At 40.6% G+C, this 57671-nt stretch carries 48 protein-coding genes, 1 pseudogene and 1 riboswitch (2 of these 50 running past the window's edge); of the genes and pseudogenes, 4 read left to right on the top strand and 45 right to left on the bottom strand.

The window, feature by feature from the left end:
* From E4K68_RS00865 to E4K68_RS00855, 3 genes are all read right to left on the bottom strand, one after another.
* Nucleotides 1-2040 carry the 5' portion of a CBS domain-containing protein gene (locus tag E4K68_RS00865; protein ID WP_135376863.1) on the bottom strand. 510 nt of this gene lie to the left of the window's left edge, so only the first 2040 of its 2550 coding nucleotides appear in the window; its start codon is at nucleotides 2038-2040; its stop codon lies off the left edge, out of view.
* Between the two features lie 335 nt (nucleotides 2041-2375).
* Nucleotides 2376-2717, bottom strand: coding sequence for a hypothetical protein (locus tag E4K68_RS00860; RefSeq protein WP_135376862.1), 342 nt, complete (start codon nucleotides 2715-2717; stop codon nucleotides 2376-2378).
* Between the two features lie 122 nt (nucleotides 2718-2839).
* The gene (locus E4K68_RS00855; RefSeq protein WP_135376861.1) at nucleotides 2840-3940 is read right to left on the bottom strand and encodes an LCP family protein; all 1101 of its coding nucleotides are present in this window, start codon (nucleotides 3938-3940) and stop codon (nucleotides 2840-2842) included.
* A gap of 281 nt (nucleotides 3941-4221) precedes the next feature.
* Between E4K68_RS00855 and E4K68_RS00850 the strand changes: the two genes are divergently transcribed.
* Complete coding sequence (locus E4K68_RS00850; RefSeq protein WP_135376860.1) at nucleotides 4222-4497, top strand: hypothetical protein; 276 nt, start codon at nucleotides 4222-4224, stop codon at nucleotides 4495-4497.
* Nucleotides 4498-5086: 589 nt separating this feature from the next.
* Here E4K68_RS00850 and lysA read toward each other — a convergent pair.
* From lysA to spoVAC, 9 genes are all read right to left on the bottom strand, one after another.
* Nucleotides 5087-6421 carry a diaminopimelate decarboxylase gene (lysA, locus tag E4K68_RS00845; RefSeq protein WP_135376859.1) on the bottom strand — a complete coding sequence of 445 codons (1335 nt, stop codon included), beginning with the start codon at nucleotides 6419-6421 and terminating at the stop codon, nucleotides 5087-5089.
* Nucleotides 6422-6535: 114 nt separating this feature from the next.
* A riboswitch (Lysine riboswitch) is annotated at nucleotides 6536-6719 on the bottom strand.
* Between the two features lie 93 nt (nucleotides 6720-6812).
* Nucleotides 6813-7760 (bottom strand): ROK family protein, encoded by a 948-nt coding sequence (locus E4K68_RS00840; RefSeq protein ID WP_158291339.1) that lies wholly within the window; start codon nucleotides 7758-7760, stop codon nucleotides 6813-6815.
* Between the two features lie 182 nt (nucleotides 7761-7942).
* Nucleotides 7943-8968: an acyl-CoA dehydratase activase gene (locus E4K68_RS00835; RefSeq protein ID WP_135377223.1), complete on the bottom strand. Its 1026-nt coding sequence runs from the start codon at nucleotides 8966-8968 to the stop codon at nucleotides 7943-7945.
* Nucleotides 8955-10106, bottom strand: a complete 1152-nt coding sequence (locus tag E4K68_RS00830; RefSeq protein WP_135376857.1) for an acyl-CoA dehydratase activase-related protein — start codon at nucleotides 10104-10106, stop codon at nucleotides 8955-8957. The genes E4K68_RS00835 and E4K68_RS00830 overlap by 14 nt, the downstream gene beginning before the upstream one ends.
* Nucleotides 10048-11097 carry an acyl-CoA dehydratase activase-related protein gene (locus E4K68_RS00825; protein ID WP_135376856.1) on the bottom strand — a complete coding sequence of 350 codons (1050 nt, stop codon included), beginning with the start codon at nucleotides 11095-11097 and terminating at the stop codon, nucleotides 10048-10050. Before E4K68_RS00825 ends, E4K68_RS00830 begins: the two co-directional genes overlap by 59 nt.
* A gap of 21 nt (nucleotides 11098-11118) precedes the next feature.
* Nucleotides 11119-12621, bottom strand: a complete 1503-nt coding sequence (locus E4K68_RS00820; protein ID WP_135376855.1) for a spore germination protein — start codon at nucleotides 12619-12621, stop codon at nucleotides 11119-11121.
* 54 nt (nucleotides 12622-12675) lie between these two features.
* Nucleotides 12676-13038 carry a stage V sporulation protein AE gene (gene spoVAE / locus E4K68_RS00815; RefSeq protein ID WP_135376854.1) on the bottom strand — a complete coding sequence of 121 codons (363 nt, stop codon included), beginning with the start codon at nucleotides 13036-13038 and terminating at the stop codon, nucleotides 12676-12678.
* Nucleotides 13039-13053: 15 nt separating this feature from the next.
* The gene (spoVAD, locus tag E4K68_RS00810) at nucleotides 13054-14061 is read right to left on the bottom strand and encodes a stage V sporulation protein AD (RefSeq protein WP_135376853.1); all 1008 of its coding nucleotides are present in this window, start codon (nucleotides 14059-14061) and stop codon (nucleotides 13054-13056) included.
* 75 nt (nucleotides 14062-14136) lie between these two features.
* A complete protein-coding gene (gene spoVAC / locus E4K68_RS00805) occupies nucleotides 14137-14604 on the bottom strand; it encodes a stage V sporulation protein AC (RefSeq protein WP_135376852.1) in 468 nt (155 codons plus the stop codon).
* A gap of 215 nt (nucleotides 14605-14819) precedes the next feature.
* On the opposite strand from spoVAC, the gene spoIIAA reads away from it, so the two are divergent.
* The 3 genes from spoIIAA to E4K68_RS00790 are packed head-to-tail and all read left to right on the top strand — an operon-like array spanning nucleotide 14820 to nucleotide 16420.
* Nucleotides 14820-15164, top strand: a complete 345-nt coding sequence (gene spoIIAA / locus E4K68_RS00800) for an anti-sigma F factor antagonist (protein ID WP_135377222.1) — start codon at nucleotides 14820-14822, stop codon at nucleotides 15162-15164.
* Nucleotides 15164-15601: an anti-sigma F factor gene (gene spoIIAB, locus E4K68_RS00795; RefSeq protein ID WP_135376851.1), complete on the top strand. Its 438-nt coding sequence runs from the start codon at nucleotides 15164-15166 to the stop codon at nucleotides 15599-15601. Before spoIIAA ends, spoIIAB begins: the two co-directional genes overlap by 1 nt.
* A gap of 12 nt (nucleotides 15602-15613) precedes the next feature.
* Nucleotides 15614-16420: a SigF/SigG family RNA polymerase sporulation sigma factor gene (locus tag E4K68_RS00790; RefSeq protein ID WP_135376850.1), complete on the top strand. Its 807-nt coding sequence runs from the start codon at nucleotides 15614-15616 to the stop codon at nucleotides 16418-16420.
* A gap of 6 nt (nucleotides 16421-16426) precedes the next feature.
* On the opposite strand, the gene E4K68_RS00785 is transcribed toward E4K68_RS00790, so the two are convergent.
* The 33 genes and pseudogenes from E4K68_RS00785 to argR all read right to left on the bottom strand — a co-directional run.
* Complete coding sequence (locus E4K68_RS00785) at nucleotides 16427-17575, bottom strand: D-alanyl-D-alanine carboxypeptidase family protein (RefSeq protein WP_135376849.1); 1149 nt, start codon at nucleotides 17573-17575, stop codon at nucleotides 16427-16429.
* 254 nt (nucleotides 17576-17829) lie between these two features.
* Complete coding sequence (locus E4K68_RS00780; protein ID WP_135376848.1) at nucleotides 17830-19623, bottom strand: carbon starvation protein A; 1794 nt, start codon at nucleotides 19621-19623, stop codon at nucleotides 17830-17832.
* 177 nt (nucleotides 19624-19800) lie between these two features.
* Nucleotides 19801-20583, bottom strand: a complete 783-nt coding sequence (locus E4K68_RS00775; RefSeq protein ID WP_243450232.1) for a LytTR family DNA-binding domain-containing protein — start codon at nucleotides 20581-20583, stop codon at nucleotides 19801-19803.
* 20 nt (nucleotides 20584-20603) lie between these two features.
* On the bottom strand, nucleotides 20604-22316 hold the full coding sequence (locus tag E4K68_RS00770) for a sensor histidine kinase (protein WP_135376846.1): 1713 nt from the start codon (nucleotides 22314-22316) through the stop codon (nucleotides 20604-20606).
* Nucleotides 22317-22674: 358 nt separating this feature from the next.
* On the bottom strand, nucleotides 22675-23169 hold the full coding sequence (locus E4K68_RS00765) for a CoA-binding protein (protein WP_135376845.1): 495 nt from the start codon (nucleotides 23167-23169) through the stop codon (nucleotides 22675-22677).
* A 138-nt stretch (nucleotides 23170-23307) separates the two neighbouring features.
* Nucleotides 23308-24609: a pyrimidine-nucleoside phosphorylase gene (locus E4K68_RS00760; RefSeq protein WP_135376844.1), complete on the bottom strand. Its 1302-nt coding sequence runs from the start codon at nucleotides 24607-24609 to the stop codon at nucleotides 23308-23310.
* Nucleotides 24610-24660: 51 nt separating this feature from the next.
* A complete protein-coding gene (locus tag E4K68_RS00755; RefSeq protein ID WP_135376843.1) occupies nucleotides 24661-25491 on the bottom strand; it encodes a purine-nucleoside phosphorylase in 831 nt (276 codons plus the stop codon).
* Nucleotides 25492-25493: 2 nt separating this feature from the next.
* Complete coding sequence (locus E4K68_RS00750) at nucleotides 25494-26672, bottom strand: phosphopentomutase (protein ID WP_135376842.1); 1179 nt, start codon at nucleotides 26670-26672, stop codon at nucleotides 25494-25496.
* 23 nt (nucleotides 26673-26695) lie between these two features.
* Nucleotides 26696-27589: a site-specific tyrosine recombinase XerD gene (gene xerD, locus E4K68_RS00745; RefSeq protein ID WP_243450231.1), complete on the bottom strand. Its 894-nt coding sequence runs from the start codon at nucleotides 27587-27589 to the stop codon at nucleotides 26696-26698.
* An 86-nt stretch (nucleotides 27590-27675) separates the two neighbouring features.
* Nucleotides 27676-27882 carry a hypothetical protein gene (locus E4K68_RS00740; RefSeq protein ID WP_135376840.1) on the bottom strand — a complete coding sequence of 69 codons (207 nt, stop codon included), beginning with the start codon at nucleotides 27880-27882 and terminating at the stop codon, nucleotides 27676-27678.
* Nucleotides 27883-28040: 158 nt separating this feature from the next.
* Nucleotides 28041-29156, bottom strand: coding sequence for an alanine dehydrogenase (ald, locus tag E4K68_RS00735; RefSeq protein WP_135376839.1), 1116 nt, complete (start codon nucleotides 29154-29156; stop codon nucleotides 28041-28043).
* Between the two features lie 233 nt (nucleotides 29157-29389).
* The gene (locus E4K68_RS00730) at nucleotides 29390-29989 is read right to left on the bottom strand and encodes a stage II sporulation protein M (protein WP_135376838.1); all 600 of its coding nucleotides are present in this window, start codon (nucleotides 29987-29989) and stop codon (nucleotides 29390-29392) included.
* Nucleotides 29990-30024: 35 nt separating this feature from the next.
* Nucleotides 30025-31194, bottom strand: coding sequence for an endonuclease Q family protein (locus tag E4K68_RS00725; protein ID WP_135376837.1), 1170 nt, complete (start codon nucleotides 31192-31194; stop codon nucleotides 30025-30027).
* A complete protein-coding gene (locus E4K68_RS00720) occupies nucleotides 31191-31727 on the bottom strand; it encodes an NUDIX hydrolase (protein ID WP_199241657.1) in 537 nt (178 codons plus the stop codon). The genes E4K68_RS00725 and E4K68_RS00720 overlap by 4 nt, the downstream gene beginning before the upstream one ends.
* Nucleotides 31728-31816: 89 nt before the next feature.
* A complete protein-coding gene (locus tag E4K68_RS00715) occupies nucleotides 31817-33547 on the bottom strand; it encodes a sigma-54-dependent Fis family transcriptional regulator (RefSeq protein WP_135376836.1) in 1731 nt (576 codons plus the stop codon).
* Nucleotides 33548-33806: 259 nt separating this feature from the next.
* A pseudogene (gene spo0A / locus E4K68_RS00710) lies at nucleotides 33807-34400 on the bottom strand (sporulation transcription factor Spo0A); the annotation flags it as partial.
* 301 nt (nucleotides 34401-34701) lie between these two features.
* Nucleotides 34702-35574 carry a nuclease-related domain-containing protein gene (locus tag E4K68_RS00705; RefSeq protein WP_135376835.1) on the bottom strand — a complete coding sequence of 291 codons (873 nt, stop codon included), beginning with the start codon at nucleotides 35572-35574 and terminating at the stop codon, nucleotides 34702-34704.
* Nucleotides 35575-35819: 245 nt separating this feature from the next.
* A complete protein-coding gene (locus E4K68_RS20895) occupies nucleotides 35820-36488 on the bottom strand; it encodes an HNH endonuclease (RefSeq protein WP_135376834.1) in 669 nt (222 codons plus the stop codon).
* A 1335-nt stretch (nucleotides 36489-37823) separates the two neighbouring features.
* Nucleotides 37824-38042 (bottom strand): hypothetical protein, encoded by a 219-nt coding sequence (locus E4K68_RS20890; RefSeq protein WP_243450199.1) that lies wholly within the window; start codon nucleotides 38040-38042, stop codon nucleotides 37824-37826.
* 8 nt (nucleotides 38043-38050) lie between these two features.
* A complete protein-coding gene (locus tag E4K68_RS20885; protein ID WP_243450198.1) occupies nucleotides 38051-38338 on the bottom strand; it encodes a hypothetical protein in 288 nt (95 codons plus the stop codon).
* Nucleotides 38339-39213: 875 nt separating this feature from the next.
* A complete protein-coding gene (locus E4K68_RS00685; RefSeq protein WP_135376833.1) occupies nucleotides 39214-39987 on the bottom strand; it encodes a radical SAM protein in 774 nt (257 codons plus the stop codon).
* Nucleotides 39974-41182, bottom strand: coding sequence for a three-Cys-motif partner protein TcmP (tcmP, locus tag E4K68_RS00680; RefSeq protein WP_158291338.1), 1209 nt, complete (start codon nucleotides 41180-41182; stop codon nucleotides 39974-39976). Before tcmP ends, E4K68_RS00685 begins: the two co-directional genes overlap by 14 nt.
* Nucleotides 41183-41663: 481 nt before the next feature.
* On the bottom strand, nucleotides 41664-41843 hold the full coding sequence (locus tag E4K68_RS21575; RefSeq protein ID WP_348982826.1) for a recombinase family protein: 180 nt from the start codon (nucleotides 41841-41843) through the stop codon (nucleotides 41664-41666).
* A gap of 1219 nt (nucleotides 41844-43062) precedes the next feature.
* Nucleotides 43063-44166 (bottom strand): hypothetical protein, encoded by a 1104-nt coding sequence (locus E4K68_RS00670; protein ID WP_135376831.1) that lies wholly within the window; start codon nucleotides 44164-44166, stop codon nucleotides 43063-43065.
* 923 nt (nucleotides 44167-45089) lie between these two features.
* Nucleotides 45090-45437, bottom strand: a complete 348-nt coding sequence (locus tag E4K68_RS00665) for a hypothetical protein (RefSeq protein ID WP_135376830.1) — start codon at nucleotides 45435-45437, stop codon at nucleotides 45090-45092.
* Complete coding sequence (locus tag E4K68_RS00660; RefSeq protein ID WP_135376829.1) at nucleotides 45392-48007, bottom strand: hypothetical protein; 2616 nt, start codon at nucleotides 48005-48007, stop codon at nucleotides 45392-45394. Before E4K68_RS00660 ends, E4K68_RS00665 begins: the two co-directional genes overlap by 46 nt.
* 1490 nt (nucleotides 48008-49497) lie before the next feature.
* Nucleotides 49498-50346 carry a hypothetical protein gene (locus E4K68_RS00655; RefSeq protein WP_135376828.1) on the bottom strand — a complete coding sequence of 283 codons (849 nt, stop codon included), beginning with the start codon at nucleotides 50344-50346 and terminating at the stop codon, nucleotides 49498-49500.
* 423 nt (nucleotides 50347-50769) lie between these two features.
* On the bottom strand, nucleotides 50770-51339 hold the full coding sequence (locus E4K68_RS00650) for a hypothetical protein (protein ID WP_135376827.1): 570 nt from the start codon (nucleotides 51337-51339) through the stop codon (nucleotides 50770-50772).
* Nucleotides 51340-51959: 620 nt separating this feature from the next.
* Nucleotides 51960-52913 carry a tyrosine-type recombinase/integrase gene (locus tag E4K68_RS00645; RefSeq protein ID WP_243450197.1) on the bottom strand — a complete coding sequence of 318 codons (954 nt, stop codon included), beginning with the start codon at nucleotides 52911-52913 and terminating at the stop codon, nucleotides 51960-51962.
* Between the two features lie 192 nt (nucleotides 52914-53105).
* Complete coding sequence (gene spo0A, locus E4K68_RS00640) at nucleotides 53106-54017, bottom strand: sporulation transcription factor Spo0A (RefSeq protein WP_135376825.1); 912 nt, start codon at nucleotides 54015-54017, stop codon at nucleotides 53106-53108.
* Between the two features lie 214 nt (nucleotides 54018-54231).
* Nucleotides 54232-55527, bottom strand: coding sequence for a SpoIVB peptidase (gene spoIVB / locus E4K68_RS00635; RefSeq protein ID WP_243450230.1), 1296 nt, complete (start codon nucleotides 55525-55527; stop codon nucleotides 54232-54234).
* Between the two features lie 312 nt (nucleotides 55528-55839).
* Nucleotides 55840-57510: a DNA repair protein RecN gene (recN, locus tag E4K68_RS00630; RefSeq protein ID WP_135376823.1), complete on the bottom strand. Its 1671-nt coding sequence runs from the start codon at nucleotides 57508-57510 to the stop codon at nucleotides 55840-55842.
* Nucleotides 57511-57522: 12 nt separating this feature from the next.
* Nucleotides 57523-57671: the 3' portion of an arginine repressor gene (gene argR, locus E4K68_RS00625; RefSeq protein WP_135376822.1), read on the bottom strand. 304 nt of this gene lie beyond the right edge of the window; only the last 149 of its 453 coding nucleotides appear in the window; its start codon lies beyond the right edge, outside the window; its stop codon occupies nucleotides 57523-57525.

The raw sequence follows: 57671 nt of genomic DNA, 5'->3' as shown, positions 1-57671 counted from the left end.
GCAACGGATTAGACTCTGTCCCATAGCCAGATAGTTTTTTTCCTTCATAATAAGTAGAATTTCTTCTGTAAACCGCTCAACGCTGAGTTTTACAAGGACCCCCGACTCAATTGCGGTATGTAACGCTTCGTGAGTTTCTTTTGCCAAATTAAAATTATAACGTTCCTCAAAACGTATAGCCCTAAGCATTCGGGTGGGATCATCGATAAAGCTAATATTATGTAAAAAACGAATTTTTTGCTGCTGCAAATCCCGCCTACCACCATAATAATCTACGAGTTCTCCATATCGTTTGGAATTCAAACAAATAGCCATAGAATTGATGGTGAAATCGCGCCGAAATAAGTCGTCACGCAGACAAGATTCCTCCACTTGTGGAAGTGCCCCAGGGAAAGAATAATATTCCCACCGCGTACTAGCTACATCAAGGTGGCTTCCATCCGGGAAAACGATCTGGGCTGTTCCAAATTTTTCGTGCAGTGTCAATTTTCCATCTGGCATACGTTTGGTTAAGGCACGAGCAAATTTACCGCCGCTCCCCTCAACAACGAAATCCAAATCTTGAGTAGGAACTGACAGGAGTAAATCCCTAACAAATCCTCCTACAAGATAGACAGAGCACCCTTCTTCTTCCGCAGTATCTCGGACCGCCTCAAGGATAGTACGCACGTCTTCTGGTAAAGAAGCTATCAAGTCCAGGATATCCTGGCGCATAGCTATACTTCGTTCGCGAACAAGTTGCGTTTCTATAGGAACCGTACCACCATGCACAAGACGCAAAACATCGGAACGGGAAACGATTCCAACAACGTTCCCTTCCTCAACCACTGGGAGACGCCCTATATCATGTTGAATCATTAGCCGTTGCACTTCATCCCAAGGTGCTTCCACATCCACCGTAGCTACTTTCGTTGTCATAAAGCCCTTCACCGGAGCGTGTTGCAGACCGTGTTTTATCGCTTTATCCACATCACGCCGAGAAATAATCCCCACCAAAATCTTGTCCTCTGTAACCGGCACACCAGTATGCCCGTAACGCAATAAAATTTGTTCGACCTCGCCCAGTCGCGTCTCTGGGGTCACAGTCTTAACTGGATAACTCATGATATCTCGAACAAGGTGGGGCCGTTTAGCTCGGTTCTTGATTGCTAAACGTAGTTGAGTCAAAATAACGGATAGATCACCATCCTTAATGGTAGCCGAAGCAGCTCTTTCATGGCCTGCTCCACCAAACAACTGTACCAATCCATTAACAGGTAAACCTCGCCCTCTTGAACGACCAACAAGGTACACTCTGTTTTCCATTTTAACTAGTAGAAACCAGGTACCTGCAGTTTCAAGTTCGCCGACTCGATGTGCCAATAAAGCCAACCCACCGACATAGTCTTCCGTCTCAGCATATGAAAGATACACTGGAAGCCCATCAAAGAATTCCGTCTGCCCTTGATCAAGTAATTGTTGCAATAATTCTTTTTGCTCCTCGGCAAGAGGTCGGCGTAAATATTCGGCAACCACCCCTAAATTAGCGCCTTGATCCAGCAAATAAGCCACCGCATGAACATCACGGACAGTCGTGCTATCAAACAACAAACTACCCGTATCATCGTAAATTCCAATAGCAATCAGCGTCGCTTCAAAACTACTTAAAGGCAACCCAATCCCTGCTAGTTTTTCAACGAGGAGCGTTGCGCATGCCCCAACCGGTTCAATCACCATTCCCGGGCTTCGTTTTCCAGCATATGGATGGTGGTCATAGATCTCAACCTCAATTCCCGGAGTTCGAGCCACCTTATCACCAAGTGTTCCCGCTCTACGCAATTCATTGGTATCTACCAAAATGGCCCTAGAAACCTCGTCTATGTTAATGTCTTGAGCTTTACGAAACCGTAGTTGATCCTTGGATAGCGCCAAAAAATCTTGGACATAGACGTTGGGTTTTCCATCCATGACCAATACACTGTTCGGATAAAGCTTTTGGGCAGCCACCATCGACGCTAAGGCATCAAAATCGATTTGACGATGAGCCAAAATGATATCCATTTCCTTCATCCTCGACTTCTTTATTTATAAGAACTTATTTTTTTAAATTATAACACCTTATGCAGGTTAACAGCAACTTCACGGTTTTCATATTAAGAAGTGTTGGACCCGAACCACGCTTTCTTATGAACCCAAGGACTGTAAACGATAATAATTTAACTTCAACCCATCTTGATGCAATGCAATCATACAGTTATATCATCAATGCTCATTAATTTGTTCTCATAATCAACCTGGAAAAAACATAAGTTCGAATTCCGACAAGACAAAAAGACAGAAGATGCATTAAACCATAGGGTTTAATGCATCCTCTGTCTTTTTGAAAATTTATTGAATTAAATGCTGGCGTTAATTTCTTCCGTTGCGTGTTCAATCTCTTCCGGAGACATCCCGTCTTTACCTAAATTAAACTTGATAGCATCGGTCCAAAAAGCACACTTTGCGCTAATCTTTTTAAATACTTTAGAATTAGCTTTACTTTGTTTAGCTCTAGCATCTGCATTGGACTGTACAATCGAACAAATATAAAGTGCTTTAATCCGAGTCTCGTTATCAAGCTCGTTAAACGTTAGGTTCAATTCCGCAATTAGATTACGATAATACTCCGAAAACTCCTCAAAGGGAATTTCCGTATCCATGTGCAAGTATTCCTTCAACTTTTCAAATAACTTCTCCAAGTGTCCAACCTCCAAAAATCACCTTACAATAGCCTTACATAGTATATAACCGTTTGATTAAAATGACAAGAGAAACAACGGGCGTTATTTCAGCAGTGAATAATACAAAATGTTTAGGAATCCTATTTTGCCACCGTCAAATTTGTATCACCGTTAAAAAATACGGAAGTGGTCTTTCCCTCTTCAAAAAAACGCTTAACTACAGCGCGAGATTTCAGAGTATCGACCTTCCAGTAACTGATGTCATTTTCAGTTAAGAAATCGCCAGGTAAAGTTTGGGAATATATTTCAGGCTTTTCAAAATGGAGCAAGATATTCGCCATTGACCATAACTGAGCTACCGAAAGATTAGTCTCCACAGATTGAGACATTTGTGGGATGAGCCATGGCAATCTGGACACGGTTTTAACCTGAAGAAATTCCTTTTCCATTGCTTTCAAAACAGCCTGCTGCCGGGTGGCCCTCGAAATATCTGCTAAGGCATCTTGTCGAAATCTTGCATATTGTAAAGCCTGAGTTCCATTTAGGCGCTGTGTTCCTTTATTAAGGTTAATCACCCCGTCTGTCTTGTCTCCAGTGACGTAATGCATATCTTTATCAACTGTAACAGTTATACCGCCTAATGTATCTATGATTTTTTTAAAACCGGAAAAGTTCGTCATAACATAGCCATCTAAAGTTTGACCGGTTAGGCCTTCAATTATTGTTGTTGTCGTTTTGAGTCCTTTACCCACTCGAGCAGCAGCATTGATTTTGTTCGTTCCATTCCCGGGAATCGTTACTTGGGTATCCCGCGGAATGGATAAGAGAGCCACTTTACCATTTTCAGTATTGATATTGGCCACTAATATCGAATCCGTATTGCTGATCGATGTTTCACCAGGTCGGCGATCCACTCCAATTAAAAGCACCGTAAACCGCTTCTTCTCAGAAGTAGGGGGGGAGGGTGTCGGAGCGTTTTGACCGTTTGTTTGTTGCTGGCCATCATCTCTGAGCTGGTCTGTCCCTTCAACTCCGGTCACTCCGCCTACTTCAACCTGTCTCTCATCTCCCCCTCCATGCTTAGTGGCTTGAATAATGGCCTGTTTTTCATTTCCCACTACTTGACTCACAAGGACACTACCGCAAACTAAGCTGATTCCAAGAAAAAAACCAAGAAGCATGGGTCTTTTGTATGCCTTGTAGACCCGGAGAATCGTTTTGCTATCTTTCTTTTTCTGCATCCGAGCCCACTCCTTGCAAATACTTTTTCTTTAGCATCAGACAATCTCCGCAGAAATATTCTAGGTTTTAACTAACTTTTTTAGAAAAAAATAACTCCCTCGTCGCTTTTTAAACGAAGGAGCTATTCAGATTCGACACCCACTAGATTCTCTATGAGTCTAAAAACAGGATTTACTCCTTCTTTCAACTTCGCGCCATATAATCTTGCTACATCCATTAATAATAAAGGTAGCACTCAAGAATATTTTACATATAATGTAAATATAAGGAGGGGTCCTACATGTACTTTCTTAAAACAATATTCTCCAAGAAAACTTCAACCCAATTTTTAGACACAATCCCAGCTGAATCCAAAATTACTTCTAACGATTCTCTTGAAAATACTTCTGAACCACTTGATATTTCTACGCCTAGTAATCTTATGAGGAAATTTTTCCACAAACGAACTTCATCCCCTTGGGAATCTCCAGAAAATCCTTATGACAACGAAACTTGGGCACCAGAAACTGAATCTGTGGGGCTCTTCCGCAAACACAGGGTCAATTCTGAGGAGTAGCCTACCTATGCCCATCCATAGCAATAGGTAGAGGCTGTGTCTGATTATGCACGGCCTCTCTTTGTCATAGGATTAAGAAACGAGTTGCCCAAACTAGTAATTTTATCGAAAAGGGGGGCTAACATTGAATCCCGGTCACACCCGTGGCTATACACCGGTATTACGAGGTCCTCTACTCTTCCATCAAAATTCCCTGCCTTCTTCTCCGACAACTCACCCTACTCGCCCTACTCAGCAAGTTTCCGGTCCACAGCCAACAAATTTGTTTCTCCCTCATCCTTCTCCCTATACGCTTCAGTCCAGATTCACTCATCCATCATCATTGCCTGTCTATCCTCAATACCTCCCATACTATCCCGCGGTTCCTAGCCGTTCGGCTTCTTCAATGATCCCTTTCTCTTCTTATACTATTTCTCCCCTTTCTTGTGCACCCACGGTCTCCTCTCGAGGATTATCCCTAATTTTAATTGCAACTCTTATATTAGTTGCTCTTGATCTAGTGATTGTTCGTCCGCAAAGACGATAAACGAAAAAGAGTCCGTAGGCATCATACAACGCACACGGACCCTTTTCTTCATTCCTTATAATACTATCGACTTGCCATTTTCAAATAGTTCAACCGTGCAGGCAAAACATCATTTCGCAGCAAATCCGAATGCGTTTCACGTTTCACGATCACATCTGCATAACCTTCCTCCACGAGAACCACTCCTGGCCGAGTAAGACGATTATAATTTGATGACATGGAATAGTTATAAGCACCAGTACAAGAAACAGCGAGTAGGTCACCAGCTTTGGCTTTAGGTAACTCGATGTCCCAAATTAGCATATCACCTGACTCACAACACTTTCCGGTAACGGAAACAGTTTCGGTTGTTTCTTCCACTGCTTGGTTGGCTAGAACCGCCTCATAACGGGCTTGATACAGCGCAGGCCTCGGATTATCTGCCATGCCACCATCAACTGCAACATATTTTCGAACTCCAGGAATCTCTTTTATAGAACCTATAGTGTACAAGGTAGTTCCGGCCGTCCCGACGATTGAACGGCCTGGTTCAACAATAATTTTAGGACGCGGGAAATTCCGTTTTCGACAGGCATCCTCTAAAGCGTCTTCAACCGTTTTAGCATAGTCTGAAATCTGCGCGGGATCATCCCCAGTCGCGTAATAAATCCCAAATCCTCCACCGAGATTCAATTCCTGAAGAAGGAAATCTGTTCGTCCATTGATATCTGCCATATAGTTAATCATGATCTGAACTTCATGTCTGAAAGAATCTAGTTCAAAGATTTGCGACCCGATATGAGCATGAATCCCTTTGACAACGAGATTGGAGTAGGACAATGCTAAATCAAACGCTCGATCTGCTGTACCATCTGGCAATGTAAAACCAAATTTCGAATCAATCTGACCAGTCTGAATGTACTCATGGGTATGTGCCTCAATTCCCGGTGTTACACGAAGGAGGATATCTACTCGAAGATTCAATTCTTGGGCCAGATCATTTAATACACTCATCTCATAAAAATTATCCACGACAATTCGCCCAACCCCAGCTTTGATAGCCATTGTTAATTCTTCTCGGGATTTATTATTGCCATGAAAATAAATTCGTGCCACTGGAAAATCAGCTTGAAGTGCCGTATAGAGTTCTCCTCCAGAAACAACATCTAAGCCCAGTCCTTCACTATCAATAATCCGACACATAGCCAGCGTTGAAAACGCTTTGGAAGCATAAATAACTTCCGCATTTTCTAAGTCTTCAACAAACGAACGGTAATACTGTCGGCAAATATCCCGCATATGCGCCTCATCCATAATGTAGAGCGGTGTTCCAAATTGTTTTGCCAATTCCACCGTGTCACATCCACCAATTTCTAAATGTCCCTGCTCATTCACTCTTTGTGTACCGTGCAACTTCATTTTTCTTCCTCCCTATTCCTAAAAATCAATCTTACATTCCAAAAAATAAAAACGGCAACAGAAGGAGGTCCTCCGTTACCGTACACTATGCACGCTACAATGACCCTCTTCTCTGTTGGGAGTAGTTCTCCACACGATGACTCTAAGCATCGCGTGACAGTCCTGCAGTTCTTCACTACAGACCCAGCGCCAAAAATTGCGGCTTTTTGGGCTTCGGCGAAATCCCCTTTCCTATGGGTTCATCAGTTTCCGCAACTTTCTCCACAGTACTCTTGTCATTCGCGCCTCTACCACACCTCCAAAGAGATGAGGCATTATATAATTGCCATTAATGATACCAGATTTCTTCAAAGAGGTCAATATTCTCCAAACATTTGTTTTCCCAACTACATTAGGCACCTTTTACTAGACCTAATACTGCAGCTCCAATGGCACCAGCGGAGCTACCAAGTTCTGCTGGAATTATTCGCACGTTATGAATGGGATTGACCATTACTCTTCGTAACATTTCTTGCTGAGCAGGGATAAACAACGCATCCCCTGCTAAAGCCATTCCTCCTCCAAGGACGACACATTCTGGATTAAACAAATTGACAAGATTAGCAAGCCCAATTCCCAAGAATCTTCCAGCCTCTTGGAGCACAGCAACAGCGACCGAGTCCCATTCTCGTGCAGCATCTGCAACCTTAATTCCATCCAGAGGCTCCTTTAAAGCTGTTGGAATATTGAACCTTTGAGCGTGTTCTAGCGCGCATCGTGCATGCCTTACGATCGCTGAACCAGAAGCAAGCGTTTCCCAACACCCTGTATTTCCACAGCCGCATTGCGCCCCACCAACTGGGATAATCGTCATATGTCCAACTTCACCTGCAGCTCCACATGTTCCTCTCAATAATTCCCCTCGTACAAAAATCCCTGAACCAATACCCGTTCCTAATGCAATGCAAATCGAATCATCCGTGCCACGTGCAGCCCCAAATGACCTTTCAGCTAAAGCCATACAACGTACATCGTTTTCCAAGAGCACCGGAACCGCCAAATTCTCTTGGACCGGTGCTATGACATCGACATCGGTCCATCCTAAATTCGGACAATTTCGGGCAATCCCGCGTTCAGCATCTACAATTCCAGGCAGCCCGATGCCTACCGACATAATCAAGGAATCTTGCTGGATCCACACTTGGCTAGCCGTTAACACCTCATGTAATATTTCGGAAGCCCTACGCGCTGGATTTGTCTTCATTCTCTGCTCCCTGATCAATTTCCCATCAGCAGTAACAACTGCGTAAACAATATTTGTTCCGCCTATATCAATGCCCAAATAATGCCTCTCTGTCACCCTAGCCTCTCCCCCTTCGATCAAAAAACCGCCACTTCACTCATTACTTTTACTCGTATATTTATCTTTCCTCACTATATGCAGTTTTCGACTAAAGATTAGGAAGAAACAAGACGGTATTAAATCCTTCGGAATGAAAGAAAAGAGAACCTTTCAGTTCTCAAAATGCCTCTATACACTTTTTATGCTCCCCGTTGTCCTCCCTTAAGTTCTTTGATACCAGTACGAATATCCGCACTAACATCCACCGACCACTTTCCACACCGATCTCCCCACCGCGCCAGGCTTGTCTCATCCTGCATGATTTCTACAACCTCACATCGATTGGCACACCCGGAACATTCAAAGCTTTTCGCTTGGAATTGAGTCTCAGCCAGATGTAAGCCGCGGAATCGACTCTGCATTTCTGGTCTCATTCCTACTTTTTCCTGCGCTAAGTAAGCTGCCCCTAAGGCACCCATAACCCCATAATGTTCGGGCACAATCATCGGTTGCCCTAACTCATCTTCAAAGGCTTTACATATTCCAGGGTTTGCGGCCACACCCCCTTGGAAGAAAATCGGTCCCTGAATATCTTTATTTTTACCAACGTTATTTAGATAATTACGCACCATCGCCTGGCAGAGCCCCGCCAATATATCGGGAAGCGAATGTCCTAATTGCTGCTTGTGTATCATATCTGATTCTGCAAACACTGAGCAACGACCGGCAATCTGCACAGGATGTTTCGCTTGAAGTGCCAACGGACCAAACTCCTCGATGGGAATCCCCAATCTCGCTGCCTGCTGATCGAGAAATGATCCTGTTCCTGCTGCGCAAACAGTATTCATTGCAAAATCTGAAACGACCCCATCTCGAAGAATAATAATCTTCGAGTCTTGTCCTCCAATTTCCAGGATGGTCTGTACCTCGGGGTTAACTCGCGATGCAGCCACGGCATGTGCAGTAATCTCGTTCTTTACAACATCAGCTCCAAGTAAGGTCGCTGCGAGCTGACGAGCGCTTCCCGTGGTTCCGACCCCGATAATCTCGGCTGATTTTCTCATTTTAGCTCTTAACAATTTAATTCCCTCTTGAATGGTTTGCATCGGCCGTCCTTGTGTTCTTAAGTAAAGAGTTTCTTCCACAGTATTATCTGACCGTAACAAAACGATATTCGTACTAACTGATCCAACATCGACCCCTAAAAAGTACTTATCTTCCCTCAACACTTAGCACATCCCCTCTTGTTTGTCCTATTCCTCGTTGAAGGTCTGCCCTTTCCAGCAAATCCACGAACGCTTCTAAACGGGTTTGTATCCCGGCTTGCCCAGTATGCTCATCAACAATAAGCGTCATAATCGGCACTTTATACGCTTCTTGAATCTTAGGCAAAACACTGGCAGCCACAATCTCTGGCATGCAAGACAAGGGGAAAATTTGAATGATTCCATTAACCCCTTCCTGCGCAAATTTCACTGCAGCGCCCACTGTCTCCTGACCATGTCCCCCTACAAAATGAGGCAAGTAAGGTTTGGCATGACTTGGATAGGATTTAATCGATCGATATCCTGGAGCTAGACCTTGAAACACGTGATTCCCAACCCATCCTGAAAGGTATATGGAACGATCCACTTCCACCCCTAAGCGTCCGAGCTCTTCCTCCAGCCCCATCGAAGTATAAGGATCAAGAATAGTGTAGATCTCCCCAACGATCCCTATACGCAAGGGTTTCTGAAACCCTTCAGGAGGGGTTCCTAGCTCCTCTTGACGTTCACGAATATTTTCCTGTACCCAGCGAACGGTATCCTGTACCCCCTTATCCGACATGGTCTGGGCAAGACGACGTTTGGCGTCATGATACAGTTTCTCCGTTTCCATCGGTATTGGGAGCCTGGGCCGAGCCGCATGGATTAAGTCTTCAACTCGATCCATTGCCACACTTTTTCGATAAGCAAAACGTAAGGCCTTGAGGATTTGTGCCCAAGAATTATCCTTTCCTGCGAGATATCGGATACGCTTAGCAAGCCCGAGCAAACTTCCATCTGGTGGTTCAAGCGTCACCACCTCGTAATCATACCCGGCATCCCGAAGAATCTGTCGTTCAACCTCTCCATAATAACCAAACCGACAGGGGCCGATCCCTCCGGTAATTACAATCGTATCGGCCCCTTCCTTTGCAGCTTCAAGATAATTTCCAAGATTCAACTTCAGTGGTAAACAAGCAGATTCTGGAGACAACCGAGTACCCATAGTTAAGGTTTGTTTACTGTTAGAAGGCGGGACTACCACTTCAACATTGAGGGATTCAAAGAGTGTTTGAATCACGATCCAGGCGTTCCCCATATGTGGAAATGTTACCTTCATGGGCCCTCCTCCTTTCCACCATATCTAAAAAGGCTTCAAGTCTCGTGACAAGACCAGCCTCTCCACTATGTTCGTCTAAGGTGATCACCATATAGGGTTTATGTTGTTCTCGGGCTTTTCGGGCTAAAAGTTCTTGAATCATGGAATCTGTCCCACAACCGAAGCAGGAAAGATAAATAATTCCATCCACTTCTTGATCTTTTACAAACTTATTTCCTGCCCCGAAAATTTGTTTAGCGTGGTTCCAAAACAACTTTTTGCGTAACCCCAATAAATGAGTATCAACCTCTTTTTGTTCGACGTGTTCAGTTAATTCTACATCCGCTCGCTCGCGAATTCTGGCGACAAGATTTAGGTTCGCATACGATTCTTGCGTCAGATATGAATGCCCGACTAACGCAATTCTCTGGCGATCTATTGTTTGAACTTTCGGAGGGATTGAAGAAATCGCAGGAAGGTCAGCTAAGCCCTTTGTGGTACGTTCGATCTTGCGGATGCTCTCCTCAAAGTCCCAACCTGAGCCTCTTGAATCTTGATACCGTTTTTGCCATTCCTGTCCTTCTAGGAAGGCTTTACGAATATCCGACTTACTCTTGCCAAGTTCGACCCCAAACACCGTAAGGTCTTTAAGAACCCGACGTTTCCCCTTCCGCCAATTTAACGTAACTGTCAGAACAGGCATTCCTTGGGGAACTGCCGGAAATAGACTTTCCGGAATTCCTAAGAATTTCGGACAGTTGTACGTGTCCGCCTCAACACTGACCATTCTGGGCAGAAAAATAGCATCAACGTCTCGTAGTGCTTGTATATGCCCTGCTAGCAGCTTAAGCGGTAAACATGTTTCATCACTAGCCTTCTTTAAGCCCTGTTCCATGATTCGTCGATGTGTAGGCGGGGAGGTCACCACTTCAATCCCTAATTGATGGAAAAATCCAGCCCAAAAAGGAAAATAATCAAAATAGTAAAGAGCTCGAGGAAACCCTATTTTCACGATTCTGGCACCCTTTCAAATCTATTTGCCACTGTTCTTCGGCTGTCGATCTTTATCTTGAGTTTTTAAAATACTCGGACGTTGGTTTTTAATGGGGACTGGAGAACGCACCAAAATCGTACCGAAGGCTTTGATATCCAAGGGTAAAAGCGGCCAGAGATAGGGCACACCAAAGGATTTCGTCCGCCATAAAAGAAAGAACACCAGAACAAAGCCAATTCCAAACCCCCAAAAGTTGAGCAGACCCGTCATAATCACAAGAAACAATCGCGTTAAACGGTTGGCCAAACTCAATTCATAGCTTGGAGTCGCAAACGTTCCTACTGCGGCAATCGCAATGTACATGACAACCTCGGGCGTAAAAAGTCCTACCTTAACTGCGATATCCCCTAGCATAAAGGCCGCAATCAAACCCAAAGCCGTCCCTAAAGGACCTGGCGTATGAATTGTGGCCATTCGCAAAAGATCCACCCCAAACTCAGCCACTAATACTTGAAATAGCAGCGGGATTTTCGTTGGCTTGGTGACACCGATAAACTGAAGCCAATCTGGGAGTAATTGTGGGTTTAGAGCCGCGCCTAGCCATAACGGTAGAAGAAAGATTGCAGCGAAAATCCCAAAGAATCGCACCCAACGAAGATATGCTCCTACAATCGGCTCCTGTCTGTATTCCTCCGCATGCTGGACATGGCTCCAAAATGTTGCTGGAGCAATCATAACAGAGGGTGACGTGTCGACAATGATGATGACATGACCCTCCAGCAAATGAATTGCCGCAACATCGGGACGCTCAGTATAACGAACACGAGGGTATGGATTCCAAAATTTACTTCCCAGAATAAACTCCTCAACAGTTTTCTCTGCCATAGGAACCCCATCGATTTTTATCCCTTGAATGTCTTTTTGAATCTTACTGACCATATCCGGATTGGTAATATCCTCAATATAGGCAATGCAAACATCTGTTTTAGATCGGCCTCCCACTTGGACCAACTTCATGCGTAATTTCGGATCACGCAAACGCCTGCGAATTAAGGCTGTGTTCATGACTATCGTCTCGGTAAATCCATCGCGTGATCCTCGAGTTACGCGCTCCATATCAGGTTCCTGAGGCTGACGAGCTGGATACGTTCGAGCATCAACAATAATTGCCTTATCTTGTCCCTCGACAAAGATCGCCATCGGACCTGACAAAACAAAATAGAATACCTTATCCATCGTTTGGACTTCAGAAACCTGTAAATTGACAATGCGTCCTTTAACTAATTTATCCAAGGCATTCACAATCAAATCAGAGCGTTCCAAGTCAATCAAAGCATCTAAAATATAACTGGCCACATGTGTGTCGACCATCCCATTGACAGAATAAATGGCTACTCTTTTTCCACCAATGGACATTTCTCGAAGCACTATGTCAAAATTATCAGGAACCCCTAATTCCCGATTAAGGTAATCTACATTTTCTTGATAATTCTTACTTACTTGAACATTTTTTTCGCTTGAATTATCTGCCTTATCAGCCATCCATTTACACCCCCCAGAAAATCCATTGGTACATGCTTGATATTTATCACACTCTTATCCTTTAGGACTAAACGCAACAGACATAATATACCCAAAAAACACGGCTGCGGAGATCCCCACTGCCGTTGCTTCAATGCCACCAGAAAAAGCCCCCATGATCCCCCGTTTCTCAACTGCCTCCATCGCTCCTTTGGCAAGGGTATACCCAAAACCGGATAAGGGAATCGTAGCTCCTGCTCCTCCGATTTTTACAAGAGGTTCGTACAAGCCCAAAGCACCCAGGATTACTCCACCCGTTACAAAAGAGACCAGGACATGAGCGGGAGTAAATGCTGGTTTTGTCAAGTCCATTAGAAGTTGCCCAATGACGCAAATGATCCCTCCAACAATAAAGGCCGGAATAATCATATCAAACATAGGTAGTTGCTCCTTTCATGATTCAATAACAACTCCATGCCCTATACCTGGAATCGATTCTCCTTGCAATGCGGACGTTGGGCTATGCAATGCACCACTACCCACTAGCAAAACTCGCTTTAGTTCCCCTGTTTTAAGCCTTTGCATAATATCCCCGGCAAAAACAACAGCTGAACAGCCACATCCACTTCCTCCTGCGTGGACATCTTGACTTGCATCGAAAATTTTAATCCCACAGTCGGTGAATTTAGTTCCCATATCGACACCACTTCTCTTAAGTACTTCTGTTGCGAGAGCGAGACCGACCGCTCCTAGATCCCCTGAGGCAATCAAATCATAATCTGCTGATTTACGCTGTAAATCGTGGAAATGATTTATAACCGTATCTGCTACCGCTGGGGCCATGGCTGAACCCATATTATTGACATTCTTTTCGGCATAATCGATGACTCGTCCAATCGTTGCTGATGTGATTCGTGGTCCCGTCCCACTCCGCCCGAGAAGCACACTTCCCGCTCCAGTCACCGTCCACTGTGCACTCATAGCCCTTTGGGTGCCCTGTTCAGATGGAGATCGGAATTGTCGTTCAGCCGTATCATGGTGACTGGATACCCCCACAAGAACATGCCGGGCGAAACCCCCATCAAGCAACATACTACCCAAAGCCATACCCAAGGCCATCGTAGAACAGGCCCCATAAATACCGATCAACGGAAGTGCCATTTGGCGTGCAGCAAAATTTGAAGAGATCATTTGATTAAGTAAGTCTCCAGCTAACATGAAGTCAATTTGCTCTAAAGGGACAGTCACTTGATCAATAGCTCCCTTCAAGGCTTCCAGGAGCATTTTGCTCTCAGCGACCTCCCAGGATTTCTCACCGTGTAGTTGGTCTTTCCATATCTTACTAAATGTCTTCCCTAGAGGACCTTGCCCTTCTTTAGGACCTACCACAGAATATGACGATAAAATGACTGGAGGATTGGCAAACACCACGGTCTGGTTTCCCATTCGTTTTAAATCCATCTTGACTCTCGTCCCCATTCATAGCTTGAGTTTTATCGCACCTTCTAACTTTGAGACAAGTACCTGCGGGCACAATTAGTGCAAAAAGAAATATATGATACCCACTAGAATTGATGTCGCAATTCCATACACTAGCACAGGACCCGCAACTGTGAACAGCTTTGCTCCGACACCTAGGACATAGCCTTCTCGCTTAAATTCCATGGCAGGGGCCACAATGGAGTTGGAAAACCCTGTAACTGGAACAATGGAACCAGCTCCTGCGAATTTCCCTATCTCGTCGTAAATCCCCAATCCCGTTAATAAAGCTCCTAAAAAAATCATGATCGCTGTTGCTATTGAAGATGCTTCAAGACGGGTCAGCCCGCCCATGACAAAAAGATTAATAACAACTTGTCCTATCACGCAAATTATTCCTCCAACGATAAATGCTCGAACTATATTTTTTACAACGGTTGGCTTAGGAGTAATTTGCTGTGCTAACGTTTTATATTGTTCTGGAGTTACTGCGATCGTTGGCTTACGTAAAGTTTGGCTAGCCATCCTATTTCCTCCTTTCCAACTAGTGACAGATAATTTCTAGTATGAATCCGAACGACCTAAATTATACTCACTACCTAGGACATTAATGATAAAACACATAATGAATTCCTCTATTTCGACACATCATACGAAAAACTTCTCCATTAGTAGGCAGGAAAATTATGGATGACATCGAAATCATTAGTAATGCGATTTTTATTTTAGGGGGAATGGTCTTGAACCTTGAAAAAAAGATAGAGCGCCTGACCCTAATCTTGCGCTTAAACGGGGAACTGGATATGCATACAGCTTCTATGGTACGACAAGCGATTGACATCGAAATTGAGAAACGCGGAATTCGCACAGTTATTCTCAATCTTGAAGAAGTCCGATTTGTCGACAGTTCTGGACTTGGCGTTATTTTAGGCAGGTACAAAAAACTACTTCCCCTGGGAGGGAAGCTTAAAATTTCAAATGTACCCCCACATATTTATAAAATCATGGAATTGTCGGGACTACCTAAAATTATCAGTTTCTATCAGGATGAAGCGCACGCTTATGAGGAAGGAAGGGGAGCCTAATGAAAACCAATCAATTAAGCCTCACATTTTCTAGTATCGCTGAAAATGTCAGCATTACCCGTTTACTCATCGCTTCAGTGGGGGCTCAGATGGACCTTCCACTAAATGACATTGAAGAACTCAAAGTCGCCGTTTCGGAAGCCGTTTCCAATGCCATTATCCACGGATACCAGAATAACCCAAATCACATTGTTTATCTTGACTTGGACATCTCTAACGACACTCTCAAGATTGTTGTGAAGGATGAAGGATGTGGCATTTCGGATATTGAGCAAGCCATGCAGCCTGCTTATAGTACCGATCCTGAGCGAATGGGGCTGGGCTTTGTCTTCATGCAATCTTTCATGGACGAACTTCGAGTGGACTCTGAACTTGAAGTGGGGACAACCGTAACCATGATAAAGCATTTCAAGCAAACACCCATCTCCTCGCATTAGGGGGGGGGCGCAATGATTCAACGACTAACTGAAATGAATCTCCCCCACTTCCCACTACTCTCTGACAAGGAAATGATGCTTAACCTCCATGCAGCCAAAGACGGAGATGCTGTTGCTCGTGAGCGTTTAATTAATTGCAACCTGAAACTTATCTTTAATTTAGTTCAACGCTTTAGCCATCGCGGCTATGAGATCGAAGACCTCTTTCAAATCGGAACCATTGGCTTGATTAAAGCTATTGACAAATTCGACTTTACTTATGGAGTAAAGTTTTCTACGTATGCAGTCCCAATGATCATTGGAGAAATCCGCCGTTTTCTCCGAGATGACCATCCTGTGAAGGTTCCTCGTTCGTATAAGGAGCTAGTTTATAAAGTGAATCGTTCTCGAGATGAACTTTCGGCAACGCTTGGTAGAGAGGCGACCATCGGTGAAATCGCAACGAATATTGGCGTTGACCGGGATGAGATCGTCGCCGCACTTGAAGCCGTCCAAAGTCCTACATCGATCCACGATACCCTTTACCAAGACGACTCCGATCCCATCTACGTTCTAGATCAACTCTCAACAGATAAGGAACTTGACCCCAGCTGGTTCGAAAACCTTGCCCTGAAAGAGGTCCTAGACAAATTACCTGAACGTGAAAAACGAGTACTCCTGATGCGCTTTTTTGAAGATAAGACTCAAAGTCAAATCGCCAGTCAGCTTCAACTTTCGCAAGTTCAAATCTCTCGTATCGAGCGCTCTGCCCTCAATAGAATCCGTCAATTATCCCAGGTTAACGATCGTTCAAGCTTAGACCTTGCGCATACGGACTAAACGTGTTTAATAACCAAAAACTCCTTTTAATGTGCGCGTCATTTGCTCAGTGACGCTTGCTCTTGCAACAGGGTGGTCGGCGACCAGATTAACAGTCCCTTGCAACTGATCATCTCGATAAAGGAGTACCTCGCCTAACTTTTGACCTTTCTGAATAGGAGCATTGATTTCTGGGCTGAGCTTGGTCTCCACCCACAAATTTTTATCCTTCCCTTTCTCAACAGTAACACCCAAAGGTTTTTCGGTGACTGCAAGAACCTCATCTTCCATGCCCTTGCGAACTTTTACTACACCCTGTTTTTGTTCAGCTGGGGCAAATTGTTTAAAGGCATATTTAGCAAAACCATAGTTAAAAATTTTCATAGATTCTGCGAAATGCCCTCTTACTTGGGGTACACCCATAACAACGCAAATTAACCTTAAACCATCTCTCTGCACAGTCGAAGCCAGGCAATACTTAGCTTCATTCGTCCACCCGGTTTTAAATCCATCTGCTCCTGGGTACCACCATAGTAGCTTATTTGTATTCCAAAGCTTAAACTTCCCGTCTCTTAACTCATATTCTTTCATGCTGGTTAACTTCCGTACTAGTGGATAATTGAGGGCTTCTCTAGAAATAACCGCCAAGTCATATGCGCTCGTATAATGCCCCTCAGCTGGTAATCCATAAGCATTCGCAAAATGTGTATTTTTCAGCCCTAATTCCTGAGCCTTCCGGTTCATCTCTTCCACAAAGGCTTCATGTGTCCCATTAATATGTTCCGCAACTGCGACACAGCCATCATTGGCTGATCCAACGGCAATGGCAATTAACATCTGTTCCAAAGTGAAGGTTTCGCCCGGTTTTAGGTAGATCTGAGAACCTCCAAGTTTGCTTGCATTCTCACTGGCGGTCACTTTGTCGGTTAATTTAACTTTTCCCGCAGCTACTGCATCTGATGCTACCAGTAAGGTCATGAGTTTCGTGACACTTGCTGGTGGTAATTCTTTATGTGATTCTTTTTCATAGAGAATTTGACCAGACGCTGCATCCATCAAGATAGCACTTGCTGCTTCTGTCTCAATCTCCACTCCAAGTGCTGGTTGCACATTAGCTAAGCCAATGTTTCCAAACACAAGCACTATAGCTAAAACGATTGCGGAACATTTTTTCATCTTAAACCCCCCTCATATAGTTTGATTTTATTATTCCCGAAAATGTTAAATATATTGGATAAATGAAATGAAATTACACATTCACCAACGCACCGGAGCGGCTAATTTACTGATTCTCTTTGCAATTTAATTTCACTCATTGGCATAACCATTTCCCCTTTAAAATAGCAAAAAAAGCCTTTGAGTTGCCGCTAAACGACAACCCAAAGGCTTGAACATTAAGTTTAGATATTTATAAAAATGGTTTACAAGCTCTACTTTGCTGCAACATTTGGAACCAACCCGCTGGAGATGGAAGAATACGTCTGCCAGAGCTTCCGAATTGAATCCACAACAATAATTGTTGCCAAGAGAATCATCAGCGCGGCGAGCACTGCAGGAAGCGTTTGATGTTTCGGAAGGTAGTTGTTTACAATCGTCAGATATCCGGCGACTGAAGACGTAACCCCCATGAAGAGCATCGGAAGAAAGGTGGTCAACATATAACTTAGTTTCTTAGTACGGCGCAAAATCATGTTGGAGCCAATTGCCAAAGCCAAGGTGGCCAGTAATTGGTTAGACACTCCAAAGATTGGCCAGATGGTTGCAATGTCCCCGCCATAGAGAAGATATCCCCAAGCAAATGAAACTATAGCACTTAACACAATCGACAATACCATCGACTTAGAATTCTTTATCGGTTTGTACGCTAAACCTAGAAAATCTTGTGCAATATAACGGGCTACACGAGTACCTGCATCAATTGTCGTCAGAATAAAGAGTGCTTCAAACATAATGGCAAATTGATACCAGTACGCCATCAACCCTTTCAGACCAGGAATACTTGAGAAAATATGGGCCATACCCACAGCTAAGCTAACTGCACCGCCGGGACGTCCGGCAACATTTTCTCCTACCATTTGCGAAAGGATCGGTAAGTCTTTAACGTGCATCCCCAAGTTAGCAAAGACAGCCGGAGCGGTGTTAATAGCAAAGTAATCTCCTGGGGCCAATACCGTAGCGGCAATAAGAGCCATCATCGCCACGAAGGCTTCCATGATCATTCCGCCATACCCAACCAGCCTAATCTCCCCTTCGTCTTTCAACATTTTAGACGTCGTGCCAGAAGCAATAAGGGCATGGAATCCAGAAACTGCGCCACAGGCAATCGTAATAAATAGGAATGGCCATAATTTCCCATTGATGATAGGACCACCACCATGGACAAATTGAGTAATAGCAGGCATTTGAAGTTGTGGGTGAACAAAGACAATCCCAATTGCTAATGCTGCGATGGTTCCAATTTTCATATAGGAACTGAGGTAATCCCGAGGGGCCAGAAGCAACCAGACGGGAAGAGCTGCCGCAACAAAACCATACACCGGAAGAATAATTTCAAGCGTTTTGACATCGTAGAAAAATAAATACGCAAAGGGAGAATTCTTAATAACCGGACCCAAAACCACCGCGAGAAGAATCAAAGCAACCCCGATGACCGAAGCCTCTCCCAACTTACCTGGGCGGAGTTTATGCATATAAATACCTACAAAAACGGCGATTGGAATAGTCATAGAAATTGTAAAGACACCCCAAGAGTTTTTATACAGGGCATTGACGATAACCATAGCAAGTCCCGCCATCGTGATCGTAATGATGAAGAGAATGGCTATCCCTGTAATAAAGCCGGTGACTGGCCCGATCTCATCTTTAGCGATGTCGGAAAGGCTTTTACCATCATGACGAATAGAGGCAAAGAGTACGACCGCATCATGAACTGCCCCACCTAATACCGCACCGATTAGAATCCAAAGTGCGCCTGGCAAATAACCAAACTGAGCAGCCAAAACTGGCCCAACCAAAGGACCCGCCCCGGCAATCGCTGCGAAGTGATGTCCAAAGACAACCCACTTGTTCGTCGGGACATAATCTTGCCCGTCCTCTAAGCGCACGGCTGGAGTAATGACACTTGAATCTAGGGCTAATACTTTAGCCGAGATGAAGGCTCCATAGAAACGGTACGCCAAGATAAGAATTAGTGCTGTAGCAATAATAAGAGTTAAAGCATTCATTTTTTTACTCCTTTCACAAAAAACCATATTTTGTTTGCTAGATCTATTACCAAGTATACTGTTGAACCGAGTTAATGCGTAAAATTCAACAAAAAACACAGGATTTCAGGTCTGATGTACCAAAAATCCTGTGTAACTTTATGTCCTTATATGCTTAAACTCACCCACTAATTAAAGTTATAAACCCATTCGTTCCCGAAATACTTTGACATACGTGCGGCTGACTGGAATCTCGCTATTATCGTGCATAATCAAATTGTAGGTATTATTAAACCAAGGAATAATGGAATGGATTTGATCTAAATTTGCTAGATAACTTTTATGGACTCGAAGGCACGACGACCTTAACAAACCCTCTAGTTCATTTAGAGTATAATTGGTTAAATAACTTCGTTCTCGGGTAACGATCCGAACTGAACGTTCCTCAATTGTAGCATAAGAAATATCGCCAAAAGGGATGAGCAGTATTTTACCATTTTCTTCGATTTTGAGTTTGCCAGTTTTCCCCTCAGCCGTATGTAATGACGTATAGATTTGGTCTAATTTAGCCTGAAACTCTCGATTCTGAACCTGTTCTGGCGTGGTCTGTGACTCTACCGCAGTTCCTATCTCAAGACGTTTTTTTACACGCTGCATGGTTTCTGCTAACCGATCCTCATGAAACGGTTTCAAGAGATAATCAACGGCATTAATATCAAACGCATCCACCGCATATTGGTCATATGCCGTAGCAAAGACAATCGTCGGTGAGAAACCAAGCCGTATTAATTCCCGGGCGACATCCACTCCCGAAGCATCTGGCATTTGAACATCGAGAAATAGAACATCTGGGCTACACTCCTGGTATTTCTTAATCGTTTCCTCTCCCGTTCCAGCTTCGGCTACAATTTCTACACTGGGTATTTGCCGTAGTAAATAAGATAATTCTTCTCGTGCAGGACGTTCATCATCCACAACCATGACTCGCAAGTAACAACCTCCTATTTAGGAATTTCAAAACGTTCAGCGGTTGCAACAGGAGGAATTCTTAAAGTAATCTGAGTTCCCGTTCCCTCCCTGCTCTCAATAACAAAATCAGCTCTCTTGCCATAGAGAATCTGGAGACGTTGTGCAACATTTTGGAGACCAATCCCCAGCCCAGAAGTCGAAACTTCAACGCCAGCTTGGATTCGGGTCAATTTCTCGCTGGGAATTCCCACCCCATTATCTTCAATCTGCACTACCAAGGTGTTCTCTTCGATATAGGCAGAAATAACAATTTCCCCCAATGTGCTCATGGGGTAAATCCCATGCTTTATAGCATTTTCGACAAGGGGCTGAAGGGTTAGCCCCGGTAATCTCCAGTTTAAGGCCTCATCCGTAATTTCCTCACGAACGCAAAGGCGTTCAGAAAAACGAGCCTGCTCGATCGCCAAATAGGCTCGTATATGTTCGCACTCTTCGCGTAGCGTCACAAACTTTTCCCCGCTTTTAAGGTTCTTGCGAAAGAAATCCCCCAGTTGCAAAAGAAGATGGCGCGCCTTTTCCGGATCAGTACGGCAAAATGAGACTACAGTATTAATTGCATTAAAGAGAAAATGTGGATTTACTTGGGCCTGAAGTGCTTTCAGTTCTGCTTTGCTCACCAAATGAGCCCTTGCTTCCAAAGTCGCTAACTCTAACTGAGTGGAAAAAAGCATACCCAAACCAGCTCCAAATTCCCAATCCACAGGACTGATTCCCCGTGCCCGTTCTCTATAAATCTTAAGTGTTCCGACAATCGATTGTCGGAAATGAAGTGGCACAACCAGTGCTGAAAACAACGGACAGTTTGGATCAGGACAACCGATTTCGACCCGAGTTGCAGCTAGCTTTAATTCCCCTAAATCTAAGGCCTGATGAGTGGCTAGCGTTTGAATGACATGACCAGCTTCATGGTGATCCGAACCTTTTCCCACATGAGCTAAAATTTGCTCGCGGTCTGTTAAGGCCACCGCAGCTACGTCGGTCTGATCATAAATAATTTCAGCCACTCTGCGTGCCGTTTCCTTCGTTAAACCTAAACGCAAAATTGGTAAGGTCAAATTAGCAATATAAAGTGCCTTTTGCGCTTGGACCGCGCCAATTCGTTCTTCTTCTTCCAATGAATCATGAATTACAGTCACGAAAATAGAAATCCCAATGCCATTCATAATAATCATAGGTAGGCCGATATCCTTAACCAAATCCCATGCCGCAGCATAGGGGCGAGCCAACAATAGAATAATGAGCATTTGAACGACTTCAATTCCCATACCAATTAACAAGGAACGTTTCCAGGATAAGTTTCCTGAAAATTCCCGCCCTGCGTATCCGGCAATTCCTCCCTCGACAATCGTGGCAATTCCACAGGCAAGCGCCGTAAATCCTCCTAAAAGTGCGCGATGCCCTCCAGCCAAGAAACCTGCCGCGATCCCCACTAGGGGGCCACCGAGAAGCCCTCCGACTGCCACCCCGATCACCCGAGAATTAGCCAAAGCCCCTTTAATTTCTACCCCAGAATAAGTTCCTGTTATCCCAAGGAACCCAAAAAATAAAACCAGGAAAAGCTTTTCATGCATATTAGCCTTGCCTAGTAACATACGCCTAAATAACTTGGTCCGAGTCATCAGATAAGCGACCGTAACGATCAAGCTAATGTTGAGCGCCAAGTTTCGGAATAATCCCCAGAACATTTAGTATATCTCCTTATCTTTCGGCTATCTTCTAAAAATTTGCACGTGTTTCCTTAGTACCATTCCTTATTTCCACTTTCCCTATTCAAGTTAATCTCGAATTCATCACACGATTCACGTTCGCTTATTCCTATCATTCTTGCGCTTGAACTAACAAGAGGGATTTGTGATGTACCAATTAAATTCTCCGAAATCCAATAAATTCCTCTTTTTTTCGTGAGAAATTTCCAAACCGTCAGTCCTTGGAAATGCTTAACTTAGACAGTGAAAATTTCTTAGTCTTAGCATTACGAGCACGAAAAGAGGAATTACATCTGCAATGGAACGTGTGGGAACGCGCTGAGTATACTTACTCCCCCTAAAACCTTATAAACTGTTTGGCTGGTACCTTAACATCTCTGAGCCCATGCCAGTAACAGGGATTGAAAAAACGCATACCAAAGATTGGATATATCTTATGCCGAAGCACGCATCCGCGAATCACCGTCATTCCAGCATTATCGCATTCTTGCTGGAATTCCTGGCTCCATGTCTGTTCTTGAAACCAAATTCTATTGGCTCCAGCAGATGAAGCGTCAGAAACCAGAGACTTAAGTTTCTCTGGAGGCAGGCATGGTACAACTACCGACACTTTATCCTTTAGCTCAGTTAAGTTTCGGTACACCTTGCTTCCATCAATACGCTTCAAATCCACAGCCACTGGATAAGCGACACACCCAAATTCTTTGAGGGCCCGCCAAACCTTCCAGGCATGTTTATGCTTCTGGAATTTTTCCGCATCTCCCAAAACTACAAACGTGTCCGCCGTCGTCAGACCCTCAGCAAAAGGGTAAATCTTTTTTTCACGTACCATAAATCAAATCCTCCTCCCTAGTTGCACTCTATATGCATACGTAAGGAGGAGGATTTTATGAATTTCGCTTTATCCATCATGAATGTTAAAACTTCAATGAAGCTATTAATGACCGCATTTGCAAGTGCCTTCAAAAAATCATCTTATAATTTCCTCAATCAATGGAGGCAATACGGGGGCTTCGCTTCCAACAGTAACTAAGAATTGTGCAAGCTGAAGTCCTTCAGCTAATGATCCTTTATCCCTACCATAAAGCTGCAAGATGGGTTCTCCGGCTTCGACCCACTCTCCGGCTTTTTTAGCCAGAACAACCCCTGCCCCCAAATCAATTGAACTTTCTTTCGTAACTCGTCCTGCACCCAGAGTCATAGCCAAAATCCCAATTCTATGCGCATCAAACGGTTGCACGTACCCGGTTTCCTGAGCAAGGATCGGAAGGTTCCACGGAGCGACCCTTAGCCGACGGTTGGCTACCGCTTGGGCATCTCCCCCCTGCTCGCTTAAGAAGGCCAGAAACTTGTCCCAAGCCGTGCCGCTTTCTAAACTCTTACGCAGGCGTTCCTTCCCAACCTCGACATCAGATACGACCTCTCCAGCCACAAGCATCCAAGCTCCCAACTCCAAGCTGACTTCGATTAAATCTTGAGGGCCTTTTCCCTGGAGCGCGTCAGCCACTTCTAGGACCTCTATGCTATTTCCCACCGCTCGGCCAAGTGGTTGATTCATATTACTCAGGACTGCAATCGTCTGACGCCCCAGTTCCTTCCCAATATCTACCATCGTTTTTGCTAGCACCCGGGCCTCCTCAAGGGTCTTCATGAAGGCCCCTGAACCGTACTTAACATCCAAGACGATTCCCTGTGCTCCTGCAGCAATTTTTTTACTCATCACAGACGATGCAATCAAAGGAATGGAGCTAACAGTCGCCGTGACATCCCGCAGAGCATAAAGTTTTTTGTCGGCAGGAACTAGATTTCCCGTCTGAGCCATGACGGACAATCCAATTTTCTTCACTTGTGCCAAAAAATCCTCCCGAGAAAGTTCGACCCGAAAGCCCGGTACTGAACAGAGCTTATCAATCGTTCCTCCGGTATGTCCAAGTCCTCTACCTGACATTTTCGCCACAGGTACGCCACAAGCCGCAACCATAGGCCCGAGGAGTAAGGTTGTCTTATCTCCCACCCCTCCGGTACTATGTTTATCCACAAATCGCTTTCCTAAAGTAGAAAGATCAAGTTGATCACCGCTCTGCGCCATTGCCAACGTGAGTTCAGCCGTTTCTTGGGGCAACATTCCACGAAAATAAACGGCCATAGCCCAGGCTGCCATTTGATAGTCAGGAATAGTTCCTTGGACATATCCATCAATGATAAAGCGGATTTCCCTCTTAGAAAGGGGTTCGCCCTCCCGTTTCTTTTCGATTAAGTCCACCATACGCATTTGAAATCACTCTTTCTTGGTTGAAGTTCGTCTTGAGTTCGGTCGTATCCCCTAAAGCTCTCGTACAAGCCCCTGAACGAAACGCACAAATTGCTTTTCAATCCGATTCGCGGTTTCCATAACTTCCACATGACTGAGTTTTTGAGGCAAAATACCTGCCGCCATGTTTGTCACACAGGAAATACCCAAAACCCGCATTCCTGCATGGTTAGCCACAAGTACTTCTGGTACAGTACTCATGCCCACCATATCCGCTCCAATCGTACGCAAATAACGAATTTCTGCAGGAGTTTCATAGTTAGGACCACTCATAGCCGCATAAACCCCTTCTTGAGGTTTAATCCCTAACTCTCTGGCAATCTCTAACGCCTTTTGGCGCCATTCCAGATTATATCCATCACTAAGATCCGGAAAGCGCGGACCCAAACTCGATAAATTTGCCCCCCGCAACGGATTGTCGCCCATCAAGTTAATATGATCCTTGATAAGAATTAAGTCTCCCGGATGAAATGCTGCGTTTATTCCACCCGCAGCATTCGTAACAATAAGACCCTTCACTCCTAAAACTTGCATTACCCGAATCGGAAAAGTCACCTCCTGCATGGCATACCCTTCATAAAAATGAAACCGCCCTTGCATTACCACGACCTTGCGACCATCAACCGTTCCGAAAACCATTTGTCCAGCATGTCCCTCCACAGTCGAAATCGGAAAATGCGGAATTTCTTTGTAAGGTATCACAATTTCCTCCTCGATAAGATCGGCAAAAGCGCCTAACCCTGAGCCCAAGATAACACCGAGTTCGGGCATGGTTGTGACACGTTCCATGAGATAGCTTCGCGCCTCTGCTAATTTAACACTATGTTCCTTTTCAGAAATCATTTTCATATTCCTCCTTGAATGTCTGCATAAAAACTATTTCCATGAGCAATCGACCCAATTTCAAGATAGTCAGCCACTGTTGCTCCTAAATCTGCGAAGGTGGGCCTCACCCCAAGATTAATCCCTTTTTTCAGGCTTGTCCCGTAAACGAGTAGTGGAACATATTCTCGGGTATGATCCGTTCCTGGCATGGTTGGATCACAGCCATGATCAGCCGTAATGATTAACAAATCCTCTGGGCGTAGGGCAGTATAAATTTCTGGTAGGCGTGCGTCAAATTCCTCTAAAGCCCGTGCATATCCTTCCACATCATTACGGTGCCCATATATCATATCGAAATCAACTAAGTTGGTCATAATTAAGCCAGATTTTACCTTAGCCATATAGCCTAATGTCTTATCGACACTTTCCATATTTCCCTTTGAGGGTATAAAGTCAGTCGTTCCCTTTCCCGCATAAATATCATGGATTTTACCTACTGCACAGACCTCAAGACCCTGTTCTTTCAGATAATCCAGCAACGTTTTATAGGGAGGTTCTAACGCAAAATCATGCCTATTTGATGTTCGGTAAAATTTTCCAACCTCACCGAGAAATGGACGAGCGATCACACGTCCTACTTGTAACTCATCTTTCAACATTTCGCGAGCAATTTGACATAGACGCATCAGTTCCGCCAGAGGGATAACCGCCTCATGAGCAGCGATTTGAAATACTGAATCGGCTGATGTGTAGACAATGGGCTTTCCTGTCTGTACATGCTCTTCTCCAAGACGCTGAATAATCTCCGTACCGGAGGCAACCTCATTACCTATGACGCTGCGCCCAATAGCTAATTCATAGCGTTTAATAAACTCTTGAGGAAAACCCTGGGGAAACGTGGGAAGCGCTCTTTCTAAAATCACGCCAGCCATCTCCCAATGGCCACTGGTTGTATCCTTCCCGAGGGAGCGCTCGGCCATTTTCCCAAAGCTACCCTCCGGATTAGAAGCGGCTGGAACTCCCGTGATCAAGTCAATATTCCCCAGGCCTAGTTTTTGTAGAAATGGGAGCTTAAGTCCCCCCTGACGATGGGCAATATTACCCAAGGTATTACTACCCAAGTCTCCATAGTCTTTTGCGTCGGGCATTTCTCCGATTCCAACACTGTCTAATACGATAATAATTGCTCTCCGTGACATGTTCTACTTTCACCCCTAATCCATTAATCCGCCCGTGGATGTGCTTTTCTAAAGACGTCTAGCAGGCGTTTCCGAGTCAGATGCGTATAAATTTGAGTTGTTGCAATGTCCGCATGTCCCAGCATTTCTTGGACTGAACGCAGGTCTGCTCCATGATCTAGCAGATGGGTTGCGAAACTGTGACGAAACATGTGGGGAGAAATGGTCTGCTCTAGGTTATGATTTTTTCCCCATTTTTTTAATATGTATACCACTCCTTGGCGCGTCAGAGGGCGACCATGGACATTTAAAAAGAGGATATCGCTCTTTTGCTTGCCACACAATCGCTGTCGCGGACCATTTAAGTAATGCTCTACGTCCCGAATTGCAAGTTCTCCTAATGGTACAATCCGTTCCTTACTACCCTTGCCAAGGCAACGAACATATCCGACGTCCAACGAAATATCCGACAAACGTAATCCGATCAATTCAGAAACACGCAATCCACTACTATAAAGAACTTCCAGCATCGCCAAATCCCGATGAGTAAGATCGGATTCTTCCCTTGCTTGTAATAGTTTATCCATTGTCGCTTCTGACAACACCTTCGGAAGTGGTTGATTTAACTTTGGTGTCACTAAATAGGTACTCGGGTTATCGCTTCGTCTTCCTTCATCTAGCAAGAACGCAAAAAATCCTCGTAGAGTTGCATGGCAACGAGCAACACTTCGAGGTGCTTTTCCATTTTCCTTCAATTTAAGAAGAAATAAAAAGAGATCATTAGCCTCACAAGTGATAAAGTCTGTTTTCCGCCGTTTAAGGAAAACTAAAAGCTGAAGTAAATCACGCTCATATGCCTCCAACGTATTTTCGGATAACCCCCGCTCAACATGCAGGTAAATCAGATACTGTTTAGTAATTTGTTCCCCAGAGGTCACTTTATCCCCTCTTTTCTGTACCGTCAAAAAATCATTATTATTATAATACATTCAACACAGAAAGGAGATTTCCCTTGTTTCTCCGTTTACCCTGGTGGAAATTGTCGCTCTTCCCACTTTGGTACTTCTACTCGCAGAGGGTTACCCATCGGTTTTTGGTCATTATGTAAGAATGAAGACATCCAAATATTACACACGGCAACAAGCTTCGGCAGGAGCACTGCAAGTAAAATAAGGAGGATAAATACCCTTCCAAGGTAAAGGAAAAAATCACTCCAGCGTTTTTTAGGCATTGCATTCCCTCCCTATCCCTTATACCTATGCATCTGCAGATTGTCCTTATCCTAAGAAAACTTGCCGAACTCTAATGGAAATAAAACGAGTGGAACCCAATCAATGGATTCCACTCGTTTTGTATTTAAACTAAGAACTTTAGTGTCTAAAATCTACCCTAGAGTAAGGCTTCTTCTAACGGTGTGTACATAATGTTCAGAGATTCGGCGACCGCTTTATAACTTAACTTGCCGTTAATGACGTTAACCCCTTTACGAAGCGAACGATTTTCTTGGATCGCTTTAAAATAACCTTTGTTAGCAATCTCAAGCGCATATCCTAACGTTACATTAGTCAAAGCAAAGGTTGACGTCCTAGCAACAGCTCCAGGAATATTTGCAACCGAGTAATGAACTACGCCATATTTTATATACGTGGGATCACTATGCGTTGTCACACGGTCAATTGTTGCGATGCTACCTCCTTGGTCAATAGCAACATCGACAATCACACTACCGGGTGTCATTTCCTTCACCATGTCCTCTGTTACTAAGTGAGGAGCACGGGCACCAGGAATAAGTACTGCTCCTATAAGTAAATCCGCTAGAGCCACATTCGCCGCAATATTATAAGGATTTGACATCAACGTTTTGACTCGACCGCCAAAGAGATCATCAATCTCCCGTAAACGCTGCGAGCTTTTTTCGATAAGAGTAACATTTGCGCCAAGTCCTATAGCCATTTTAGCTGCGTTCGTACCCACAATCCCGCCGCCGATAATAGTTACTCTTGCGGGAGGTACACCAGGCACTCCCCCAAGCAAAACCCCTTTTCCGCCATTGGGTTTTTCAAGAAATTGAGCTCCGATTTGAATCGACATGCGCCCAGCTACTTCGCTCATAGGGACAAGCAAAGGCAATGAACCGTTATCTAATTGGATGGTTTCGTACGCAATACCGACCACTTGTTTTTCCATAAGTTCTTTCGTTAATTCTGGTTCCCTAGCTAAATGCAAATAAGTAAACAGAATTTGTCCTGGTTTAAAAAATGCATATTCCGATTGTATCGGTTCCTTAACCTTAATGACCATATCTGCATTCCAGACGTCAGCGGCTGAATCAAGTATCTGAGCACCTGCTTCGATATACTCCTGATCGGTGATGCCACTGCCTTCACCGGCAGATTTTTCCACAACAACCTGATGCCCAGTTAAAGTAAAAGCATGGACACCCGCAGGTGTGATAGCCACCCGACTTTCATTGTTTTTAATCTCCTTCGGAACTCCAATCAGCATAATTCAAACCTCCATCTTAGTCATTAGTCCTCGCACTGATATTATAATGCAAATATTGTGCCATGTGCAAGAAAGGATCATTCCTTCATCAGCTTAAGCGTAATCAAGGACAGCAGCCTCTCTTAATATGCACAAACCATAGTAAAAGAAACAAACTGAGAATTTCTCAGCAAAAAACCTGAATAAACTTGCTTGCAATATATTTCAATGCAATACTTTGCAATTGATTGTTTCTAAAGCCCGAACAAATGGACGCCTAGTATTGAGAAATAACCTTGTGCCACTCCAACAGCAACCGCTCCCACAGAAACAAACGCCGCTGCAGCCGTATAATATAGAAATTCTCTGCGTAGCGATTCTCCTCTGGCTTTTCCTCGAAGTAGCAGAAACGAAAATATTGTCGCTAACCCTGCACCAAGAAGCAGTAGAGGAATGGCAAAAAGGTTCGGAACTAAAACGGTCGTAAGAATCAAACCAAGCCCCAGGGTTCCTTTCGCTCCAATGATAAAACTAACCGTAAATCCAAGAATAAATCCTCTCGTAAAGACGATAAGATAAACTAAAGGTGCCCCAATAATCGTAAGTCCTAAGATCCAAATTCCTGCCATCATTATGAACATATCTCTGGCCAGTTGTCCCAAGAAGGCAGGCTCTATAGTTCTCGGTTGGCTTATTAAAAGTGTATCCAGGAATTTTCCAAGTTGAGAGGTTTGAGGAACTCCCAAGGCACCGACTCCAAGCACCCCAAATACCACACCTGCGAGATAGACACTCGAAAGCGTGAGATAAATAACCCAATATTGCCGAATGTGTTCACCGAGCTGTTTCCACATCCTTCGCACCCCTTCCCATACGTTTATATGGGATATTATTCTGGTCTGAGGGAAAGTATGTCCACAACTCTACCAAATACGCCCCCACCACCTTCCTCGACATTTAGCTCCCCACTTCGGGCCTTCATAATCCATGCCGAAACCTTGACTCCGGCAACGCGCTCTAAGTCTGTTGCGCCAACCTGATGAAGTACAGCCATTTCCGTGCCGAAAGCCTTCAAAAGTCGTTCATACATTTTAGGCCCAATCCCGGGAAGCTGCAGTAGTGGAACTTGATGAACATAAGTTGAGTCATCGTGTTTACCCACCGGACGGTCTGCTATACTCATCAAGCGGTCCAAGACTCCCATCACAACATGACCACTCCCACAAATAGGGCAAGTCAACTGTGGAGCCGTGCTCTTAACGATGTTCTCACAACTTAGACAATACGTACGATGATATTTTCCTACTTTAGGGGGCAAGCCAAAATTACGAACTGCGTGCTTGTGTTTTCCCTTGATTAAATCTAACAGTCCTCCAAAAGAGGGGTCTGTTTGCTCGAAGGTATTATACTCCCGAGCAATATTAGGCAACGAGTGGGCATCTGAATTGCTAAACAAGACCACCGACTCTAGTTCACTGATACTTTCTGCCATTGCTCTATCGGCACTGAGCCCAATTTCCAAAGCCATCGGCAAGATCGGTAGTACGTCATTCAGACGCCTGCAACAATTCCCATAAATACCTTTGTGTGGAGTAAAGGCATGAGCGGGAAACCAAATCCCTTCTGCTTTCGAAACTGCTTCAATCCATAGGTCAATTGGAAGAAAGCCCTTTTGGGTACTCAATTGCCAATTTTTTGTGGAGTGCCTTAAGGAGCGGACGTATTGCTCGACTCGCTCCATCGATGGAAAATAGGCCAAGAAATGAGCATTCCCATCTCCGACCTGTAATTCAATTTCATGTCCAGGAATCACCGTCAGACCGTGAGCAGCATACCCACCTGCCGATAAAGGGCTCAGATCGCCCGAGTCTAACAATGTCTTAAAATCCTGTTGCACTCCGCTCGAATGAGCATCAACAACGCCTACCAAGGAGAGCCCTTTTACCTCACCGGCAACTTCAAGGATATTAGGCAAGGTTAATGCATTCGAAGCAGTAATTTTTACGGCTTTCCCGTTTAAACTTTGCCCTATATGAATATGTAAATCTGCAAAAATCATGCAATAAGCCCCTGTACGAGTAAAATCCCCAGAACGGTTTTTGCATCATTAAACTTACTTTGTTGTGCACTCTGCACTGCCTCACCCCAGGGGATTCTTTCCACGGCTAAAAATTCATCCTCATCTGGGGTTAACGGATCCCAAACCAAATCCCGAGCTAAAAACAGATGCATTAGCTCATCTGTGAAACCTGGCGTTGTGAAAAACGTGCTAATATGTTCCATTGTCCCCCGATAACCAGTTTCTTCCCGGAGTTCACGTTCGGCACAATCCAGGGGAGTCTCATGCGGATCGAGTTTCCCCGCTGGGATTTCCAAGGTTTCCTGGGCGATAGCATAGCGATATTGTCGAACCATGAGCACATGTTGATCCTGAAGGGCAATAATTGCAACCGCTCCTGGGTGCCTAATAACTTCTCGAGATGTTTCCAATCCATTTGGCAACCGGACTTGGTCACGTTCTAAACGAAGCATTCTTCCCTCAAAAAGCACCTCTCCTCCGATGCGTTCCTCGCGTCGGTTCTCTTCATTCAATGTGTTTTCCCTCTTTCCTTTCCTTAACTTAACTCTTGCTTATTTTACTTTATGTTCTGTCCATAATGCTCAATAATTAACCGTTCTCTTTATAACAGGGCATGCCGTTCAAGTTTGTAGTAGAAATTTCGGATTGACATTTTTAGCTGCTGGGCTGCTTTAGTTTTATTACCTCCGGTTCTTTGTAACGTGGTTACTAGTAAGGCGCGTTCCCACTGCCGTTGCAACCCTTCAAACCCGAGTTCCTCCTCTGTCAAGGAAATATGGGCTAAGTTACCAAAATGAGCCTCGGAAGAATTAGGAGTAGGTTGAATCAAAACTGGAAGATGATGATGCTCTACAACCGTTTCACCAATTCGCATGTTAATAATTGCTCGACCCAAAAAGTTTTCTAATTCGCGAACGTTCCCTGGCCAATGATACCCCATTAAAATTTGCAATGCCTCATCACTGATTCTCTCGACAGAGCGACCGTATTCCTGATTGAAGCTCCCTATGAGGTGGCGGACAAGTAAGGGCATATCACTTCTCCTCTGTCTTAAGGGGGGAATTATAACCGGGATTACATTTAAACGATAATACAAATCTTCGCGAAACTTACCAGCTCTTAATCCCGCTTCTAAATTAGCATTGGTAGCTGCAATAACCCTTACATCTACGTTAAATGAACGATTGTCACCCACTTTAACAATTTCACGTTCTTGCAGTACGCGCAAAAGCTTGGCTTGAAGGTTGAGGCTAATTTCCCCAATTTCATCAAGAAAAATAGTTCCCCCGTTTGCCTCTTCGAAAAGACCGACTTTTCCTCCACGTTTAGCCCCAGTAAAAGCCCCTTCTACGTAGCCAAATAGTTCACTCTCCAATAAGTTATCTGTTAATGCCGCGCAGTTGACCCGGATAAATGGCCCCTTATGTCGTTCACTCGAGCGATGAATAGCATGTGCAAACAATTCTTTGCCTGTCCCACTTTCCCCACGCAAGAGAACGGTAGCTGGCGTAACAGCCGCACGTTGTGCTTGTTCAATCACCTCTGTAATAGCATTGCTTTCCCCAACGATGTCATTGAAGGTATACTTCGCTTTCAGATGACGAGTTAACCGTTTTGCTCTTTCCAATTCCTCAGAGAGATTATGGACTTCCGACTGATCGCGCAGCACACCCACAGTTCCTCTAAACTGCCCCGAAACGATAATTGGAGCTACGTTAACGATCACATCTTTACGTTTAGGTCCTAATTTCATCAATGCCCCTTTAACCGATTGACGGGTTCTTAATACCTGCATGTGCATGCTTTCTCCTTCAGCAATATCCACTGTAGGGGGTTTGCCAAGAGCATCATCCGCAGTTAAGCCTGTTAAATGAGTGTAGGCAGGGTTAATCAGAATTCCGAGACCATTTTCATCGACCACAGAAATGGCATCCTGAATAGAGTTAATAATAGCAGTAAGGAAAATCCGTCGTTCTTGTAGCTCATTGACCTTACCTCTGAGTTCCTCATATTCAGTCATATCTTGTAGAAAGGTCACCGCGCCAACCACACGCCCCTTATCGTCTTGAAATGGCATACGACTGGCTATGATCATCTTACTGCCTAATCGAATAGATTTGTTAAATTCAATTGTTTGAGAATCCCGAATATGAGGAAGTGAATCATCTGGCATAAGTTGGCATAAATCTTTACCTAAGATTTCTTCAACCGATAGCTCAAACAATTTGGCAGCAAGGGAATTACAAATCACAATTTCATTTAAGAGGTTAATTCCTAAGACCGCATGGTGCGTTTCTCCTGCTATCCTCTCCAGTTGACCACGCATAAACATCTCCATTTCCCTCCAATCAGTTAAAACCTTCTTCTACTTTATCATTCGGCCCCTTGCTGCAAAATCCTGCCTTGCAATACTTTGCGCATCTGTATGAGATTATATTTATATTTTTGTATCGACATTCTTTTTCTACATCAACCCACAAATGGTAAACAATTGAATTAAATGGTTTTAAAAAAACACCTTATTATCCACACTAAGGTAATAATAAAGGTGTTTCTTAATTTATAGGATAAATAATTGCTTGAAGAGTATATTAATACATCATTGACATGCGTAGTTTATCAGCCACCATAGCCACAAATTCAGAATTTGTAGGCTTACCACGATCGACATTAATCGTATAACCAAAAAAACGATTCATGAACTCCACGTTGCCACGATCCCAAGCCAATTCAATAGCATGACGTATTGCACGTTCAACACGACTTGGAGTAGTTTGGTATTTAACAGCAATCATAGGATAAAGTTCTTTGGTTACTGCTCCGAGGAGTGATACATTCAGCACCACGCTGACAATTGCGTCCCTCAAATATTGATACCCTTTAACATGTGCCGGCACTCCCATTTGATGGATCATTCGAGTGACCTCAACTTCAAGATTTTTAGTTGTTGGCGGCAAGATTCCATTAGAGATTGGGTCTGATGTATTTGACATATTCAAAGGGCTCTGCATAATCTGCACTTTCTGTTCACTTTGAGAAATCTGCGTATTATTCTGTATAATCTGATGTACTGCTTTCCCGTTACCATTTCAAGTTGGAAGATTATTCGCTTTATCCGAAAAATGATCTTGCAACTGTCGAATTCGCTTACCTAATGTATCCAGATCGAAAGGCTTCAAAATGTAATTGATCCAAGGGTTTGAGGTCTTAGCAAACATTCTATATTATAAGAGTTTATTGGTTTATAGCTACTAAGTTAGTCGCTATATAATTATAGTTTATGACAATTATTAGGACAAGTCAAATGTCTATACCTCCAAGTTCAATAATGTTTTGACGTTAACAACGCATCACCTATTAATATCTTATAGGACTTGCGGTGTTTACGTCATATTCATTTATTACACGATTGAGGTGTAAGTTAATGACTTAGATCAATGCTTTTTTTATACTAAGAATAGTATAGCTATACGAAGTTTTTCTGTCCTAAAAATTGGATTGATGATCGAAACAATATACTTTCCCATCAAATCTTTTCTTGTTTGCAAGGCAAAAATTCCTTACTTTTTCTGATACGGGTTTGCTACAAATGGAACACTTCTCTTTATTCCAATTATTGTCTGATTTATTGGGTTGTTGATGTTCTTTCTTCCTCGTCCCATTTTTTTGCACATGCTCTAATCGAATTTGTTCATCTTTTATATTCTTATCACTAAGAACTTCATATATTTTAACAATATCAGAATCATTTAATATTGGCATCGAGCATCCCCTCGACAAAACTGCGACTTTCCTTGTAATGAAATCGGATAACTCCGTATCATAAATAATCAGTTCCGATGAAGTTATTTTTCTAAGCTCCGTATCGACTTTGAAAATACTTCGTCTTGTAAAAGATATAATTGAAAAATAGGATTCCGAACTCTTAAAATTGGCTAAAAGCACTTTAAGAGTCGCAATATGACCATAGTTTTGCCATAGTGGGTTTAGAAATTGATATTTTCCGTTTTGAAACCAAACTTTATCCTGTTTACTTCCAGAAATTTCACCAGAATAATTCTTAGTCTCAATTACAAAAAGTCCGTAAGGTGATATTACTACGTGATCTATCTGCGAATAACCCGAATGAGCCTTCGGATTAGGTAATAATAGATTACTAACATATTTATAATTTTTTGGCAACTGATCTAATTGAATATCGATCTTATATTCGCCTAACTCACCTTTTCTTAGTGCCTTACGATTTTTTTCCTTTTCTAAAGAACTATGCGATATTTCCGTTTTAGTGGTCATAGTGGGTTGAACGCTTACCAATGAGTCCTTTTGAAAGACTCTCTTGAACAGCTTTGATAGAAACATTCGAACAGCTCCCTCATATCCTCTTATAGCAAATTTATACCTACGAGAAAAGATTAAATTCCATATAGATTGAACGTCGATCTACAGACAGTTCAGTTCTGTTTCAACAAGAGATTCATGAGGTTTAATAATTCTGCATTGGAATATTGCTTTCCTTTAAGTTATTGACTTTGATCAAAGGCTATTTCTCATGCTGAAAAACCCCATAAATTTCTAGGGTTATTCAGTTATGCGTACCATTCAACTCAAAGATCACTTTTTCCAATATTACATATCGAACAAAGCGTTTGTAAATTTTCGATTACTGTTTTTCCACCCTTTGACCATGGTTGTATATGGTCGATATGAAGCAGGACTTCAGGGTTGGTTGCAGGTGAAGCTCCACAAATTTTACATTTAAAATTATCTCTTCTCATTACTAGGAAACGCAAACGCCAATTTATAGTCCTCTTACCTTGTTTCTCTTCCTTACTCGACTTTACATTAGAAATATCATCGTTTAAATCATTAGTCTGTAATGTAGAATTATCTACAACCTTAATAAAACTCTCTAAGGCACCTCTCCATGAGCCGAATCTTCTTTCATAAGTCCCTGCACTATACATCGAAACGGATGAAACCATGTCATTATAGCGAGGTTGCCTACTCAATTTTTTCCACATTCCTTCAAGATTCTGAAATAAATCTTCTGTAGGTATGTTCAAATTTCTAGTCCTTTCTAGACCTGCTTTCCCTAAACATGTAAACCACGATCCGAATCTTCTAGTAAAGGTGGTATTATGAAATTTCCCTCGCTCATTGTATTCATCGATCGTAACACTAGACTTACCTAGTTTCATCGCAACTCGTCTTAAATCTTCAATCAAATCCTCGTCACTGACATTGCGATGAAACTCTTCTAATTCAAATTTCATTTAATCCCACCCCCAAAAGCAATCTTGCATATAACTTTGGTTTCACCCCTCCTTAATTGTCTGACGCAAAAGATTCAAATGCGAATTGTTTATTCATGTGAAACTACTTACGATTATTAATTACTAATATTTTCTGCACAAACTTTACCAAATCCTTTGGGGGAAAATATTATTTTGACCTCATTAAGATCATGATATTTGCTGTGGTAATTGAACAGTCTCACCCTCCTTTTTGTTTTATTAGTCCTACAGGATTTGTTCCATACCCCACCCTGTATGAATCTCCTCCGTAATTCATCCTTTCAAGAGCGATTCGGATAGCTATTATTTCTACCAACTCGTTAGAGGTCAAGCTAAAAAAAAGGGGTTACATTTCCCCTTCTTTCCTTCATAGCACCAGTGGTTTACCTTTTTCCTAGCGTTTTCCTTAATTTTGCCTCGCTTTTTATAGCGTTTATAAAATGGATAGATAAGCAATACATGATTGTACAACTCTTCTTGATAAGTATCATCTACAAGATAGACAACTTGTCATCTCTCACCCCTGCATCTAATGACCCATCACTAGAGTTGATTATTCTATTAATCACGGATATTTTGGACGTTTTCTCCGCATATCCTATTAGAATATAATAGCACTTGGGGCATATACGTCATATCTAATCCTCTTTGGCATGAGAGTATTCATTCAACAAAATACAACCATCTACTATCTTACCTGTCCTCCAAAAAGATGTCTCACCTCAATTATGTAAAATATATTGCTTTCTGGTACTACTATTGTAGGTAGGCGGTATTCCTTCAATCGGTTTTCAATAGAGGTAGGGGAACTTAACAGTTGCTCCTGCGATTTCGCTATTTATGTCTTTCGGTATTTGTTGATACCCCCCTCTACCTGAAAGACCTGAAAATCAGCCCTCATTTGTTTTAGAATTGGGATTTTGGTGATTTTGTCAACCCACATAATAGAAGAGACAGGCGAATTGCTTGTCTCTTCTTACGCTTATAACTTAAAGCTATCCATCGCGTTATCCATTATATCCTGATTGATTCCAATGTATCGTAGAGTTACAGATGGAGCTGAATGATTGAAAAGTTCTTGGAGCAAGGCAACGTCCTTAGTTTTCTGATAGAAATGGATAACCAAAGGTTTTTCTCAACGTGCGAGTGCCGATTTCTCCATCAATTACTATAGCTCTTGATGTTTTGTAAGGATTCGGTAGGATTGTACCTTTGATATTGGTGTATTATCGCCCTTTTGACTTAGAAAATCAGCATTATCCATTCAAACTGACCTGGCTGTATTATAATTGCCATCGATCATATATTCCTCTTTTACTTAACTTGCTTAAGGTAGCCATCTAAAGCTTTCTGGGTTAACTGTGCAGTCTTGTGATCTCCTATACCGTTCTGTATCCTCACAGCCAGTTCCAAGAAATCAGCACAGGTTTGAAAGTATCCACCCAGCTTAGTATAGATTCCCACTAAAGTTCCGATGTTGGGTAATTGTTTTGATACCGCCTCGAAGTCAAGAGTGTCTTCGGCATTGTCCACTTGGATTTTTAATTGTGTGTGAGCATTACACCAGTCTGTTCTTCCAATTCCTTAACTGCATCTTCACTAGTCCCAAGAATACCATGAGCTAAACCCCTTATATAGGTAATAACTTTTTCTCTATCCTCAGTTTTAAACTTTTTACCAAAATATTGGGTCATTTTTTTCTTGACGTTTTTAGTCGCTCCTTGATTTTTTAGCAAGGCTAAAAACATCTTTATCGTATATGGGGAATCGTCCAGATCGAACAGGACAGTGTCCATATCGATGCAGTTTTCTAAAAGTAATTGCTTCACTTAGCACCTTCCTTAATTAAATTTATCTCACGTAGGGAGACTCCCTAGACGAACTCTCGTAAGGTTCTTCGACTTACATATTCTACATTTCCCTACACTAACCTGCAAAAAAAGCAAGGAATTAACAATGTTAATTATGACCAAAAAAAGATGCCCGTTTATCGGACATGAAAAAGGATGTTAGAGGAAACGAAGTAAATTTAAAAGCGATATTAACTGTCTATTTCTTTAAGAAATTTCTAGCGAATATAAAGGGTTATAATCTTTTAATTCTCCTTACTGTGGATTCGACGATGAATGGATTTTATTTATAGGAATGACTAAGAAGATCAGACCTGGATGCAACGATTCATCCATCCGTTTATGCCTTCCAGACGTTAAGCCCTTTGATATATTGTTTCAGAACCATGACATTGGAAAACTTGCACACAATACCATTAATAATAGTTTCAGGGTATATGGTAAGCAAGCCAATATTGACCCTAGAATCAGAGTTAGCCCTCATACCTTTAGACAACACCTACGCCATTAATTACCTCAAGAATGGAGGGTCTACAGCGTCACTCAGGGAACAATTAGGACATCGGACTATAGAAACAGTTGAAAAATTTTATATTGGTCATCAGATGATAAACTAGAGGAATTTCAAAAATTTAGTCCATTAGACAATATGGAATTTTAGACTTTAAGGGGTAAAGAAAATACCAATACAATAGTTCAATAGTTTTAAGGTAATTACCGCAACACCTATAGAATCTTATAAGACTTGCGGTGGTTACGTCATATCTATACAGTTTCATTGCCAAATCCTAAGCAACAACTTTTAAGTGTATATCTTTTATAAACTGTTATAAAATGACAATGGAACAAATCAATTAACCTTTCATTGTTCCATCTTTAATGTGGAACGCAGTATCTCTAAGAGTGCAAAAATCAATTACTTTTTTACTTAGATCATTGTAATACTCTTTCACATCTTTATATTTCGTTACCTCCGAATTGTAATTTGTACGCCCAAATATGATCTTATCTACGAAACTTATAGCTTCTAGAATTGCCATAAAATCTTGCTCAATGATATTTGGGGTAGGGTAGGGTTCTATACTGACCCAAGTCTTACACCCTTTTTCATGTAATGCTTTCAAGGCATTTATTCTTTCTTGATAAGTCGTAGCATTAGGTTCAATTGATTCCCTAAACGATTCATCAATTGAAATAAGTGTGATTCCATACTCGTTTTCTTTAGATAATTCAGATAATTCAATAGGCAATAACCCCTTTGTTAAAGCACTACATTTAATTCCACTGGAGTTTAATCTTTTTATTATCTCAATACTCATATTTGATATTTCTTCGTATTCATTCATAAAAGGATCGGTTGTAAAACACAAATGCACAGAGTTAATTTTGTTCTGAAATTTCGGTATTTCCTTTTCTAATAAATCAAGAGCGTTTTCTACCAAAGATGGTTCTATCCATTCCTCATATGACTTTACTTTCCCAAACCGTTTAGCCATTAGAAACGCATAGCAAGGGTATTTGCAACCATGAGAACACCCCTGAACGTGGTTTATTGTGTAGTCGCCATACTCTACACCAGTTTTATATAGTAAGGATTTTCTTCTAATAAAATTGTTAACTTTTTTCATTATTACACCTTAATTTCACCGTTTTATCTTTACTTGTTGTCCAAAACTTTGATGGTTTTCCTTTACTAGTGAGTTCTGGATGTCTTTTTACTTCTAACTTGTTAGCGTTATATAACTTTTCTAATTCTGTGCAGATATCGCTAGTAGAGAATCTAACACCATATTTGCTGACGAACTCCGCATGAAAGGTATTAAGATCAACATATTCTCTGTGTGACTTCATTAATTCAAGTATTTCTTTTTGCATTTCTGTCTTGTTTATGGATTGATTTTCTACATCTTCAAGCAACAACATACTGATCTGACCTTGATTCTGTAAATTCTGTAACGCCTCCCACCGTTTGTACATATTATCATTCATTAATACACAACCCTGTGCATGGTTTGTAGCGTGAATCATGCGATATTTGGGTCTTTGCCCCATTTTCAACCTTATTGGCATATTAAGTACATAATTAAACTGCTCTCTAAGTTTTTCGCAATATTTATCTGAGAATCGTTTTTCAGCCTCATATCCATCGTAGATACCTTTTTTGTATCCTTCAATTATTTCTTTCCAATAATCTCCACCCGCTACCTCACTCAGATCGTCAATAGGCTTATTACTACTATTTATAACATTATCAATCTCAACAATATCTTCCAAATCCCCAATATCAAACTTAACGTTCATAGCACTACATGCTTCTCTAATAAAACCAAATGAATTAAAATTAATTAGCATTTCAATACTATGAAGGCTTTTAACTGGTAGCTTTTTGAAAATCGAGAAGTGTAATGATTTTACCCCATAAGGATCAATATATAAAAAAACATTTTGTGATTGTTTCCCTTGTAATTGCTGTTCAATATTTTCCTCGTATTTACCAACGATTACGGTGACATCCTTGTATTTGTTGACATTTTCCTGAAGATCACTAGCATGATTTAATTCAATAAGGCATGATTTTATAATTGGTTTTCTAAAATTTGTTATTGATAGCACTTTTGAAATAATTTCTAGTGCAATAAGGGGTGATCCAGGATTTCCATCGAGAAATATTCCCTTACCCGCAAAGGCATCCACATAAAAAACTGGTCTTTGTGTTGCTAGTATTTTTGAAAAGTATGGTTTTAAATAGCATCCAAGAAGTTCGTCTTTAATAACCGACCAAGGTTTTTTCTCATCAAAGAAATCTTCATTATTTTTAGTCATTTTCATACCTCCATCCAATGTGCAATATTAAGATGACCTCTAATAAAGTGCAATGGACACGACCTCTCAGTTCCAATTTCATTATATTTCTACAAAAACCTACCAATTCCTTCAAGCGATTATACATTTAGATTTGCTTCATTATATCAAACTGATTGCTATGGTAATTGTACAGTTGCCCCTCCATCCTTTGATTCTTATTTTTACAACATTTGTCCGATACCCCCACCCATACAAATTTTTATAACACTTGAACAGGAGTAGATTATAGCACCCACATTAGAAAGTAGTATCTTTAAGTTACTCTCTATTGTGGGTGCTTTATCAGGTTCATCGCTTATAGGTTTTCTTGCTACTCTCAAATTCTTTAACAAATTTATAAAACATACTCTTCTTTAAGTTCATATCCCTCATAGCCTGAACAGCTGTTATTTGATTTTTTTCCATTTAACATATGTCTCTTCAAAGTTTTTAGGAATTTTCAAAGTAGGTCTACCAAGTTTTTTAAACCTTTAGCCTTTGATACAGCTATCCCTTCAGCCTGTCGTTGTCTGATGTTATCTCGTTCCTGCTGTGCAACGTATGAAAGAACTTGTAAGATCAAATCACTAATGAAGTTTCCTAAAAGGTCTTTATGCAATGTAATATTCAGTAATGGCATATCCAAAACAGTATTGTCAATACCTTTTCCATAGACCCTGCCATTCGCTCACTCATTAAAATATTCCTTTATTATAGACATTTACTCGTTTAGATGTCCTTCAGTGGTGGAAAATGAACCACTATTCTCAATTAGAATACTCAGTCCATTAGTCACAGAACTAAAACAAACCCTACTCCCTACTCCTGCAAGGGATACAGCCCTTAAAGCCAATGTGACATAATACACTTGTGTCACATTAGGCTAAAATGATTGAAAAAGTAAATTCTTTATAAATCAAAGAGGTAGGGGCTAACCCTACCTTTACTCATTCTTCATAATATCAATAAACTAACCCCAACCACCGTTAATTTAATTGCTGTATATTGGTTGTTCCTTCCTTCCGACTAGGATAAGCACTATTTTGGTGGAAGAGATCCTACAACCGTCATGCATGATCATGATAAAATACGCAACCACGTTATAAATGCAAAGAATACTAAATGCTAAATTTGTTGCCCGAAGCACCCTTATCACGCTCAACTGGTTCTTTAAATTTCTTTTTGCCACATGTATTAGATACATGCAGAGCAAGCCAACTACGACTAGCTTAAAGTAATGAAGTGCATTATGACTAACAAAGTAATTTGGTATCGAATTTCCTTCTATTGGTTTTCAATGGGAATATTACATCATGTAGGGATTAACGACCTCTTTGGGGCAAAGGAGATAACGCTTTGAAAAAAGCATACCAACTACTGGCTCTTTTTTGTATTTTAAACATTGCGGATTATTTCACAACGTTTTAGCAATAAGCTATGGAGCTTCTGAGTACCTTCTATATTCTCTGTCTCTATCTTCAGATTTAAGGTTTGGAAAGAATTTAATTATATCCATATACTTCGCACCTCAGATTATTATAATAATTGCGAATCTCGTATGGTAAATATGACTTAGCGTCCTAACAACTAGCAATCATAACTGGTTGTTAGGACACCAAAGGGTCATTGTTTAATTTGTATCAACAAGATCAACTCTACTTATATTGTATGTAGCATACAAATGCAAACCTAAATCTTGGGTTAAAGAATTGGAATTAACTTTGGTCTTATTGTATTGTCTTATATACTAAAACCATCAGTATTTAAGACAATACCACCTTCTAACCGCAAAATAATACCTGCACCAAGTGGTACAGGCATTAGGTATCGGGTATTTTGAGAGGAACAAGGCTATACTATTATTTAGGTAAAGCGGTGTCGTCACTCCTTATGTACCAATCCCCAGTAAGAATAGCAGTTCTGTCCTTCCATTCTACAGAACCACCATACATTTTAAGTTTAACAGCTCGGAAAGTTTTTCCGATATTAGGGTCGTAGTGTTTCTCTTCCATGTCAAGTATCTGTCCCACATACATTTTATTTTCACCTGAGCCATAGTAAAGTTTAACACCTATGGATAGGTAACCTCTTGCTAGTTTCCATTCGTAACCTTTAGGAGTTTCTTTCTCGATAGACTGTTGAGCTTCACCTTGCTTAATTTCAGATGTCTTAACATACCACATATTAGCTTTAATCATTTGATTGACATCTTTCCAGTATTTATTCTTTGTGTCCGATTCTTCAAATGATATTCCAAAATATTTATTACCATTTGTGTCTACATAATTCGGATTTACCCCTAAAACACTACCTGCTAAAACAAGTTTGGGAGTATCAAGATCTTCGATGAATAGTTTTGTTCCTTTAGAGAGGTATTCTTTTTTTACTAATGTGTATTCTGTATCTACTGTAGCAGGTGCTGTAACAGGTGTGCTTTGGGTGTAAGAAGATGTATTTGTAGCACTTGATGTCAGCACATTACTAGTATTATAGGCACCAACAACTTTACTAGCAAGTACAAGGTATATCGCAGTCGCAATAACCATCTTCCACTTAGTATTAGACCTAAACCCTATAATCTTCCGCCACCATGGTCTATCAATGACGGTTACGTTAATACTTGTATATGATTGCAAATGGGGCAACAATTTTTTTCCTGAGTCCATCATTAATATAGTGGTACGATTGTGTTCACCATCGAGAACTAACTTTGTATTTAGAGCGAAGAAATCTGCAGTCGCTTCGGTGAAGTCTTCCCAATCATAGGATTGGGAAAGGGTCACCTGACCACTGCTGAATTGATAAATATTAATCCCCTCTAAATAAAAAGAAGCATAAAGGAAGTGTAAGTCTGGCGGATTGTTTATTTTAGCGATAAACCATGGGTTAATTTCCAAAGTACGGCAATGATTCAGAACCGCTTCTTTAGCATTTTGATCAGGACTTTGGTTCTTATTAATCAATATACGCTCCTCCTATATTTCGCTCGATGAAGCAAAAACTCTAGTATGGCTAAATATTTATTAATAGTAACATTTAACCTAATAATCTAAATACTATATATACCTCAATAATATGTCAATATAAACTGCAATTCGAGTCTCTTTTCGATTGGTTTTCAACGCTTTAAGGTGGGTATATTGAAGTGTGTGGCTTATTGTAGAGTCCCAACTGATGAAGATGACCAATTGAATAGTTTTACGAATCAAACACAACATTATTTAAACATATTTAAGAACTCTGGGGAAATTGAACCTGCTCAGAGTTCATTTACAAGTTAAAGTTAATGTTATAAGTTACGGTAAATAATTATTATCTAATAAACTGATACCCTTTAAGGGGCAACAAGGGGTATAGACTTACGTTAAATACTTCACATATGTATAATTTTATTTATTTAGCTTTTAGTTGCCGTACAAGCATTCTTCTAACAAATAACCTATGCTCAATTACAGGCATTGAACAGAATTAAATTCTAATTATCTCCAAAATACTCTATTATTCTTCAAATTTATACCATTTCCTCGTAATTAGATATCACTACATAGATATAAATAAAGTCTGTGGTAGTTGGAGTGTTCTTAGTATTTTTGAGGGAAAGTTAGTTACCTTCAAGCGAAACCCAACTAAAGACTTTTTTCTTCGATTAATTAATAACTCTGACGTAATTACCGCAACACCTATAATTATATATATGACTTGCGGTGTTTACGTCAGTAGCCTTATATCAGCGGATTGAATTCTGCATTGACACTTACCCCTAGATCAAACGATTTCTAATGCTTCGCCAAAAATAAGACACCCTTTTACAGGTGTCTTATTTACAAATATTTAACTCTTCATTTTCTTCGAGTATGATACGGTGACTTCAGTTGCCATTTTGTGATTATTGTACTAGGGGCGAATATTTTGTATAACCTTGAGCAGAATGTTGGTTGCTAAAAGGGTAGTTAATTCTTCCTCTAGGAACTCGATCCCCTTTGGCATTCACCTCATTTTCGTCCATGTGTTTTTTGCACATAAAGGGACAGGTTAAATCCTGCTCAGCGAATATTTTATTGACTTTTAGGTAATGGTCATAGAGTATAACCTCAAAATCTGCCGTGCTTTCGCATCCTTCTATAGAACATCTGATATCCGTAGTGTAATCAAAATATCTTTTAAAATCCACGTTATCAACAACCTTTCTTATTTTTGCGAGTGATTCTTTCCCTTTAAATATGCCATCTCCCATTCCTCTTTGGTCAAATATTTAAACTCAGCTTGAGGAACTGGCAAATTACTTAATACAATGACAGTGCAATCATTTCTCAAAATCCTAGCTCTGCCAATCGCTTGAAGTAAATCTGATTCTATCAGGTACATTTGAATCACTCTAAGCAGTGGCTCATCATAAGTGTAAAAGTAATATTCGAAACCATTACGCTCAATCTTAGTGTAGGTCATTTCCCAATCATTCGAGTCTGTTTTGAGTCCTAGCACATGAGCATATAGTAGATACGCAATTGGGTTTACATTCGGAGTTCCCACAACAGCAATATCTCGTCCACTAAACGCGTCTAAACCTTCCGTTGACCCATAGGTAGCGACAGGGCTAAGCTCTTCTTTTAAAGATTTGTAAGTGATAATCGACATATCTCCGATAATCCCTCGTGCCATATCCAATAACTTCTCATTGCTTTTAACTTGCGTACGACTAAAACTCTTTTGAGGATATTGAATAATCTTACCCTTTAATTCAATTTCGCCAATATCGTACCAGACCATTCGATCACCAAACGCTAATTTGCATATTTGCTCATTCATTGTGGCACTCATAATGATTATCTTTTTATTAAGAGGCAATTCCCGTTTACTAACAAATTTTATTATTTCCTTTTTATCATCTGTAAAATATTTAATAAAATGAGTACAGCCAAAAAAGCCAAGTATATTAGTGTTTATTTTAGAATTGGTGATTACTGATTTATAAACCTTAGTATTTCCTTTAAGCAGGTTGTTTGGCATTTCATAGACAATATTTGTTTTTCCTTGACCAACTAATTTCAATAAATTATCAATTATCTCCTGTGTGTCATCTTCTAAGAATATTTCTTTTTCCAGTGATTTTAAATCTGCCATGTCCACGGAGTTAATAGGAAATATAGTGCGAAAAATATCCTCGTCTATAATAACAGTTTCGTTATAACTAACTGGAGGAAGGAACATTAATTTCTGATGGGTTGTAAGCAATGTCCCGACAGCTTTTAATGCTTCCTCCATTTCTATTAAGTACTGCCCGAGTTCGGGATACTTTTCTGCTAATTTAGTAATATAGAGGGTAGCTTCAGTATATGCACCAATACTATAATAATGGTCGATTATCTTCTTGTCCCTAGCTGGGATTGTTTTTGGCAATTCTGGTGTAACGGCAACATCATTTCCAACTTCTAAACACCGTTTACTAACCTCAGCTTTGAGTTTGTGTGTTGGCTGGGCAATAGTTGTGTCTTTTGCATCCAAATACAACTCTGTTTTGCCGATACCCGTTGAAGCTTTAAGGCAATATATTTTGCCTACTTCCCCCTTGTCTTGAATCTCTTTATAAATCTCAAACAACTTTGTTTCGGCATCTTTAAGAGATATTAAATCTGCTTGTTCATAGACATTTATTTGCCCTCTTGGGATTTTCCCCTGCAAAACCATGTTAATTCCATGTTCGCATTCATCTTTAAAAGGGCAGAAATTGGCACATCGTTGGGGAGCGTAATTTCTTTTATTTATATAGGTGAAGGTAGCGTTCCATTTATTAATATCATATTCCTTATTTTTAGCTAATCCTTCACTAAGTTTTTCTCTGCCACACTCAATCGCTAATAGATTTGTTGCCATACCGAATAATTCTGGATGATAAGCCCAATAACTCCCATCCATGTATTCCTTAAACAACTTGCAATTATCTTCTAGTTCATTCCAATTATAATTTCTAGTAACCTTCGTCCGTGGAACTCTAATGTTTGTTACATTAAAATTCTTCTTTTCGGGCGAGGTAATTGTCTCTTTACTGAAGATTATGTGATATACCTTTTTGACGTTATTACCGCATGTCCTATAGTAAATTATAGGACTTGCGTTAATTACGTCATTATCCGAATAAACATCATCGTCTTCTAGATATTTAATATCTGGAAGACCGTTGACCATATTTACTCCCACGCTCTTGCAAAAATTTGTTATTGTCCTTGAAGAATTATTGTTTTTATCCTGAGAATTAATATAGATAACCATATTGTCAATTAGTTCTGGAATGCTAATGGTAGCATCATAGTCACAATATATTAGTTCTTTACCACCAAAAAACAAACGACTAGGGTCTTTACACGCGTTATCACATTCAGGAAATATTTTCATCAAGGCTAACTGTATTAGATTTCTAACTCGTACATCCGTAACTTCATGTTCTAGCACAAAGACCACTCGAAATTTATTATTTTTTATAGACGAAAAAGTAGTATATGCAAACGCAGGATTAATATTATTTTGTTTACATCGTTCAATTGTTTCCTTAAGGGTAATCCCATTATCAAAGTCTAGAGCAAATAATTGTTGTTTAAGAAATCCTTTATTATTTCTTGTATTACCTTTAAACGTAACAGGAGTCCAACTGTATCCATAAGGTTGCACCATTAAAAGTGCTAAGCCTTTTACAGTCCCTTCAACAGTCTCACAAGTGAGCGAGTTACTTATTTCAGGGATTTCGTTATTACTGGGTTTCCTACGATGACATTTAGATTCCATAGGAATTACTAATCTTAATATTGACATATTACCCTCCTAAAATTGATTAGGAGGCAAGGGGGTTGCTTTTTTATCCCTTCACGGTTTCCGTTCCATACCTCTATTAAAATTTTTTTAAACTAATCGTGAATAAAGTGTGAAATACTCTAACTTAGATCAAGATCCAAAAAACGTACTAGCCCGTTCCTCATTGCAAGGAATACTTTCATTTAGTTCGTTCTCTATAATTGTAAAGATATCCTCATTAATAGTTGAGATTACTTATAATACTTTCCACCCTTCATTAACATTTTCTTTAACCATTTTTTCAATTTTTGTGGTTATCTTTTTAAATTTCCATTTGGTTCACCTCCTTTAAATAGTATCAGATAAATAAAAAAAGAGTCACCACTGGTACTCTTTCATTACTTCCGACTTTGAGTTTTCCCAGTTAATTTATTATTTTTAATGCAACCCCTTTCGATTTACCCTTTTGTGTATTATATCACAATGTTAGGCCAATGTCAATAGGTAACTTAAGATTATACCACTTTTATTTTTATATGTCAAACACTTATTACTTTTATTTCTGCATTTCGCAAATTACGAAAATAGTTATATCTCCTTTTAGTAAAGAATTATGCAGATGGAAGCAACCTCGGATATATTCTTGTTCTTAACTATTTCAGCACAAGCATAAACAACCCCTAGCTATGGTTGTAATACAAAATACTTATTCTATGGCTTATTATCAGTATTATTGCCTTACTTAAAGATCAACCAAGGCAAGTTCAAAGTGGATCAAGGACATATAAGTTTCAACATCTTAAGACTGATTCCTTTAGCTCTTACTAGCAAGAAGTACCTTATGGAAGCAAAAACCTTCACAATGTCTTATAGACGCTGTGAAGGCTTTATTTTGGATCAATAGGATCAGCAAAGACAAATGGTCTTGATTTCCTTGAAAACACTTCTGGACTATTTTGTCCTTACCACCTCTGCACAATCAAAAAAGTAACCCCTAGCTTTATAACTAGAGGTTGTACTACAAAATCGTGATTCTATGCTTGTTTAGCCTTTTATTGTTTTAACCTGCTTTAAGATTAACCTAAAACAATCCAAGGCGTGGAAATATCTTTTTTGCCAAACATAATAAATGAGATAATCATGGCACTTGAGAACAACAGATTAATGAAGAAAATTAACAATATCGATGCTCTAAGCCATTTAATTGATCAAGGTGGTATAATCTTACCCCTTCAAATATTCAAAGACTTAGAGCATCGTTTTAACGTCATGAAATGATAATTTTAATGAGGTAAAGAACAGAAAGTTGATATTCATTCATATTAGACGATTTCAATTCAAATAATGACGTTATATAAGATTAGAACACATCTTGTAATAGAGGGGCGTTATGGAATCGACGAATACATGGAGGATATAGGTATTTATGAGGGTCAAAAAGGTACAAAAACATAGGTGATTAGGGACTAGTATCGACGGTCAACCGATGATGAGAATATGTCATCAAGTTTCTACAATTCCACTACTCCCTTTTCAATTCTTATCGAACCACATGCAGGACATTTATCGAAGTATTGGTAAGCCCTAATATCTTTGGTTACAGAATTTAATGCCAATACCTGTCCGTAATTACCTACTAACGTCCCTAATGATTTAATTCCCTTAACTTTAGTGGCTTTTAATGTATCATTTACTTCCTTTTGTCCATAGCACCAGAAATGGTTACATACCTGACAATTGCACTCAACTTCCAATTTCACTTCTTTACTTAGAAGTTTATTTGCCTTTTTATTTGAAAATAATGATACTATTTGCTTTTCATTTCCCATAAGTATTTTTTGTAGTTGTTGTTTTTCATCAGTTTCAATTGCTTGTTGAATCCGATTATGAGCAGATAATAAAGCTGAAATAACAGATATTATTGAAGAGAAAAATTTCGCGGTAAATTTAACCGTATTTAACATAATCTTTCTAATGAACTCTTTTAGCCATAAGGCATTCAAATATTTGTGATAGTCCCTTTGGGAGATAATTCCGTTGTATCGTAAAATAAAAAATATGTAACTTATTAAAATAAATAAATATAACGGACTGTATCTACTTGGAATTGTAAGGGCGAAAATGAAACCTGCGAAACAAATAGTAACGCCTATCACCCACTTCTTTGCTTTTCCATTCTTTGTAATTGCCGAAACAATTGACAAAGTTAGACAGGCTAAAAAACCGACTATAGAACTTAAGACTAATAGAACTTCAATTATGGTCAATAGGTTTCTCATTTTCTCTAACAACTCCTTTATTCTCATAAGAGTGTTCATGACAAGAAACACCTTTTCTATGGACATATATTGCCAATTCAATGCTAAACCCCCAGAAACCTTTGGTAAATATAGTAAATTGTAATTTTTAGGTTCTTAACCCACTGTTTAGAGGGTACGTTTTCAATATTCATATCACATGGTACACCATTTGATACAATTTGCACATCTTCAGTCATTAAATTAAATACCAAAAAAGTTGTTTCATTCTCATTTGATTGAACAACTTTTTTTGGTATTTAGATCATATAGCAATATAAATATCGACCATATTCTTCAATGGATTAATTCTTTTTTCTCTATGAAACTAATTTCCGAATGTGTCTACTTTGTTCTTATTGAGGTCACGGATTTCACAATTATAAGTTCATCTATCCTTCCTATATAATAGATTGCACAAAAATGCTACGTGATTTCTATAAAATAATCACAATAATTATAAAAAACACAAACTTATTATACAGGCTATTTCTCGAGTTCTAACTTTAACTTCTCAATTACCTTTTCTATTTCAGGCAATCTATCATTCAAAAAAACCTGACTCACCCATCGAGCTGTAACGGATCCATTTCTACGAACTGCGTTTTCGATATTGCCCATTGCATAAAACCAATTAACCACCCATCTAAATTCGTCTTTCGTCAGGTTTTTAACAAAAATTAAATGCATATTCCAATCATGGTCATAAATAACGAAGTCTGATTCTATCCTTACTTCAGGTTCTAAATTACCACATGCACTAAACATTTCATAAGTAAAAACGAGCTGTGTATATAACATTTTTTGGTGATTGCTACGTTCTTCATTTTCTGATGACTCTTGTTTTTTAAGAGTAATTCTAACTCCTAAAAATGTAAACAGTCCACCGATGATTCCACCAAATATCGCTCCATAATAACAGGCAAAAAAACCAATCCAATCATTGTCTGAAGCTACTTGAATAGGAACCTTCATTACCAATAATCCGTTTGTGAAGATGGGGAATATAATCATAATAATTATTCCGATAATAATTAGCCAAAAGTATTTTTTCATAATCTTCTCCTTCTTAAACATTAGCTCAAAACGGTTAGAATCATCCGTTAAGAACTCATTTTCTATCAGCTTTATCAGCAATAACCAATTCGACAGAATTCCAAAATTACCTCTGTCTTAAAAACGAATCTTTTGAACGGTTCTCTTCGCTTTATTTAAAATCGATTAACCTTTTTGTCCATCGTACTCTCAAGCGGTTTATAGCTCATTCAATCGGACGTTAGAGAGTGCCATCTACTGCTTAGTTAGCGTTCAAATTAACGCACGATTTAACGAATTAAAGTAATTACGCAATGACCGAACAAAGAACGACCTAAGTTAGCGACCTAGTAGAAACAGAAGAAGGAGAGCGTTAAGCTCTCCCCATCCTTTATTTTGAAAGGGCATCATAACGACTGATTCCTAAGTTCTCTGTTCTTGCAAAGGGTTCTTTATGAAAGAAATGCCTTCACAATGTCATTATAGACGCTGTGAAGGCATTATTTTTGGATCTGCAGATAAGCGATGACACTTGGTCTTGATTAAGGCTCTATTATACTATTAATAATAAAAAGAATCGTTTTCAGACGCACACAGAGTACGTTTTAAGGCGTTCAATCTTAACGGGCGAGTTATCTTCTTTAATCTATGTTAATGCCATTTAGTGGACTAAATTTTTGATATTGCTTTCTCACACTCTCATTATCTAATTGCAAGTAAACCTTTGTTACCTCTAAGGATGAATGACCCATAATACGACTTAAAGAATAGAGATCACCACCATTAAGCAAATAGTATTGAGCGAAGTTTGCTCTAATCCTGTGAGGAAACAACTCAATGTTATTTTTTTGACCAATTCTACGTAAGGCAGTTTCATAAGTCCCTGGAAGCATGATGTTCCCCCTATTGGAAGGAAATAGCAACTCATTCGAGAAATACCTATCCTTATATTGAATCCATCGTTGCAATTCTTTTCTCATCTTTGTGGAAAAGAAAATAAGTCGTTCTTTTTTGTTTTTAGTGTATCTCAGTATGATTGCTTTATTGGATAAGTCCACATCTTTCACTTCTATGTTTAAGCACTCTGTAATTCTGCAACCTGTATCAAATATTAATACCGTCATAAGATAGTTTCGGTATCCATCAAATTTACTTTTATCGAAGGAATTTAGAATAGATTTAATTTCGCTTTCACTAAGAAGTGGTTTCAATCGTTCGGATCCTTTGAGCAATTTAATTTTATCAACTGGATTTTTGGTTATTTCATCTTCATCTGATAGCCAATTAAAGAACACCTTGATATTTCTAACATAATTATTAATAGTATTAGAACTGATAGGTTTTCCATAATCAGTACGTGCATGGAGGTTGTTTTTAGCCGTATCATCTACCCGTACACTATTATACTTTCCTCGCTCTTGTACAAATTTGACATACTGTCGGATATGACCCTTAGTAACATCATCGACCTTTAGGATATCAAATTCTTTTCTCATGTAGTCTGAAAATAATTTTAGTGTCTGTTCGTATGCCATTATAGTCTTTCTAGAAAGATTTTTACTGGAACAATAAAGCATAAATTCTTCTATACTCATATCAAATTGGGATAATTTCACAACAAAAACACCTCCAAGTTTTCCAACATAGAGATGTTTGCAGACAGAAAGTTTATAACAATGAAAATAACTAGTTTATCGCTATAAGATGGTTATTTATAACGATTTAAATTAGTTTATTGCAATGCTTTCCGTTTTTAAAACCCTGTATCCCTTGGTACAACTACATTCTTAATACATCATTGACATGCGTAGTTTATCAGCCACCATAGCCACAAATTCAGAATTTGTAGGCTTACCACGATCGACATTAATCGTATAACCAAAAAAACGATTCATGAACTCCACGTTGCCACGATCCCAAGCCAATTCAATAGCATGACGTATTGCACGTTCAACACGACTTGGAGTAGTTTGGTATTTAACAGCAATCATAGGATAAAGTTCTTTGGTTACTGCTCCGAGGAGTGATACATTCAGCACCACGCTGACAATTGCGTCCCTCAAATATTGATACCCTTTAACATGTGCCGGCACTCCCATTTGATGGATCATTCGAGTGACCTCAACTTCAAGATTTTTAGTTGTTGGCGGCAAGATTCCATTAGAGATTGGGTCTGATGTATTTGACATATTCAAAGCGCTCTGCATAGTTTGCGCATTCTGCTCGTTCTGAGCGTTGTGCATAGTCTGTACGTTCTGCGGGCTTTGCATCGTTTTTCCGTTACTCATACCATTTCCAAGTGGCAACATATTTGATGTATCCGAAAAATGGTCTTGCAATTGGCGTATTCGTTTACCTAACGTATCCAAATCGAAGGGTTTTAAGATGTAATAATTAGCTCCCAGGTTTACAGCCCGTTGTGTCATTGATTCCTGTCCGAACGCGGTTAAAATAATAATCTTAGGTCTATGAGCTACGTCTTGGAGCTTTTCAAGTACACCCAAACCATCAAGATGGGGCATAATAATATCCAAGAGCACAACATGAGGTTCTTCCCGAGAAATTAATTCCAGAGCCTCATTTCCATGATATGCCACCCCTACAAGGTTCATATCTTCTTGTCGTTCAATAAATTCCTTAACTATCTCGACAAATTCCCGGTTGTCATCTGCCAATAAGACTCGTATAGGCCTTTGCATTTCCCAGGATCCTCCTCATTACAGACATTCAGAAATTATATTTTCGACAATTGTTCTTAATTATCCTTCTTTTATAGAATATAAAAACTAGTTTATATAAAAAATTAGTAATTTCAAATAAACTTTTTAATGTAGTGGTTAATTTCATCTCAACATTAAGAAAGAGCAGCCCCTTTTCATAGGCTGCTCTCATTCCTTGATTATTTTTTAATGTTTAAGCTGCTTGTCTTTTTTCGAAATGATTGGCGTCATTAATCATATTTTGGATGAATACACCGTATCCACGCTGACTGTCATTTACAAAAACATGGGTGACAGCACCTATAATTTTCCCATCTTGAATAATAGGACTTCCGCTCATTCCTTGGATGATTCCACCCGTAGCTTCTAATAGTCTAGGATCAGTCACCCGCACAATCATATTTTTACTGTCTGTACGATTATGCATGATTCGATCGATATTAATATCAAACTCCTCTATCTTTTCACCTTGAATCACGGTATAAATCTTTGCAGGACCGACTTTTACATCTGCTTCCCAACCAACGGGAATTGCCTCTTTAAAGTAAGGATTTGTGATTTGTCCGCTCATTGTACCAAAGATACCAGTCAGGGTATTTTTTTCAATGGTTCCATTAAACATTGAATTCGAGACAAAAGATCCGATTTTTTCTCCAGGATGCCCACGTTTACCCTTTTCAATAGCATAGATCGTGGAAGCCATGACTTTTCCATTTGATACTTCAATCTTCTGGTTTGTATCCGCATCAGTGATCACGTGTCCAAGCGCGCCATACTGCTTAGAAACTGGATCTAAAAAAGAAAGAGTTCCGACGCCTGCTGCCTCATCTCTAACAAATAAGCCCATGCGATATCTACCTGTTTCCACACAAAAAATAGGTTTTATTATTTTTTCTATGATCTGATCCTGATGCTTGAATAGCACATTTGTTTTTCCTTTTTGTTCACCTGCTATATGAACCGCATTGGAAACATCTTGATCTGTTCGTACTTCTTGGTTATCAATTTTCAAGAGAATGTCTCCGACCTCAATTCCAGCTTCCTTAGCAGGAAATGTCTTTTTGCCACTTTTGTCAACAACAGGGGCTTGTCCGACTACCATAACACCCTTGGTTTGCAAAGTAACCCCAATAGACTGTCCTCCCGGTATTAATTTCATGGGAGTCATTACTTCTACCTCACCTGACCTTAGAGGAAAAATTCCAAATAGCTTATAAGCTACTTCTAATTTTTCTGATCCTTTAGATGAAGACATCCCCGATGAAACTGAAACAATTTGATTTATAGGCACTTTTTCTACCGTTATGATTTTAGACCAGATTCCATTAAATTGAGGTTCTTCTTGATTGTCTTGAGCTAAATATTGTTCAGGGAATTCTACCAAACGTTTAAAATCGGGACTCGCACATAGGAAGGTGCAGAACAAGAGACTGATAAAAAAAATCAAAAAGTAACTTTTATTTTTTTTCACTCTCTTATCATCCTCCACTCTGTTCTCCCCATTTTTTCTTCCTTTTTCCTCTTTTTTTAAAGCGTTATTCATTATAAGTTTAAGTGAATTCTGATCTTAAATTAACCAAATCCTTTGTGTTTCATCCTGTAAAAACCGTACCATATTTTCTAAAACATTGTCATATTAGGCAAAAGAAAAAGACTGCATATTTATGTTTTGCAGTCTAAGCCAAGCACAGACAGGAGAAAATCCAATTGAACGAATATGGAAAACTATCGAATTCACAAATTATAACAATTGCCAAGTTTTAAGGTAGGTATTTTCGTTTTAAATTAAACATGACCCAATCTATCTATTGTGCCCAGACCGTTGCCATAGCTCATGGGCGTGTTTACGCGCAATTTCATCTTCTCCGCCTCCCAGCATCCGGGCAAGCTCCTCAATACGGTCAGACTCTGACAACGGATCTACTCGTGTCCGTGTCCTTTCGCCGTTTACTTCTTTTAGTATGCCATAATGAACATCTGCAAATGCGGCCACTTGAGCAGCATGAGTGATACAAAAAACCTGTTTGTTCTGGGCAATTTTCGCCAGCTTTTCACCCACCTTATGGATAGTCCTACCTCCGACTCCACTATCAACTTCATCAAAGACAAACGTTCCAACTGACTCCACTTTGGCCAGTAAACTTTTTAATGCCAACATTAAACGAGACATCTCTCCACCAGATGCAACTTTCGCCAGAGGTTTAGGGGGTTCTCCGAGATTGGCTGAGAAATAAAACTCTACCATCTCAGCACCACCACCCGCTGGCTCTTCGTTCGGTGTAAATCGAACCTCAAACCGACTTCTATCCAAGCCTAAATCCGCAAGTTCTAAGTTAAGACCTTTTTCGATTCGTTCTGCGAAATCGAGACGTTTTTGACTAAGCAACTTCGCAACCATTTCATAGGTTTGACGTGTCATCATCTTTTCTTTATTGATCGTTTCAAATTGCTCCTGCACATGGGTGATCTGATCTAGCTCTTCAAACATTGTCGCACGTTTTTCCAAAACTTCTTCGAGAATCGCACCATATTTCCGGAGTCTATTTAACTGTATAAGCCGAGCCTCGATCTGGTCTAGTCTTCCCGGTTCAAACTCAGAATTATCACGGTATGACCTGACTTGATCCGCCAAATCCTCGGTTGCATAATAGATGGACTCGATTTGCTCGAAACCTTCAAATGCCTCATCTAACCGCGCCAGCTCTTGAAGGGATTTACGCGTTTGACCCAAAAGGTCAAACGCCGCTAGTTTGCCCGCTGACCCCTCATAAAGGGCAACATAGGCATCAGAAACCAAACTAGTAATTCGTTCCGCATTACTTAAGCGTTTCTTCTCTTGAGTAAGTTCTTCTTCTTCACCTGGAAGCGGATTAACCTGATCGATTTCCTCGATTTGATACCGCAGAATTTCCTCGCGTTTTTGGCGTTCCTCTTCTGAAAGGGACAGCTCCCGTTCTTTACGAAGGATCGCATGATAAGCTTTAGAGGCTTTATTCACTAAGGCAACATCGTCCTGAAGCCCCCCCAAAGCATCCAGAAGGTCTCTGTGAGTCTCAGAGCGAAAGAGAGACAGATGTTCTATTTGCCCGTGAATATCCACCAGCCCTACGCAAAGTGAGCGATATAGGGTTAACGGAATCGTACGACCTTGAACACGGCAAATGTTTTTTCCTGAGGAATTCATTTCGCGAGAGAGGAACAATTGACCCTCTTCGACGGGGTAACCAGCCTCTTCAAGCCTTAATAAGTACTCTGGTACAAGGTTTTCAAAAACCCCTTCAATCCTGGCCCGAACCTCCCCGTGCCGGATCAGATCTACGCTAGCTCGTCCACCTAATAGAACCCCTAAAGCATCGATCAGCATTGATTTTCCGGCTCCGGTTTCTCCTGTAAACACCGTCAACCCACGGCCAAAATTCAAACGAACTGCTTCCATCAACCCGAAATTCTCCACGTGCATCTCCGCAAGCATAATTTCAACCTCCTATCCAAGCAAGGTGGTAATCCGTTCTAAGACCGTAGGAACTGCCTCTTTCGGCTTAATAATCAGCAGAATCGTGTCATCTCCAGCTATTGTGCCTATCACCTCTTCCCAATGACTATTATCCATGACTGCCGCTAATGCATGTGCGT

It is taken from the genome of Desulfosporosinus sp. Sb-LF, assembly GCF_004766055.1.
Taxonomy (GTDB): Bacteria; Bacillota; Desulfitobacteriia; order Desulfitobacteriales; family Desulfitobacteriaceae; genus Desulfosporosinus.
This window is presented reverse-complemented; position numbering and strand designations above follow the sequence as displayed.

Bases quoted from the DNA above. Each gene is read 5' to 3' on its own strand.
- E4K68_RS00725 (WP_135376837.1), bottom strand. From the start codon at position 31,194: ATGATTTTTGCAGATTTACATATTCATATAGGGCAAAGTTTAAACGGG.
- ald (WP_135376839.1), bottom strand. From the start codon at position 29,156: ATGCTGATTGGAGTTCCGAAGGAGATTAAAAACAATGAAAGTCGGGTG.
- E4K68_RS00660 (WP_135376829.1), bottom strand. From the start codon at position 48,007: ATGTCAATATTAAGATTAGTAATTCCTATGGAATCTAAATGTCATCGT.
- E4K68_RS00855 (WP_135376861.1), bottom strand. From the start codon at position 3,940: ATGCAGAAAAAGAAAGATAGCAAAACGATTCTCCGGGTCTACAAGGCA.
- spoVAD (WP_135376853.1), bottom strand. From the start codon at position 14,061: ATGGATTTAAAACGAATGGGAAACCAGACCGTGGTGTTTGCCAATCCT.
- E4K68_RS00730 (WP_135376838.1), bottom strand. From the start codon at position 29,989: ATGTGGAAACAGCTCGGTGAACACATTCGGCAATATTGGGTTATTTAT.
- recN (WP_135376823.1), bottom strand. From the start codon at position 57,510: ATGCTTGCGGAGATGCACGTGGAGAATTTCGGGTTGATGGAAGCAGTT.
- E4K68_RS00685 (WP_135376833.1), bottom strand. From the start codon at position 39,987: ATGAAAAAAGTTAACAATTTTATTAGAAGAAAATCCTTACTATATAAA.
- E4K68_RS00790 (WP_135376850.1), top strand. From the start codon at position 15,614: ATGATTCAACGACTAACTGAAATGAATCTCCCCCACTTCCCACTACTC.
- E4K68_RS00770 (WP_135376846.1), bottom strand. From the start codon at position 22,316: ATGTTCTGGGGATTATTCCGAAACTTGGCGCTCAACATTAGCTTGATC.
- spoVAE (WP_135376854.1), bottom strand. From the start codon at position 13,038: ATGTTTGATATGATTATTCCGGCCTTTATTGTTGGAGGGATCATTTGC.
- E4K68_RS00850 (WP_135376860.1), top strand. From the start codon at position 4,222: ATGTACTTTCTTAAAACAATATTCTCCAAGAAAACTTCAACCCAATTT.
- E4K68_RS20895 (WP_135376834.1), bottom strand. From the start codon at position 36,488: ATGAAATTTGAATTAGAAGAGTTTCATCGCAATGTCAGTGACGAGGAT.
- E4K68_RS21575 (WP_348982826.1), bottom strand. From the start codon at position 41,843: ATGCCATTACTGAATATTACATTGCATAAAGACCTTTTAGGAAACTTC.
- E4K68_RS00645 (WP_243450197.1), bottom strand. From the start codon at position 52,913: ATGAGTATAGAAGAATTTATGCTTTATTGTTCCAGTAAAAATCTTTCT.
- E4K68_RS00705 (WP_135376835.1), bottom strand. From the start codon at position 35,574: ATGTTTCTATCAAAGCTGTTCAAGAGAGTCTTTCAAAAGGACTCATTG.
- spoIIAB (WP_135376851.1), top strand. From the start codon at position 15,164: ATGAAAACCAATCAATTAAGCCTCACATTTTCTAGTATCGCTGAAAAT.
- E4K68_RS00665 (WP_135376830.1), bottom strand. From the start codon at position 45,437: ATGGGAGATGGCATATTTAAAGGGAAAGAATCACTCGCAAAAATAAGA.
- E4K68_RS00765 (WP_135376845.1), bottom strand. From the start codon at position 23,169: ATGGTACGTGAAAAAAAGATTTACCCTTTTGCTGAGGGTCTGACGACG.
- spoVAC (WP_135376852.1), bottom strand. From the start codon at position 14,604: ATGGCTAGCCAAACTTTACGTAAGCCAACGATCGCAGTAACTCCAGAA.
- E4K68_RS00755 (WP_135376843.1), bottom strand. From the start codon at position 25,491: ATGATTTCTGAAAAGGAACATAGTGTTAAATTAGCAGAGGCGCGAAGC.
- E4K68_RS00750 (WP_135376842.1), bottom strand. From the start codon at position 26,672: ATGTCACGGAGAGCAATTATTATCGTATTAGACAGTGTTGGAATCGGA.
- E4K68_RS00820 (WP_135376855.1), bottom strand. From the start codon at position 12,621: ATGGCTGATAAGGCAGATAATTCAAGCGAAAAAAATGTTCAAGTAAGT.
- E4K68_RS00775 (WP_243450232.1), bottom strand. From the start codon at position 20,583: ATGGTTGTGGATGATGAACGTCCTGCACGAGAAGAATTATCTTATTTA.
- E4K68_RS00830 (WP_135376857.1), bottom strand. From the start codon at position 10,106: ATGAAGGTAACATTTCCACATATGGGGAACGCCTGGATCGTGATTCAA.
- E4K68_RS00650 (WP_135376827.1), bottom strand. From the start codon at position 51,339: ATGAAAAAATACTTTTGGCTAATTATTATCGGAATAATTATTATGATT.
- lysA (WP_135376859.1), bottom strand. From the start codon at position 6,421: ATGAAGTTGCACGGTACACAAAGAGTGAATGAGCAGGGACATTTAGAA.
- tcmP (WP_158291338.1), bottom strand. From the start codon at position 41,182: ATGACTAAAAATAATGAAGATTTCTTTGATGAGAAAAAACCTTGGTCG.
- spo0A (WP_135376825.1), bottom strand. From the start codon at position 54,017: ATGCAAAGGCCTATACGAGTCTTATTGGCAGATGACAACCGGGAATTT.
- E4K68_RS00785 (WP_135376849.1), bottom strand. From the start codon at position 17,575: ATGAAAAAATGTTCCGCAATCGTTTTAGCTATAGTGCTTGTGTTTGGA.
- E4K68_RS00740 (WP_135376840.1), bottom strand. From the start codon at position 27,882: ATGCCTAAAAAACGCTGGAGTGATTTTTTCCTTTACCTTGGAAGGGTA.
- E4K68_RS00780 (WP_135376848.1), bottom strand. From the start codon at position 19,623: ATGAATGCTTTAACTCTTATTATTGCTACAGCACTAATTCTTATCTTG.
- E4K68_RS00760 (WP_135376844.1), bottom strand. From the start codon at position 24,609: ATGCGTATGGTGGACTTAATCGAAAAGAAACGGGAGGGCGAACCCCTT.
- E4K68_RS00715 (WP_135376836.1), bottom strand. From the start codon at position 33,547: ATGTTTATGCGTGGTCAACTGGAGAGGATAGCAGGAGAAACGCACCAT.